The 57,090-nt window shown below is 65.8% G+C and carries 50 protein-coding genes (1 of these 50 only partly in view); 6 read left to right on the forward strand and 44 right to left on the reverse strand.

Annotated features, from left to right (window positions below):
- Positions 1-451 precede the first annotated feature (451 nt).
- The 15 genes from cobM to DSAT_RS02200 form a co-directional block, all read right to left on the reverse strand.
- The gene (gene cobM / locus DSAT_RS02130; protein WP_020885931.1) at positions 452-1,234 is read right to left on the reverse strand and encodes a precorrin-4 C(11)-methyltransferase; all 783 of its coding nucleotides are present in this window, start codon (positions 1,232-1,234) and stop codon (positions 452-454) included.
- The gene (locus DSAT_RS02135) at positions 1,231-1,890 is read right to left on the reverse strand and encodes a precorrin-8X methylmutase (RefSeq protein ID WP_020885932.1); all 660 of its coding nucleotides are present in this window, start codon (positions 1,888-1,890) and stop codon (positions 1,231-1,233) included. The genes cobM and DSAT_RS02135 overlap by 4 nt, the downstream gene beginning before the upstream one ends.
- A 238-nt stretch (positions 1,891-2,128) precedes the next feature.
- Complete coding sequence (locus DSAT_RS02140) at positions 2,129-3,571, reverse strand: NADH-quinone oxidoreductase subunit N (RefSeq protein WP_020885933.1); 1,443 nt, start codon at positions 3,569-3,571, stop codon at positions 2,129-2,131.
- Positions 3,568-5,151 (reverse strand): complex I subunit 4 family protein, encoded by a 1,584-nt coding sequence (locus DSAT_RS02145; protein WP_020885934.1) that lies wholly within the window; start codon positions 5,149-5,151, stop codon positions 3,568-3,570. The genes DSAT_RS02140 and DSAT_RS02145 overlap by 4 nt, the downstream gene beginning before the upstream one ends.
- Positions 5,152-5,170: 19 nt before the next feature.
- Positions 5,171-6,961, reverse strand: a complete 1,791-nt coding sequence (locus tag DSAT_RS02150) for a Na(+)/H(+) antiporter subunit D (protein ID WP_020885935.1) — start codon at positions 6,959-6,961, stop codon at positions 5,171-5,173.
- A complete protein-coding gene (locus DSAT_RS02155) occupies positions 6,951-7,217 on the reverse strand; it encodes a hypothetical protein (protein ID WP_020885936.1) in 267 nt (88 codons plus the stop codon). Before DSAT_RS02155 ends, DSAT_RS02150 begins: the two co-directional genes overlap by 11 nt.
- A 20-nt stretch (positions 7,218-7,237) precedes the next feature.
- Positions 7,238-8,719, reverse strand: a complete 1,482-nt coding sequence (locus tag DSAT_RS02160) for a monovalent cation/H+ antiporter subunit D family protein (RefSeq protein ID WP_020885937.1) — start codon at positions 8,717-8,719, stop codon at positions 7,238-7,240.
- Between the two features lie 3 nt (positions 8,720-8,722).
- Entirely contained in the window at positions 8,723-9,040 is a 318-nt protein-coding gene (gene nuoK, locus DSAT_RS02165; RefSeq protein WP_020885938.1) for an NADH-quinone oxidoreductase subunit NuoK, read from the reverse strand.
- Complete coding sequence (locus tag DSAT_RS02170; protein ID WP_040370628.1) at positions 9,037-9,558, reverse strand: NADH-quinone oxidoreductase subunit J family protein; 522 nt, start codon at positions 9,556-9,558, stop codon at positions 9,037-9,039. Before DSAT_RS02170 ends, nuoK begins: the two co-directional genes overlap by 4 nt.
- Complete coding sequence (locus DSAT_RS02175; protein ID WP_020885940.1) at positions 9,558-10,199, reverse strand: 4Fe-4S binding protein; 642 nt, start codon at positions 10,197-10,199, stop codon at positions 9,558-9,560. Before DSAT_RS02175 ends, DSAT_RS02170 begins: the two co-directional genes overlap by 1 nt.
- A 10-nt stretch (positions 10,200-10,209) precedes the next feature.
- On the reverse strand, positions 10,210-11,217 hold the full coding sequence (gene nuoH, locus DSAT_RS02180) for an NADH-quinone oxidoreductase subunit NuoH (RefSeq protein WP_020885941.1): 1,008 nt from the start codon (positions 11,215-11,217) through the stop codon (positions 10,210-10,212).
- Entirely contained in the window at positions 11,214-12,365 is a 1,152-nt protein-coding gene (locus DSAT_RS02185) for an NADH-quinone oxidoreductase subunit D (protein WP_020885942.1), read from the reverse strand. Before DSAT_RS02185 ends, nuoH begins: the two co-directional genes overlap by 4 nt.
- A complete protein-coding gene (locus tag DSAT_RS02190) occupies positions 12,362-12,943 on the reverse strand; it encodes an NADH-quinone oxidoreductase subunit C (RefSeq protein ID WP_020885943.1) in 582 nt (193 codons plus the stop codon). Before DSAT_RS02190 ends, DSAT_RS02185 begins: the two co-directional genes overlap by 4 nt.
- Positions 12,940-13,485 (reverse strand): NADH-quinone oxidoreductase subunit B, encoded by a 546-nt coding sequence (locus DSAT_RS02195; protein WP_020885944.1) that lies wholly within the window; start codon positions 13,483-13,485, stop codon positions 12,940-12,942. Before DSAT_RS02195 ends, DSAT_RS02190 begins: the two co-directional genes overlap by 4 nt.
- Positions 13,461-13,841, reverse strand: a complete 381-nt coding sequence (locus DSAT_RS02200) for an NADH-quinone oxidoreductase subunit A (RefSeq protein ID WP_020885945.1) — start codon at positions 13,839-13,841, stop codon at positions 13,461-13,463. Before DSAT_RS02200 ends, DSAT_RS02195 begins: the two co-directional genes overlap by 25 nt.
- Before the next feature lie 318 nt (positions 13,842-14,159).
- Here DSAT_RS02200 and DSAT_RS02205 point away from each other — a divergent pair, with 318 nt between their 5' ends.
- The 5 genes from DSAT_RS02205 (at position 14,160) to DSAT_RS02225 (ending at position 21,190) form a co-directional block, all read left to right on the forward strand.
- Positions 14,160-16,241, forward strand: a complete 2,082-nt coding sequence (locus DSAT_RS02205; protein ID WP_020885946.1) for a molybdopterin-dependent oxidoreductase — start codon at positions 14,160-14,162, stop codon at positions 16,239-16,241.
- Between the two features lie 445 nt (positions 16,242-16,686).
- Positions 16,687-18,420 (forward strand): GNAT family N-acetyltransferase, encoded by a 1,734-nt coding sequence (locus tag DSAT_RS02210; protein WP_020885949.1) that lies wholly within the window; start codon positions 16,687-16,689, stop codon positions 18,418-18,420.
- Between the two features lie 172 nt (positions 18,421-18,592).
- Positions 18,593-19,852: a tyrosine--tRNA ligase gene (gene tyrS, locus DSAT_RS02215; protein ID WP_020885950.1), complete on the forward strand. Its 1,260-nt coding sequence runs from the start codon at positions 18,593-18,595 to the stop codon at positions 19,850-19,852.
- 8 nt (positions 19,853-19,860) lie between these two features.
- Complete coding sequence (locus DSAT_RS02220) at positions 19,861-20,310, forward strand: DMT family transporter (protein ID WP_020885951.1); 450 nt, start codon at positions 19,861-19,863, stop codon at positions 20,308-20,310.
- A gap of 28 nt (positions 20,311-20,338) precedes the next feature.
- Entirely contained in the window at positions 20,339-21,190 is an 852-nt protein-coding gene (locus DSAT_RS02225) for a UbiA-like polyprenyltransferase (protein ID WP_020885952.1), read from the forward strand.
- A gap of 230 nt (positions 21,191-21,420) precedes the next feature.
- Here DSAT_RS02225 and DSAT_RS02230 read toward each other — a convergent pair whose 3' ends face one another.
- From DSAT_RS02230 to DSAT_RS02315, 18 genes are all read right to left on the reverse strand, one after another.
- Positions 21,421-22,239, reverse strand: a complete 819-nt coding sequence (locus tag DSAT_RS02230) for a hypothetical protein (protein WP_020885953.1) — start codon at positions 22,237-22,239, stop codon at positions 21,421-21,423.
- 386 nt (positions 22,240-22,625) lie between these two features.
- Positions 22,626-23,942, reverse strand: coding sequence for a histone deacetylase family protein (locus DSAT_RS02235; RefSeq protein ID WP_020885954.1), 1,317 nt, complete (start codon positions 23,940-23,942; stop codon positions 22,626-22,628).
- On the reverse strand, positions 23,936-25,615 hold the full coding sequence (locus DSAT_RS02240; protein ID WP_020885955.1) for a hydantoinase/oxoprolinase family protein: 1,680 nt from the start codon (positions 25,613-25,615) through the stop codon (positions 23,936-23,938). The genes DSAT_RS02235 and DSAT_RS02240 overlap by 7 nt, the downstream gene beginning before the upstream one ends.
- Positions 25,616-25,713: 98 nt before the next feature.
- Positions 25,714-27,027 carry a radical SAM/SPASM family putative metalloenzyme maturase gene (locus DSAT_RS02245; protein WP_020885956.1) on the reverse strand — a complete coding sequence of 438 codons (1,314 nt, stop codon included), beginning with the start codon at positions 27,025-27,027 and terminating at the stop codon, positions 25,714-25,716.
- A gap of 119 nt (positions 27,028-27,146) precedes the next feature.
- Positions 27,147-28,172 carry a cytochrome d ubiquinol oxidase subunit II gene (gene cydB, locus DSAT_RS02250; protein WP_020885957.1) on the reverse strand — a complete coding sequence of 342 codons (1,026 nt, stop codon included), beginning with the start codon at positions 28,170-28,172 and terminating at the stop codon, positions 27,147-27,149.
- Positions 28,173-28,177: 5 nt separating this feature from the next.
- On the reverse strand, positions 28,178-29,518 hold the full coding sequence (locus tag DSAT_RS02255; RefSeq protein WP_020885958.1) for a cytochrome ubiquinol oxidase subunit I: 1,341 nt from the start codon (positions 29,516-29,518) through the stop codon (positions 28,178-28,180).
- A 305-nt stretch (positions 29,519-29,823) separates the two neighbouring features.
- A complete protein-coding gene (locus tag DSAT_RS02260; protein ID WP_020885959.1) occupies positions 29,824-31,044 on the reverse strand; it encodes an FprA family A-type flavoprotein in 1,221 nt (406 codons plus the stop codon).
- Between the two features lie 128 nt (positions 31,045-31,172).
- Positions 31,173-31,331, reverse strand: a complete 159-nt coding sequence (gene rd / locus DSAT_RS02265) for a rubredoxin (RefSeq protein WP_020885960.1) — start codon at positions 31,329-31,331, stop codon at positions 31,173-31,175.
- Positions 31,332-31,507: 176 nt separating this feature from the next.
- Complete coding sequence (locus DSAT_RS02270) at positions 31,508-31,891, reverse strand: desulfoferrodoxin (RefSeq protein WP_020885961.1); 384 nt, start codon at positions 31,889-31,891, stop codon at positions 31,508-31,510.
- A gap of 215 nt (positions 31,892-32,106) precedes the next feature.
- Positions 32,107-32,451 carry a PilZ domain-containing protein gene (locus tag DSAT_RS02275; protein ID WP_020885962.1) on the reverse strand — a complete coding sequence of 115 codons (345 nt, stop codon included), beginning with the start codon at positions 32,449-32,451 and terminating at the stop codon, positions 32,107-32,109.
- Between the two features lie 34 nt (positions 32,452-32,485).
- Positions 32,486-34,486 carry a methyl-accepting chemotaxis protein gene (locus tag DSAT_RS02280; RefSeq protein WP_020885963.1) on the reverse strand — a complete coding sequence of 667 codons (2,001 nt, stop codon included), beginning with the start codon at positions 34,484-34,486 and terminating at the stop codon, positions 32,486-32,488.
- Positions 34,487-34,498: 12 nt separating this feature from the next.
- Positions 34,499-34,960, reverse strand: a complete 462-nt coding sequence (locus DSAT_RS02285; protein ID WP_020885964.1) for a cytochrome c family protein — start codon at positions 34,958-34,960, stop codon at positions 34,499-34,501.
- Positions 34,961-35,150: 190 nt separating this feature from the next.
- Positions 35,151-38,129, reverse strand: coding sequence for an AIR synthase-related protein (locus DSAT_RS02290; protein ID WP_020885965.1), 2,979 nt, complete (start codon positions 38,127-38,129; stop codon positions 35,151-35,153).
- Positions 38,130-38,461: 332 nt separating this feature from the next.
- Positions 38,462-40,933, reverse strand: coding sequence for an HDOD domain-containing protein (locus DSAT_RS02295; protein WP_020885966.1), 2,472 nt, complete (start codon positions 40,931-40,933; stop codon positions 38,462-38,464).
- 360 nt (positions 40,934-41,293) lie between these two features.
- Positions 41,294-42,262, reverse strand: a complete 969-nt coding sequence (locus DSAT_RS02300) for a polyprenyl synthetase family protein (protein ID WP_020885967.1) — start codon at positions 42,260-42,262, stop codon at positions 41,294-41,296.
- Between the two features lie 53 nt (positions 42,263-42,315).
- Entirely contained in the window at positions 42,316-43,101 is a 786-nt protein-coding gene (mqnB, locus tag DSAT_RS02305) for a futalosine hydrolase (protein WP_020885968.1), read from the reverse strand.
- Between the two features lie 10 nt (positions 43,102-43,111).
- Entirely contained in the window at positions 43,112-45,142 is a 2,031-nt protein-coding gene (locus tag DSAT_RS02310; RefSeq protein WP_020885969.1) for a methyl-accepting chemotaxis protein, read from the reverse strand.
- 637 nt (positions 45,143-45,779) lie between these two features.
- Positions 45,780-47,096: a nucleotide sugar dehydrogenase gene (locus DSAT_RS02315; RefSeq protein ID WP_020885970.1), complete on the reverse strand. Its 1,317-nt coding sequence runs from the start codon at positions 47,094-47,096 to the stop codon at positions 45,780-45,782.
- Between the two features lie 73 nt (positions 47,097-47,169).
- Here DSAT_RS02315 and DSAT_RS02320 point away from each other — a divergent pair, with 73 nt between their 5' ends.
- The gene (locus DSAT_RS02320) at positions 47,170-47,367 is read left to right on the forward strand and encodes a DUF2065 domain-containing protein (RefSeq protein ID WP_020885971.1); all 198 of its coding nucleotides are present in this window, start codon (positions 47,170-47,172) and stop codon (positions 47,365-47,367) included.
- 313 nt (positions 47,368-47,680) lie between these two features.
- On the opposite strand, the gene DSAT_RS02325 is transcribed toward DSAT_RS02320, so the two are convergent.
- From DSAT_RS02325 to DSAT_RS02370, 11 genes are all read right to left on the reverse strand, one after another.
- Positions 47,681-48,511: a ubiquinone/menaquinone biosynthesis methyltransferase gene (locus DSAT_RS02325; RefSeq protein ID WP_020885972.1), complete on the reverse strand. Its 831-nt coding sequence runs from the start codon at positions 48,509-48,511 to the stop codon at positions 47,681-47,683.
- The gene (locus tag DSAT_RS15600) at positions 48,508-48,684 is read right to left on the reverse strand and encodes a hypothetical protein (RefSeq protein ID WP_020885973.1); all 177 of its coding nucleotides are present in this window, start codon (positions 48,682-48,684) and stop codon (positions 48,508-48,510) included. Before DSAT_RS15600 ends, DSAT_RS02325 begins: the two co-directional genes overlap by 4 nt.
- 180 nt (positions 48,685-48,864) lie before the next feature.
- Positions 48,865-49,983: a hypothetical protein gene (locus tag DSAT_RS02330; RefSeq protein WP_020885974.1), complete on the reverse strand. Its 1,119-nt coding sequence runs from the start codon at positions 49,981-49,983 to the stop codon at positions 48,865-48,867.
- A gap of 80 nt (positions 49,984-50,063) precedes the next feature.
- Positions 50,064-50,462 (reverse strand): cytochrome c3 family protein, encoded by a 399-nt coding sequence (locus DSAT_RS02335; RefSeq protein WP_020885975.1) that lies wholly within the window; start codon positions 50,460-50,462, stop codon positions 50,064-50,066.
- Between the two features lie 117 nt (positions 50,463-50,579).
- On the reverse strand, positions 50,580-51,302 hold the full coding sequence (gene cobJ / locus DSAT_RS02340; protein WP_020885976.1) for a precorrin-3B C(17)-methyltransferase: 723 nt from the start codon (positions 51,300-51,302) through the stop codon (positions 50,580-50,582).
- A 44-nt stretch (positions 51,303-51,346) separates the two neighbouring features.
- Complete coding sequence (locus DSAT_RS02345) at positions 51,347-52,399, reverse strand: cobalt-precorrin 5A hydrolase (RefSeq protein WP_020885977.1); 1,053 nt, start codon at positions 52,397-52,399, stop codon at positions 51,347-51,349.
- 3 nt (positions 52,400-52,402) lie between these two features.
- Positions 52,403-53,671, reverse strand: a complete 1,269-nt coding sequence (gene hemL, locus DSAT_RS02350) for a glutamate-1-semialdehyde 2,1-aminomutase (RefSeq protein WP_020885978.1) — start codon at positions 53,669-53,671, stop codon at positions 52,403-52,405.
- On the reverse strand, positions 53,658-54,170 hold the full coding sequence (ahbB, locus tag DSAT_RS02355; protein WP_020885979.1) for a siroheme decarboxylase subunit beta: 513 nt from the start codon (positions 54,168-54,170) through the stop codon (positions 53,658-53,660). The genes hemL and ahbB overlap by 14 nt, the downstream gene beginning before the upstream one ends.
- Positions 54,171-54,434: 264 nt before the next feature.
- A complete protein-coding gene (locus tag DSAT_RS02360; protein ID WP_235695909.1) occupies positions 54,435-55,427 on the reverse strand; it encodes a hypothetical protein in 993 nt (330 codons plus the stop codon).
- A 93-nt stretch (positions 55,428-55,520) separates the two neighbouring features.
- Complete coding sequence (locus tag DSAT_RS02365) at positions 55,521-56,921, reverse strand: hypothetical protein (protein WP_020885981.1); 1,401 nt, start codon at positions 56,919-56,921, stop codon at positions 55,521-55,523.
- On the reverse strand, positions 56,918-57,090 hold the 3' portion of the coding sequence (locus DSAT_RS02370) for a hypothetical protein (protein ID WP_020885982.1). Its footprint extends 712 nt past the window's final position; the window shows 173 of its 885 coding nt (coding positions 713-885); the start codon falls outside the window, past its right edge; its stop codon occupies positions 56,918-56,920. Before DSAT_RS02370 ends, DSAT_RS02365 begins: the two co-directional genes overlap by 4 nt.

The raw sequence follows: 57,090 nt of genomic DNA on the forward strand, positions 1-57,090 counted from the left end.
TCAAAAGCCCCCGGTCCAAAAACCGGGGGCTTTTTGCGTTGCATGTTGCGCATTATCATTTTTATATTGCATCGTATACATTTGACATTACGTTGACATGCCTGTTTTGCCTGATATGAGGGAGGTTAAAAGGAGGCTCTGAGTATGCCTAGAAAGCCAATTGGGACCACTGCGCGCACCGGCGAGAAATGCCCCGAAAGCGGGGTTTGGGAGGTCATGGGAACCCCAACCACAACCGCGCCTATCGCCATCGGGAACACCATGCCACCGTATGCTGGAAAAGCCGTGACGTGGAGATTGAAGCAGTACGCCTAGGTAGTTTAGGGCAAGCCCCCGTGCAAAAGATTGCGCGGGGGCTCTTGAACTGTAGGGTGCGACACTCTTGCTAAAACCCTATTCCAGCGGTGGATACTCCGTCTGATCAAGCGGGTTTCAATCTGGTCGCCCCGCGTCAGCCGTCGTTTTCGGCATCGCCGGGTACTTTCGGCCTGAAGCAGTGGCCGTGGGCCGGATCGTAGAGCCGTGAGCGGGCCTCGCCCGCAAGCTCGCCGGGCAGGACCAGGAAGAGCGTCTGGCGCGAGATCTTCATGTCGCGGGCCGTCTCCTCGATCCCGGCGATGGTCGTGCGCCGGACTTCGCCGCCGGGCCAGCCCGCCTTGTGGGCCACGACCACCGGCGTCTCGGGCGGCAGACCGGCCGCGAGCAGCTCCTCACACAGGACTTCCGGCTTTGCGGCGGAAAGATACACGGCCAGGCTCGCGCCCGTGGCCGCGAAACGGCGCAGCCGCTGCCCGTCGGGCACCGGGGTCTTGCCGTCCAGGCGCGTGAGCACCACGCTTTGCGCCACGCCCGGCACAGTCAGCGAGACCCTGGCCCTGGCCGCGACGTCGAAGGCGGCGGTCACGCCGGGCACAATCTCGTATTCCACCCCCTCGGCCTCAAGGAGCGCGGCCTGCTCGCGCACCGCGCCATACAACCCCGGATCGCCCGTATGCACGCGGGCAACGAACCCGCCCGCGCGCACCGTCTCCATCATCAGGGCGTGCGTCTGCTCCAGCGAGAGCGGCGCGGAATCGACCACGCGCGCGTCCTCCCTGGCCATGGTCAAAATCTCGCGCGGCACGAGGGAGCCCGCATAGAGCACCAGATCGGCCCGTTCGATGCGGCGCGCGGCCTTGAGCGTCAACAACTCGGGATCGCCCGGCCCGGCGCCAATGAAGGCGACGCGGCTCATGCGCCCTCCGGGGACAGGCCCTTGTCCGCCATGGCCTGGTTGGCCAGGGCGTTGATGCACGACGCGGCCAGGGCCGAACCGCCCTTGCGTCCCTCGATGACGATGAAGGGTGTTACGCCCGCCGTTTCAACGAGCAGGGCCTTGGATTCGGCCGCGTTGACGAAGCCCACGGGCATGCCCACCACGAGCGCGGGCGCTGCCCTGCCCGCGCGCATGTGCTCGATGAGGCGGAGAAGGGCCGTGGGCGCGTTGCCGATGACGAAGATCGCCTCCGGAGCCGTCTGCACGGCCACATCCACCGCGGCCATGCTCCGCGTCACGCCGTTTTCGTGGGCCGCGCGCGCGACCTGGGGATCGCCGATCAGGCAGCGGACCTCGCAGCCAAGCGGCCCAAGACGCCGCGTCGGGATGCCGGAAAGGGCCATCATGGTGTCGGTATAGATTAGCGCGCCTTGGGAGAGGGCTTTGGCCCCGGCCAGGGCCGCGCCGGGCGAGAAGCGCACCAGGGAGGGCATTTCGAGGTCGGCCGAGGTGTGCACCATGCGGCGCACGACCAGCCAGTCGAGGCCTTTGTGGCCGCGCGGCTCGGGAAAGAGGCCGTCGATGATCTCCATGGAGCGTCGTTCGATTTCCTGCGGTTCGGTGAGGTAGTCCATTCGTGCTCCAAGGTGTCGTGGGTGCGGGCGTTTTCCGCCGGTCGCGCGCGAGGCTTTTGGGCCCGGCGAAGGTCTTTTGGATAGTCGCATTCGCGCCGTCCGGCAAGGTCGGGGCGATGAGGAGAAAAAGCTTCGGATGCACGACGCAAGAGCCGGTCAAACCCTCGCATATTCTTTGATACGCGAGGGTTTGACCGGCTCGAAGCAACGCCGCAGATGGCGTCTTTTCAGCGCCCTGCTAAGGCAGGAGAGCCTGTCCGGCAGCCTGCACCAGGTCGAAGACGCTGGCGGGCAGGACGCCCAAAAGCAGCACCGAGGCAGCGAGCAGACCGCCCACGGCCAGGGAGCAGGGATGCACGGCCACGGCCGCGCCGCCGTCAGGAGCCGTCTCCGGCTCGTGCGTGTAGGCGTGGCGCACCATGTTCAGGTAGTAATAGATGGAGATGGCCGTGTTCACGGCGGCCACGATGACCAGCCAGTCATAACCCCGGTCCCAGGCGGACGAGAGCAGGTAGAGCTTGCCGGTGAATCCGGCCGTGGGCGGCAGACCCACCAGGGCGAAGGCCGCCACGAGCAGGATCAAGGCCAGTCCCGGCGCGCGTTTGAACAGGCCGTTCAGGTCGTCCAGATGCAGGTTGCGGCCGTCCTGGGCCAGGCGGCAGACCACCCAGAAGCAGGTCAGGTTCATGAGCAGGTAGACCAGGGCGTAGAAGGCTGCCGCGCTGAGTCCGGCTGCCGTGCCCGCGACAAGGCCGAGCGTGACGTAGCCCGCGTGGGCCACCGAGGAGTAGCCCAGGATGCGCTTGATGTCGGTCTGGGCCAGGGCGGCGAGGTTGCCGAAGGTCATGGACAGCGCGCCCAGGATGGCGATGAAGGTCGTGACCTCGATGCCGGGTTCGAGCATGGCGGCCAGCCGGACCAGGATGACCACCGCGCCGAGCTTGGGCAGCGTGGCCACATAGGCGGCCGTCTCATTGCTCGTGCCGTCGTAGACGTCCGGCGCCCAGAAGTGGAAGGGGAACAGGGCCAGCTTGTAGAAGAAGCCGCACAGGAAGAGTCCCAGGCCGATGCAGGCCATGGGCGCGTCGGCGAAGCTCCAGACGGCGCGCGAGAGGTCGGTCAGATACGTGCTGTGCTGCCAGGCGATGATGTAGGACAGGCCGTAGAGCGAGATGGCCGTGGCCGCCGCGCCGAAGAGGATGTACTTGAGGCCCGCCTCGGCCGCGCGGCGCTCGCGGGCGCGCAGGGGCACGATGGCGTAAAGGCTGTAGGACGAGACTTCCAGGGCCACGAAGATGAGCACAAGCTCCACGGACGAGGCCAGGAGCATGAGGCCCCAGGCGGAGAGGGCCAAAAAGAGCATGTAGTCCGAGCGCTTCTCGTCGGCCAGGGTGGGCTGGCTCATGCCGTTCAGCACGGTGACGAGGAAGCCAAGCGAGATGACCAGCTTGAAGAACTGGGACATGCCGTCCACCTGGTAGGACTCCCAGAACATGAGCGTGGTCTCGCCCGCGCCCGCGCCAAGGCCCACCAGGGAGACGAGCAGGCCCACGGCGGCGGCCGCCGGAACCCACGTCACCTCGCCCCACTTCTCGCGCGGGGCGCAGGTCTGGACGAACAGGCCGAGCACGAGCAGGAGCTGGTACAGCTCGGGCAGGACGCGAAGGATGTCGAAGTTCACTGCGCGCTCCTTTGGGTTTCATCCGCCGATGGCGTCTGGGTCAGGGCGACGAGCGGGTCGGGCGGCGTGGGCCGCTCGACGGTGTAGGTCACGGGAGCCTTCTGCCGGGAGTGGTAGTGGTCGAGCAGGTTCTCGACCGAGGGGCCGATGACCTTCAGGGCCAGTCCCGGAGCGAGGCCCAGGACCACGGTGAAGATGGCCAGCGGCGTGAGCGCGATCCACTCGCGCGCGTTCAGGTCGCTCCAGTTCTTGCCCTTGGGCGAGGGCGTCTGGCCCACCGGGGCGTAGGTCATGCGCTGCAGGAGCCTGAGCATGTAGGCCGCGCCGAGCATGGCTCCGGGCACGGCCAGAAGGCCAAGCCGCCAGTCCGCCTCGAAGATGCCGAAGAGCACCAGGATTTCGCCCACAAAGCTGTTCAGGCCGGGGAAACCGAGCGACGACAGGGCGAAGAGGCCGAAGAAGCCCATGAAGGCGGGCAGGTATTTGCCCATGCCTTGGTTGTCCGCGATCTCGCGGCTGTGGCTGCGCTCGTAGATCGCGCCGATCATGAGGAACAGCGCGCCGGTGACGATGCCGTGGTTGAGCATGACCATCAGGCCGCCTTCCACGCCGCGCGCGTTGAAGGCGAAGATGCCCAGGGTGCAAAAACCCATGTGGGCCACCGAGGAGTAGGCGATGAGCTTCTTCACGTCGGTCTGGCCCAGGCAGATGAAGCCGCCGTAGAGGATGCCCGCGATGGACAGGCCGATGAAGATCGGGGCCAGTTCGGCCATGGCCACCGGGGTCAGGGTCATGCAGAAGCGCAAGAAGCCGTAGGCGCCCATCTTGATGAGCACCGAGGCCAGGATGACCGAGCCTGCCGAGGGGGCCTCGACGTGGGCCGCGGGCAGCCAGGTGTGGAAGGGGAACATGGGCACCTTGATGGCGAAGGCCAGGGCCATGGCCAGGAAGGCCCAGAATTGGAAGCGCTCGGAGAACTCCATGCGCATCAGGTCGGGGATGAAGAAGGTGCCGCCCACGGTCTTGAAGGCCACCATGGCCACCAGGAGCAGCGTGGAGCCCGCCAGGGTGTACAGGAAGAACTTGATGGAGGCGTACTTGCGCCTCGGGCCGCCCCAGACCGCGATGAGCAGGTACATGGGGACGAGCATGGCCTCCCAGAAAATATAGAAGAGTACGAAGTCCAGCGCGCAGAAGACGCCCGCGCAGGCCGATGTCATGAGCAGCAGGCAGATGTTGAATTCCTTGATCCGCTTGCCGATGTAGGTCCACGAGCACAGCACGCACAAGGGCAGGATGGCCACGGTCAGAAGGACCATGAGTAGGGACAGGCCGTCCACGCCCAGGGCGTAGGAAAGTCCCAGCGAGGGCGCCCACTCTGTGCGCTCCATGAACTGGAATCCCGTGTCCGCGATGTTGAAACCGCGCAACAGCGGGATGGCCAGGCAGATCTCGACGAGGGAGGCTGCCAGGGTGAGGACACGGATGAGGCCCTCATGGCGGAAGAACATGAGGACCGCCGCCGCGAGCACGGGGAAGAAGATCAGGCTCGTCAGAACGGGGTAGCCGGGGTCGATCATCGCGCGCTCCTTGGCGGTTCTAGCGTATGGCGTACAGGACCACGGCCAGGGCCGCGAAGGCGATGGCCGCCGCGAGCCCCAGGTAGTCTCCGAGCCGTCCTGTCTGGGTGGCCGCCGTCCGGTCGCCCACCGCCCGGGTGGTGAAGGCCGTGCCGTCCACCACGCCGTCGATGGCTTTGACGTCGAACAGCGAGGTGATGCGTCCCTTGTAGAGCAGGTAGCGCAGCCCCACAGCCCTGTAGACCTCGGTCCAGACCGAGTCGAGCCAGGCCAGGGGGCGGCAGACCAGGGCCAGCACGGCCCGGCCGATCAGCCGGTAGAGCAGTTCGAAGTCGATATTGCGCTGGTCGTGCGGCTTCATCAGCCCGCGCATGAGATAGAAGGCCAGACCCGTGAAGCCGAGCAGCAGAAGCGCCTGCAACACCTGCCACACGCCCCAGGGATGGAATTCGGAGGCGATCTCGGGGTAGGGCAGGAAGCGGTAGAGCATGTCGGGATAAAGGCCCTGCGCGGTGCACAGGATCGCGCCAGCGAACATGGCCAGGTACATGTTCACGGGCAGCGGCTTGATCTCGCGCGTCATGTCGTCGGGTTTGCCGCCGAAGAAGGCGAAGTAGGGCAGCTTGATGCCCACGGAGAGGAAGGTGCCCACGGCCGCGATCTCCATGAGCAGGCCGATCATCACCTGATGATCCTCGAAGGCTCCGGCGATGGTCATGGTCTTGGAGACGAAGCCGTTGAAGACCGGCATGCCCGAGATCGAGAGGCCGGCCACGATGTAGCAGATCATGATCCAGGGCATGCGCGCCGCGAGCCCGCCGAGCTGGTTCAGCTTGGCCGTGCCCGTGGTGAAGAGGATTGCGCCCACGCTCATGAAGAGCAGGCCCTTGTAGAGGATGTGGGCGTAGGCGTGGGCGGCCGCGCCATTGATGGTCATGGCCGTGCCGATGCCGATGCCCGCGACCATGTACCCCACCTGCGAGACGATGTGGTAGGACAGGATGCGCCGGGCGTTGTTCTCCATGGTGGCGTAGATGACGCCGTAAAGCGCCATGGCCACGCCCATCCAGGCCAGGAACTCCATCCCGGCGAAGCCGCGCATGAGCACGTACACGGCGGTCTTGGTGGTGAAGGCGCTCATGAACACCGCGCCGGGGATGGTCGCCTCGGGGTAGGCGTCGGGCAGCCAGGCGTGCAGGCCGATGAAGGCCGCGTTCACGCCGAAGCCGAACATGATCAGCCAATCGTAGTACTGCATGAACTCGGGCACGACGGGGTGGAAGGCCATGCTGCCCGTGGCCTTGTAGCGCAGGAGGATGCCCGCGAGCATCAGCAGGCCGCCGAAGGTGTGCACCAGGAAGTAGGAGAAGCCCGCCCGCGAGGCCCGTTTGTTGGCCGGGGCGTTGATCAGGATGAGCATGGTCGAGGCCACGCTCATGAGTTCCCAGAAGGCGAACAGGGTCAGGTAGTCGCCCGCGAAGACGCAGCCGAACGCGCCTGCCACGTAGAGCGCCGCGAAGACGTGCTGGCGCTTGTCCGTGACGTGGAAGGCGTAGATGAAGCCGAGCAGGGCCTGGATGGCGAAGACGTTGGCGAAGATCAGCGAGATGTGGTCCACGCGGCCGACGTTCAGGGTGAAGCCCATCCAGTTCATGGACTGGCCAGCCTGCGGCTCCATGGTGAAGACCGCGACGATAGCCAGGAGCGCGGGCACGGGCAGAAGCCATTTCCAGAAGCGGCCCGGGAAGAAGGGCAGCGCCGCGGCCAGGGCGATGAAGGCCACGGCCGGATGGTAGAAGCTACTCGTCATAGAAGTCCTCCGGCACGTCGAGGATCACCGCGAGGATGCCCTTGGCCAGGAAGCCGAGAACCACGGCCACGCCCAGGGCGAAGACGGCCCAGAAGCCGGGCAGGTTCTCCGCGTCCACGTGCGGGTGGTGCGGGTGGATGAAGAAGTTGAGGACCACGAGCAGGGCCAGCGCCGCGAAGAGCGCCAGCGCCCATTGCCCGGAGGCCTTGCGCATGCGCATGAGAAGCTGGCCGAATCCGCTTATGTCGTTGTTCACCCTGTCCTCCTCATGTCAGCCTAGAAACCGCTGAAGACCCGGACGAAGTCGAGGAACGTCTCGGGATAAAGCCCCAGGAATACGGAGATGATCGAGGTCACGACCAGGGGCGCGACGAGCGCCGGGGCCGGTTCGTTGTAGTGGCTCAGGTCCACGCCTTCGGCCGCCTTCTTGAAGAAGGCCCGGTAGATGATCGGGCCGAAGTAGGAGGCGTTGAGGATCGTGGAGCCCAGGAGCGCCACCAGCAGGACGACTTGATCGGCCTGCATCGCGCCGTTGACCAGATACCACTTGGAGACGAACCCGCAGACGAAGGGCACGCCGATCATGGACAGCGCGGCCACGGAGAAGGCCCCGAAGGTGATGGGCATGCGCCGTCCCATGCCGTCCATGAGGCTGATCTTCTTGGTGTGCGCGGCCACGTAGATCGCGCCCGCGCCCATGAAGAGGGTGATCTTGGAGAAGGCGTGGTTGGCGATGTGCAGCATGCCGCCGTTCACGGCCATGGGCGTGAGCATGGCCACGCCGATGATCACGTAGGAGAGCTGGCTGACCGTGGAGTAGGCCAGCCGGGCCTTGAGGTCGTCCTTGGTCAGGGCGATGATCGAGGCCACCACGATGGTCAGGGCGGCCAGGTAGGCCGTGGGGATGCCCAGGTACAGGGCGTCCATGCACTCGAGGCCGAAGCCCGAGAGGATGACGCGGGCCACGCAGAAGACGCCCGCCTTGACCACGGCCACCGCGTGCAGCAGGGCCGAGACTGGCGTGGGCGCGACCATGGCCGAGGGCAGCCAGTTGTGGAACGGGATGAGCGCCGCCTTGGCCAGGCCCGCGATGTAGAGCACGTAGGTCAGGGTCACCAGACCCGGGCTCTCCTTCCAGGGGAAGGGCACGCCGGTGACGACGTCGCCCAGGTGGAAGTCCAGGGTGCCGCACAGCACGTAGGTCAGGACCATGGCGGGCAGCAGGAAGAGCTTGGAGGTGCCCATGAGGTACACGAAGTACTTCCGCGCTCCCAGGTAGGCGTCCTCGTCCTGGTGGTGGGCGACCAGGGGATAGGTGAAGACCGAGATGATCTCGTAGAAGAGATACATGGTGAAGATGTTGGCCGAGAGGGCCACACCCACCGCGCCGAAGATGGCGATGGCGAAGCAGAAGTAGTAGCGCGTCTGGGCGTGTTCGTTCAGGCCGCGCATGTAGCCGATGTTGTACAGCGTCACCAGGCCCCACAGGAAGGTGGCGATGAGCCCGAAGACGAGCGAGAGGCCGTCCGCGCAGAAGCTGACGCTTATGCCCGGCATGAGCGTGAAGAGCGTGTAGGTGTAGATCTTGCCCGCGAGCACGCCGGGTGCGAGGTTCAGCACGGCCAGGAAGGACATGGCCGCGGCCGCGAAGGAGACCGCCTCGCGCTGGTTCTCGTTTCGGCGCAGCAGGTAGATCAGGAACGGGGCCGCGAGCGTCACGGCCAGGGGAAAGAGGAGACTGACGTTTTCTGTCTGCACGGCCTACCCCCTCAGTTCCGATACGGTATCGGCATCCGCCTTGCCCAGGGGGCCGAAGCGGCGGATGACCACGATGAGGATCGCCAGGACCAGCGTGGCCTCGGCCGCGGCCAAGCCCATCACCAGGAGCGAGGCGAGCTGGCCGAGCACGGCGTTGGCCTCGGTGAGCTGCGCGGCGGCGGTGATGGACAGCCCCGCGCCGTTGAGCATCAGTTCGACGCAGATGAGCATGCCCACGAAGGATTTGCGCGTGGTCAGGCCGTACAGGCCGATGACCAGAAGCGCCAGGGCCACGAGTTGGTAGAGGATGAGCGGACTCATGCGTCGTCTCCCTTGCGTGAGAAGCCCCTGAAGGCCAGAATCACCGCGCCGGACATGGCCACGAAGAGGACCACCGAGATCAGCTCGAAGGCCAGGATGTAGTGTTCGAGCAGCCCCTGGCCCAGTTCGGCCGGGCTGACCGAGGCGGGCTTCTCAAGCGAGGGCGCGGGCCGGGTGATGACCGACCAGGCAAGCAGGAAGCCCGGCGTGGCTGCGGCCAGCAGGGCCAGCAGATGGCTGCGGATGGATTTCGGGGCGGCTTCCTCGCCGCCTGCCGGGGCGCGGGTGAGCATGATGGCGAAGAAGACCAGCACCACCACCGCGCCCACGTAGATGAGAAGCTGCATGAGCGCCAGAAGAGGCGCGTCCATCAGCAGGTACATGCCGGAGACGCCGAACAGGGCCAGGATCAGGCCGAGCAGGGCGCGCACGAGGTTCACGGCGCGCACCGCGCCAAGGGCCCCCAGCACGATGACGATTGCGTAGAAGGCGAACAGGGCCTGGGCCGCGCTTTCCATCATGCCTTCTCCTTTTCGCTCTCGCCGCCGGTTGCGGCCGCAGCGGCATCCGCTGTTTCGGGCTTCGCCTCGGGCGTCGGCTTGGCCTTGGGCTCGGGCTTTGGTTCCGCATCGGCCTGGGCCTTCAGCCGCGCCATGAGGTCGTACACGAAGGTCTTGCGGGAGGGGCCCGCCAGATAGACGTCCGTTGAGAAGCGCAGCGAGTCCACTGGACACGACTGCACGCACAGCCCGCACAGGCTGCAATAGTTGTAGTCCAGGAAGAAGGCCTTGGGCGTCTTGACCGGCTTCTCCTTGCTCGGGGGCGCGGGCTTGGTCTTGGGCTCCAGGCCCGAGGCCAGCGCCTCGCTCGGCTTCTCGGCCGGGGCTTCCTTCTTGGGCGGCGGGTGTTTGACGATCTTGATGCAGCTTGAGGGGCACACGCTTTGGCACATCATGCAGGTGATGCACTTGGGCACGGCCGGATCCTTGCCGCCCACGAGCTCGATGTGGCCGCGGAAGGTGACGATGTTGTCCACCACCTTGCGCGGGTAGTGCACCGTGACCTGGGGCTTCACGAACTCGCGGCCCGTGATGCGCAGACCCACGAACAGGCTCTTGAGGCCCTTCAGCGCTTCCTTGAACTCGGTCAGGACGCTCATGTCCCCCTCCCTAGAGCTTCATGATCACGGCCGTGGCCAGGAGGTTCAGCGTGGCCAGCGGCAACAGCCACTTCCAGTTGAGGTTCAAAAGCTGGTCGAAGCGCACGCGCGGGTAGGTCCAGCGCATCCACATCATGATCAGGAGCAGGCTGTAGACCTTGAGCAGGAACCACCACGGACCCGGCGCGGCCGGACCCTGGAAGCCGCCGAGGAAAACGGCCGTGGCGATGGCGCAGACCACGATCATGTTGGCGTACTCGGCCAGGAAGAAGAGGCCGAAGCCCATGCCCGAGTATTCCGTGTGGAAGCCCGCCGTGAGTTCGGACTCGGCCTCGGGCAGGTCGAAGGGCGCGCGGTTGGTTTCGGCCAGGGCGCAGACGAAGTAGATGAAGAAGGCCAGGGGCTGGATGGCCACGTTCCACTGCCACGGCCACGGACCCTGGGCCCGCGTCAGTTCCATCAGGTCGAGGGAGCCGTGGGTGAAGCAGACCGCAAGCAGGGACAGCAGGAGCGGGATCTCGTAGCCGACGCTCTGGGCCACGGCGCGGGCCGCGCCGATGAGGCCCCATTTGTTGGCCGAGGCCCAGCCCGCCAGACACAGGGCCAGCACGTTCAGCCCGGCGTAGGCCAGGATGAGCAGCAGCCCCACGTTGGTCTCCAGGGCGTAAAGGTTCTCGCCGAAGGGGATGGGCAGGAACATGACGAAGACCGGCAGGAAGGCCATGATCGGCGCGAGCCAGAAAAGGAAGAAGTCGGCCCCGCGCGGCGTGGAGAGCTGCTTGCCCACGAGCTTCACGGCGTCGGCCAGGGTCTGCAGGATGCCATGCGGTCCGACCTCGTAGGGGCCGGGTCGCCGCTGGATGAAGCCCGCGACCTTTCGTTCCACGTAGACGAGCACCGTGGCGTTCAGGCCCACGAAGGCGGCCAGGGCCAAAAGGCCCACCAGCAGGCGCACCAGCGGATCGGGGATGACCAGCGCGACGTTCGGATCGGGAGACGACCAGGAGCTTATGTTCATCTGTCAATCTCCGGGATGACGAGGTCGAGGCTTCCCAGGATGGATACCGCGTCGGAAAGGAGCGTTCCCCTGGCCACCTCGGCGAAGCACGACAGGTTCGAGTACGAGGGCGAGCGCAGTTTGATCCTGTAGGGCGTGCGTCCGCCGTCCGAGGCCACGTAGATGACGATCTTGCCCCGCGCGCCTTCCACGGCGAAGCAGGACTCTCCCTTGGGCGCGCTCCACTTGGGCTTGGGCGCGCTCTTGGAGAGGAAGGGGCCTTCGGGGATGGTGGCGATGGCCTGCTCGATGATCCGAAGCGACTGCTCGATCTCGTCCATGCGCACCATGTAGCGGGCCAGGGCGTCGCCCTCGGGATAGGTCGGGATCTCGTAGTCGAAGCGGTCGTATACGGAGTAGGGCTCGGCCCGGCGCGTGTCGTAGGCCACGCCAGCGCCCCGGATCACGGGGCCGGTGCAGCCGTAGCGGCGGCAGACGTCCAGGTCCATGATGCCGATGTCCTCGACGCGCTTTCTGAGGATCACGTTCTCCGTGACTAGATCGCGGTACATGGGCAGGCGCGAGCGCAGGTAGGGCACGAGGTCCGAAAGGCCCTTGAGGAATCTCTCGGAGAGGTCGGCCGAGACGCCGCCCAGGCGGTGGTAGCAGTAGGTCAGCCGCGAGCCCGTTGGTTCCTGCAGAAGGTCCATGATGCGTTCGCGGTCGTCGAAGGCGTACATGATCGGGGTGAATGCGCCCAGGTCCAAAAGATACGCGCCCCACCACAAGAGATGCGATGAGACGCGGTTCAGTTCGCAGGTAATGACCCGGATGTATTCGGCGCGTTCGGGAACCTCGAGTTCGGCCAGTTTCTCCACCGCGCCCACGTAAGCCCAGTTCCAGGCCAGGGCGTGCAGGTAATCCACGCGCCCCATGTTCGGCAGGTACTGCACGAAGCTGCGGTTCTCGGCCATCTTCTCGTGCATGCGGTGCACGTAACCGAGCACGGGTTCGCTGCGTACGATGTACTCGCCGTCGAGTTCCACGATGATCCGCAGCACTCCGTGGGTCGATGGGTGCTGCGGCCCCATGTTGACGATGAGCGTTTCGTCGTTGTCCGAGGCCTTGAAGTGCCGTGTGTAGAAGTCGCCGCCGGGGAAGAAGCTCATTGTCCGTCCTCCTTGGCGTTCGTGGCCGTGGCGGCCTCGGCGGTGGCCTTGGCCTCGGCTTCGGCCTTGGCGGCGGCCGCGGCCTCGATCTCCTCGCGGGAGACGAAGGCGGGCCAGCATTCGGCCTTGATGAATTCATCCACGATGTTGGAAAGCGGTTTCCTGTCGTCGAAGGCGCGCGCCAGCGGCGGCTCGATCTGATCCTCGGCCAGGAGCAGGGGCAGGGGATTTGGGTTGTCCGTGAAGCGCACGCCCGAAAGCTCCATGGCTTCGCGCTCGTGCCATTCCGCGCCCTGATAGATGTCCGCGATGGACGGGATCTCGGGCGTTTCGCGATCGACCAGGACGCGCACCAAAATGCGGCCCGGCTCGCTGAAGTGGGCGAAGAGGTAGGTCGTCAGGAGCCCCTCGCGCATGTCCAGGCAGACGATGGTCTCGATGAACCACCCCTTGTCCAGGAGCACCGAGGCCGCGCCCCGGATCTGCGAGGGTTTGACGTGGTGGATTTCGGAGACGCCCATGTGGGTCATGTCCCCGCCGATGGCGCATAGCTTGGGAAAGGCGAGGTTTCTGCTCATGCCTGCTCCCCCTTTACCGGCGGCAGCTTGGGCGCGGGCCAGAAGCGCTTGCCCGTGAGCTTGGCCTGGATCTGGAAGAGTCCTTCGAGCAGCCCCTCGGGGCGTGGCGGACAGCCGGGGATGTAGACGTCCACGGGGATGAGCTTGTCGATGCCCTCGATGATTCCGTACTGGCCCTTGAAATGGAACGGGCCGCCGGAGATGGCGCAATTGCCCAGGGCCATGACGTACTTGGGCGAGGGCATCTGCTCGTAGAGCCGGACCACGGCCGGAGCCATCTTGCGCGAGACCGTGCCGGCCACGATCATCAGGTCGGACTGGCGCGGCGAGGGCCGAAACACTTCCGCGCCATAGCGCGAGATGTCGAACCGCGCCATGCCCACGGCCATCATCTCGATGGCGCAGCAGGCCAAGCCGAAGGTCATGGGCCACAGTGACATGGCCCGGCACAGGTCGAAGAACTGGTTCAGGGGAGGGATGTCGACCAGGGGGGGCTCGACGCCTCCTTGAACCGGCCTCAGTCCGATATCCGGCGCGGCCATGCGAACACTCCTTTCCGCCAGAAGTACACGATGCCCAGGGCGAGCACGACGATGAAGATGGTCACCTTGACGAGCGGCAGCCAGCCTTCGGAGTCGGCGTAGTGCGCCGCCACTGGGAAGAGGTAGAGCACGTCCACGTCGAAGGCCAGGAAGATGAGCGCGTAGATCCAGTAGTTGACGCTGAAGCGCATCCATGATCCGCCGTGCGGCGTCATGCCGCATTCGTACGGCATTGCGTGGTCGCCGCCACGCCATTTCGGGGCAAGGAGGATTGATCCGAAGAGCGGCCCGGCCGCGAATGCCAGACCGGCAAACAAGGCCAGAACGATTCCGAGATTCAGCCAGGAGAAGACCACGTGTACCCCCCTTATTCTGGACTGGTGCTGGAGGGAAAAGCTGATTCGCCTGAAACGCCGATGCTGGAGATATGTTTGCAGTCAGAAAAAGCACAATCGAATTGTTGCGTCAATCCCCTGGGAAAATTTTTACGTTCGTTCGTGAAAAACGGTACATGCCCCCAGGGGGCAGGACGGTGGTCAACGCGCTTTATTTCACAAGGCGCTGCTTTTCTTGCCACCGTCTCACCAGTGCTGCTACGTCCGCTGTCATGTGATTCCGAAAGTTGCATGTTTTTTCTCTAAAATATTTTAATAACGCACTTTCCGGAGGGTCCGATGGCAAGGCAGAAAGTCTTCAGTGTCTGTGGCATGTGCACCGTGCGCTGTCCGATCCAGGTGGACGTGGCCAACAACGAGGTCATGTTCATCCAGGGCAACCCGCACTCGGGGCTCAAGGGCGCGCTGTGCGCGCGCGGCGCGGCCGGATACGCCCTGACCCAGGACGACGAGCGGCCCCAGTACCCCATGATCCGCGAGGGCAAGCGGGGCGAAGGCAAATGGCGCCGCGCGTCCTGGGATGAGGCTTTCGCCTATGTGGCCGAACGCCTCTCGGCCATCCAGGAGAAATACGGCAAGGAGTCGGTGATCTGGTCCGACCGTGGCGGCCCCTTTGTTGATTTGCACCAGGCATTCGTGCGCGGTCTAGGATCGCCCAATTACCATAACCATGACACCGCCTGTGCCCGTGGCGTACAGCACGCCTGCAAATCAGTGGTCGGCATCGGCCGCAAGGAACTGGTCTACGACTACAAAAATTCCAAGCATATCGTCTTGCAGACCCGGAACATTCTCGAAGCCATCAACGTGGCCGAGGTCAACAGCGTGCTCGACGCCCTGGATGCTGGCTGCAAGCTGACGGTCATCGACGTGCGCGCCACCGTCACGGCGGGCAAGGCCGACAACTTCTTCCTCATCCGCCCCGGCACGGACTACGCCTTCAACCTGGGAGTGATCCACGCGCTCATCGACTCGGGCCGCTACGACAAGGAATACGTGGACGCCCACGTCAACGGCTTCGACGAACTGGTGAAGTTCATCCGGCCCTACACCCCGGCCTGGGCGGCCGAGGAGTGCGGCATCTCGGAGAAAGCCCTGCTCAAGTTCGCGAACCAACTCGCCGACGCCGCGCCGAGCGTGATCTGGCATCCGGGCTGGATGACCGCCCGCTACCAGGACTCCTTCTACGTCTCGCGCACCGCCTACATCATCAACGCCCTGCTCGGGGCCATCGGCGCCAAGGGCGGCCTGCCCTTCGCCAACAAGCCCGGCGACGTGGGCGCCAAGGGCCTGAAAAAGTTCGTGGACCTCTTCCCCAAGCCCGAGGGCAAGCGTGCCGACGGCGCGGGCTGGAAGTATCCGCACATCGACGCCGGGCCCGGCATGATCAACCTGGCCTACGACGCGGCCGTCAGCGGCGACCCCTATCCGGTCAAGGCCTACATCTGCCACCGCCACGATCCGCTCATGGCCTTCCCTGATCCCGATGCCCTGAAGAAGAAGTGGGAGGCGCTCGAACTCATCGTCGCCGTCACCTTCTCCTGGTCCGACACGGCCTGGAACGCCGACGTGGTGCTGCCCATGTCGCCCTACCTTGAACGCGAGTCGCCCCTGGCCCAGAAGGGTGGCCTCAAGCCGCAGTTCTTCGTCCGCAAGCGCGCGCTCGCGCCGCGCTACGACACCAAGGCCGACTGGGAGATCATCGCCGGGCTGTCCAAGGCGCTCGGACTTGAACCGCTCGCCTTCGAATCGGCGGAGCAGATGTGGGAGTTCCAGCTTCAGGGCACGGGCAAGAGTCTGGCCGACTTCGACGCCAAGGGTTTTGTGGAACTGTGCGAAAAGCCCAACTACCAGAACATCGCCGAGGTCAAGATCGCCACGCCCTCGGGCAAGCTCGAGATCGTCCATCCCAAGTGGGAGCAGGACGGGCTCATGTCGCTTCGGCCCTACGTCTCCCCCGAGAAGCCACCCAAGGGCCGCTTCCGCATCATCTTCGGCCGCTGCGGCGTGCATACCCAGGGCCACACCGTGAACAACAAGCTGCTTTTCGAGCAGATGCCCGAGAACGTGCTCTGGCTGAACACCGCCTCGGCCAAGGCCCTTGGCGTTTCCAACGGCGACCCGGTCAAGGTCTCCAACGGCTCTTACGGCGGGGTCATCAAGGCCTTCGTGAACGACTTCGTGCACCCCGAGGCGGCCTTCATGGTCCACGGCTTTGGTCACAAGCTGCCGCCCGAGTCGCGGGCCTACGGCAAGGGCGTGGCCGACCAGGAACTGATGGTCGGCGGCCTGGAGAACTGGTCGCGCGAGGGCGGCTACATCTGTATGCAGGAGCATTTCATCAGCGTCGCAAAGGCTTAGGCAGACCGCTCACACAGCACCGTCTGCGGCGTTGCTTCGAGCCGGTCAAACCCTTGCGTATTACGAGCGCAAAGCAGAAGGCTTTGCGCTCCCGCGGCTTCGCCGCTCAGGCCCGCCTTCAGCAGGCCGTACTTATAACCCGGAGCACGAAAATATTGCATATTTTCTGCTCCGGGTAATATTGGTAATACGCGTCGGTCTTGACCGGCTCTCGCGCCGTGCATCCGGCGCCGTTTGAGCGGTCTGCGGAGCGGTTTTCACCGGTCTTCTCGCAACATTTCGAGACTTGCATTCGCTGCCGCCTCAAACCTCCCGTGCAGCCGCACTCCCGGCCGGGTTTCGATCCGGCCGGGAGTCGCGTTTTCAGAGCGGGGAGTCCCCTTGCCAGCGGACGGCCCCTAGGCGTAATTCTAAAAAAGATCGCGAGAACCGATGGGAGCCGCGCATGTTCCGCATCCGCCGCGTCTTCGACGCCAACCTGCCCGCAGACCGCCAGGCCGTGGCCTTTGCCCAGGAAGTCCTGCGCAGCCAGTTCCAGCTTCTCTCGGAAGATGAGGTCGAGAAGCTGCCGGGGCTGTTGCGAGAGCCCGTGCGCCACGGGTTTCGCACCGTGCTCTTCGTGGCCGAGAGGGCCTCGGAACTGCTTGGTTTCGCCACGGTGTTGCACTTCACGGACGTGGGCTTTTCCTACCTCGATTTCATGTCCGTGCGGCCCAGGCTTACCGGTGGCGGGGTGGGCGGCGCGCTCTACGAGCAGGTGCGCGAGGACGCGCGCCAGGACAGCCCGCTCGGCCTCTTTTTCGAGTGCCTGCCCGACGAGGAAACCCTGTGCGCCGATCCCGCGACCCTGCGCCAGAATGCCGCCAGGCTGCGCTTCTACGAGCGCTACGGCGCGCGGCCCATCGTGGGCACGGCCTACGAGACGCCCTTGACCCCTGACTCCGACTGCCCGCCCTATCTCGTCTGGGACGCGCTGGCGCGCGGCCGAAAGCTGCGCCAGGGACCGGCGAGGCAGGTCGCCAGGGCCATCCTGGAGCGCAAATACAAGGGCTCGTGTCCGCCGAGCTACGTGAATCTGGTCGTGAACTCGTTTCGCGACGATCCCGTCAGGCTCCGGCCGCCGCGCTACGTGACCGCGCACCGCGCGGGTCTGGACGCCGCGCCCGGCAGCCCCATCCTGACCGTGGTCAACGACCTGCACGACATCCACCACGTGCGCGAGCGCGGCTACGTGGAGGCCCCGGCGCGCGTCTCCTCCATCCTCAAGGCCCTGGAGGCGGCCGGGCTCTCGGCCCAGGCCAGGCCCAGGCACTACGGCGAGGCCTACATCCGGGCCGTGCACGAGGGAGGGTTCGTGGACTACCTGCGCCGCATGTGCGCCGCGCTGCCGCCGGGAAAGTCGCTCTATCCCTATGTCTTCCCCATCCGCAACGCGGCCCGCCCGCCCAAGGAGATGCCCGTGCGCGCGGGCTACTATTGCATCGACACTTTCACCCCGCTGAACAAAAACGCCTGGCTGGCCGCGCGCAGGGCCGTGGACTGCGGGCTCACGGCGGCCGACGCCGCGCTCTCGGGCCGACGCCTCTCCTACGCGCTGGTGCGGCCGCCGGGGCACCATGCCGAGCGTAGGGCCTTTGGCGGATTTTGCTACCTGAATACCGCCGCCGTGGTCGCGGACCACCTCTCGCGCCATGGTCGTGTGGCGCTGTTGGACATCGACTACCATCACGGCAACGGACACCAAGACATCTTCTACCGCCGCGCCGACGTGCTCACGGTCTCCATCCACGGCCACCCCAACTTCGCCTATCCCTATTTCAGCGGCTTCGCGGACGAGCGCGGCGAGGGCGAGGGGTTGGGCGCGAACGTGAACCTGCCGCTGGCCGAGAACGTGGACGGCGGGGCCTACGTGGAGGCCTTGAAGAAGGCCATCCGCCGCGTCGATCGCTTCGCCCCGGACTATCTGGTCGTGAGCCTGGGCCTGGACCCGGCCAAGGGCGACCCCACAGGCACCTGGAGCCTTTCGGGCCGCGATTTCGCGGTCAACGGGGCCATGCTCGGGGCGCTCTCGCTGCCCACGGTGGTCGTGCAGGAAGGGGGGTATCGCATCCGCACGCTCGGGGCCAACGCGCGGCACTTCTTTTCCGGGCTGGCCAAGGGCGCGGGCGAGACGCGCTGAGGGCCGCGTCTTGCCTTGGGTGGGCGAAGCAGGTAGGACATGCCTCCTGCGCATGTTCCCGAGCGCAGGACTTTGCGCCGTGCGTTCCCGCAGCATTACCGCCACGGCCCCAGACAAAAAGATATCGGATATTTTTCGTTTCAGGCAATAATTCCCCGAAGGAGCGATTTTCGTGAACGTCTTCGACGAACTTTCCTGGCGCGGCCTCGTCCATCAGGTCTCCGACGCGGACAAGGTCCGCGAGTATTTCGCCACCCCCGGCCGTGTGGCCTATTGCGGTTTCGATCCTTCCGCGCCGAGCCTGCACGTGGGCAACATGGTGCCGCTCATCTCGCTTTTGCGCCTCAAGCGCGCCGGGCACAGGCCCATCTTCCTCGCGGGCGGCGGCACGGGCCTCATCGGCGACCCCAGCGGCAAGGAAGTGGAGCGCACGCTCCAGGACAAGTCGCGCATCGACGCCTCGCTGGAGAAGATCAAGGGGCAGGTGGCCAAGGTCTTCGGCGGCGAGGTCTGGGTGGAGAACAACGCGGACTGGCTTTTGAAGCTCACGGCCATCGAGCTTTTGCGCGACGTGGGCAAGCATTTCACGGTCAACTGGATGATGGCCAAGGACGCGGTCAAGTCGCGTCTGGCGCGCGAGGATGTGGGCATCTCGTACACCGAGTTCAGCTACATGATCCTGCAATCCTACGACTACTACCATCTCTTCGAGAAGTACGGCTGCATGCTCCAGTTCGGCGGCTCGGACCAGTGGGGCAACATCACCGCGGGCGCGGAGCTGATTCGCAGGAAGACGGGCAAGGAGGCCTACGCCCTGACCTTCCCGCTCATCACAACGGCCGACGGCAAGAAGTTCGGCAAGTCCGAGAAGGGGGCCATCTACATGGACCCCGAGATGACGCCGCCCACGGACTTCCACAACTTCTGGATGCTGACCGACGACCGCGACGTGATCCGCTTCATGAAGTTCTTCACCTTCCTGACCAGGGAGGAGATCGAGGACTACGAGAAGGAAGTCGCGGCGCGACCCGAAAAGCGCGAGGCGCAAAAGCGGCTGGCCGCCGAGATGACCCGCATGGTCCACGGCCCCGAAGTGCTGGCGGACATCGAGCGCGCCCATGCGGCCCGCTTCGGCGGCGACGCAGTGGACGCGGGCGCTCTCTATGCGGCCGTGCGCGACAGCGCGCCGTCCGTGACCTACGCCGACGCGGCCGCGCTGCCCGACGTGCCGCAGATGCTCGTGGATCTCGATTTTGCGCCCTCCAAGGGCAAGGCCAAGGAATTCCTCAAGCAGGGCGCGGTGCGCATCAACAACCAGGTCTTCGCGGAGCAGGTCTTTACTCCCGGCCCGGACGACCTGTTCGATGGCTCGGCCTTCCTGCTCGCCATGGGCAAGAAGAAACTCGGCCTGGTGCGCCTGGGCGTCGCATAGGAGACCACGTGGCCGCGCAGCTCGTTTTGATACTCCTGGCCGTGGCCGCAGGTATGACCGCGCCGGTGCAAGCGGGCATCAACGTCCACCTGCGCTCCTACCTGCACAGCGCCTACGCCGCCTCGTTCACGTCCTTCGTGATCGGCACCCTGGCCTTGGCGGGCCTGCTTTTGTTGCGGCGCGAAACCGTGCCCTTCGGTGCTGCCTTCGCCCAGGCTCCATGGTGGGTCTGGAGCGGCGGCTTCATCGGGGCCTTCTTCGTCACCGTGTCCATCGTGGTCGCCCCGCGCCTGGGCGCGGCCACCATGATGGCCCTTTTCGTCACCGGCCAGATGATCGCCGGGCTGGTGCTGGACCACTACGGTCTGATAGGCTTCCAGCAGAACTCGGCCACGCCGCTGCGTATCCTGGGGGCTGCGCTGCTCATCGTGGGCGTGATTCTGATAAGGGGCTTTTAGCGACTTCCCGTTTTTTCGGAGGTTTTCCGTGCCGAACCAGTTGGCCGTTTTCGCTCGCATGATCAAGATCGAGCACTCGGTTTTCGCCCTGCCCTTCGCCTACACCGGCATGTTCTGGGCCGCCGACGGGTGGCCCGGAGCGAAGGCGTTTCTCCTTGTCACCGTGGCCATGGTCGCGGTGCGTTCCTTCGCCATGGCCTTCAACAGGCTGGCCGATCTGGACATCGACCGCAGAAATCCCCGCACGCAAAACCGCCCCCTGGTCACGGGCGAGATGAGCGTGCGCGCGGCCTGGATCTATACGGCCGTGGCGGCGCTCGTTTTCGTGCTCGCCTGCTGGGGCATGAACCCGCTCGTGCTCAAGCTTTCGCCCGTGGCCCTGGCCGTAGCCGCATTCTACAGCCTGACCAAACGGTTCACCTGGCTGTGCCATTTCGTGCTCGGGGCCACGCTCGGCTTCGCGCCGCTGGGCGGCTGGCTGGCCGTGGTGCCGGAATTCACGCCCGCAGCCGTGCTTTTGGCGCTTGGCGTGACCTTTTGGGTGGCAGGCTTCGACATTCTCTACGCCTGCCAGGACGAGGAGTTCGACCGCGAGCAGGGGCTTCGTTCCATCCCGGCCGATTTCGGCGTGCCCACGGCGCTCACCCTGTCGAGCTTCTGCCACGTAAACACGGCCGTCTTCTTCCTGGTGGCGGGCTGGGCGGCCCAGGCCGGAGCGATCTACTTCGGGGCCATGGCGCTCATAGGCCTTACGCTCGTTTTGGAACACAAGCTCATCAAGCCGGACGACCTCTCCAAGGTCAATCTGGCCTTCTTCACGCTCAACGGCGGCATCGCCGTGGCGGTGTTTGGGGCTGTGCTACTGGACTTGTGGTTTTAGCAGACTGCCCCAAAAGCACCATCTGCGGCGTTGCAGCGGAAAATCCAGTCCCTCGCGTATTTTGATACGCGTCGGGCCTGGGTTTCCCTTGCGCCTTGCATCTGTCACTTTCTGAGCAGTCTGCGGACCGATGTTTTTCAACATCCGCAGAGGGGCAGTGTTGCGCGCGTGACGGCGAGGGTTTGAACTTTTCGGGGCAACGCGGCAGAGGACGTTTTTTCACCGGCCTGCTAAGCGGTTGCGGTGCGGCGCATGACGATGTTGGCCGCGACCCAGCTAAGCCACCAGCGCAGGACCACGGGAACGAGGGCCAGCAGCAGGAGGAGCGGCAGCCCCTCGGCGTAGATCCAGGCCTCGATTCCCTGGCTGCGCAGGTGGTCTTCGAGCAGGATCGGCGGGGCCGCCAGCAGAAAAGATCCGCCAAGCAGGCGCGCGGCAGCGGTCCACAGGCTTCCTTCGAAGGTGAAGGAGACGCCCTGGCCGGACATGGCGGCCGGAAGCCAGCGCAAAAAAGGCAGGAAGGCCAACGGCAGCAGGAACGGCACAGCCGAGGCCGCCATGAGCAGGGCCGTGCGCACGTAGATTTCTCCGAAGGGCCGCGCGAAGAAGAAGACGCGGTGGCCGTCCAGGGCCAGATTGGCCGCGTAGAGCTTGAGCACCCGCTCCACGAGTGGAGTGGCGAACACGGCCGCGACGAACGCGATGGCCGTGTGCCCGGCGAGCCAGCCAAGCCCGTTTCCGCCCGTCAGAATCGCCGGGAGCCAGGCCAGGCCGGAGATGAGGATGCACTCCCACCAGCCCAGCCAGTCCGTGGTGGCCACGCTTAAGCGCGAGCCGCCCGGCAGGCGCAGGCAGCGCAGGAGCCAGTTTGTCAGGACATGCAGCCCCACGGCCGCGGTGATGACGAAATTCCAGGCGATCTTGCCCGCGAGGGGCCAGCCCAGAGCGTCGAGATAGCCGCTGGAAAACGACAGGCGGCCGCTCGATGCCGTCTGGGAGTCGGCCAGGGCGAAATGCGTCCTGGCGGCGCGGGATGTGACGTCGTCCATAGTTCCCTCCCCCAGGAACCCATGGCAGGCCGCCCTAAAAGCGCTGTCCGTCCGACGCCGCGTTCGCGCGGCGTCACAACGGGCTTCGCTATGCCCGGATACCCTATCCGGGTTTGGGGTCGCTGTCTTCGGCTTGTCTGTCTATAGCATGGGGGAGGAAGAGACAAGCTCGCCGCGTCAGGGCCGGGGCGGGCGGCTTCTCGAGCCAGCCCGTCGAAAAAACTCCATCTGCTGCGGTATTGCGAAAAGTTCAAATATTGCTCGCGTCGGCCTTGAACTTTTCTCGCGCCTTGCATCTGGAACTTTTTGTACGGTCTGCGAAATCGAGCTGGTCAGCCGTCTTGGCCTTTTCGGCCCGCCGGGCCGAAGGGCTGCTTGGTCCGCGCTCAGAAGCCGACGCGCTGGTAGTCCTTGTCCGCGCGGTTGATGAGCTGCACGTAGCGGAAGCCGCCCTTGAGCTGCGCTTCCTCGAAGGCCCGGTAGCCTTCGGCGCGGCAGACCGGGCAGGCGCCGAGCGGAATCTCCACGCCAAGCGAGAGCGGCACCCGGCCCGAGCGCGTCTCGATCTTCAGCGTTCCCCGGCATTTCGCGCAGTCGTACAGCATCTCGCGCTGCGACTCGTGGATGCCGTCGGTGTCGTAGAAGATCTCCTTCATGCGCACGTGCCAGTTGCCCACCAGGGTTTCGCGGCCTTCCTTGGGCGGATTGAAATAGAGCTTGGGCAACTCCTCGCACAGGGCCTCGATGTAGCGGCCGACCTGCCTGGACTGCCGCCAGCGTTCGGGGTCGAAGTCCGGCTCCACGACATGGGAGTAGTCCAGGCCCGCCATGGCCAGCACGATGCCCAGGTTCACATAGGGCAGCGCGCCCTGGATGGCGTAGCCTCCCTCCAGCACCGCGATGTCGGGCGAGAGTTTCTCGTTCATCAGGGCGTAGCCCCTGGCCGAGAAGTTCATGTTCGTGATGGGGTCTGTGAAGTGGTTGTCCTGGCCCGCCGAGTTGACGATCAGGTCGGGCTTGAAGTCGTCGAGCAGCGGAAGCACCAGCGAGTCAATGACGTGCAGGAATCCCTCGTCCGAGGTCTGCGGCGGCAGGGGGATGTTGATGGTTCTGCCGCGCGCGCTCGGTCCGCCGCATTCGCTGGGAAAGCCCGAGCCCGGATACAGGGTGCGGCCGTCCTGGTGCAGGCTGATGAACAGAGTGTCCGGATCGTGCCAGTAGATGTCCTGGGTGCCGTCGCCGTGGTGGCAGTCCGTGTCCACGATGGCCACGCGCTTGTGCCCGTAGGTCTCGCGAATCCACTCGACCATCACGGCTTCGGTGTTGATCGTGCAAAAGCCCCGGGTGCCGTGCACGCTCTTCATGGCGTGGTGTCCCGGCGGCCTGACCAGGGCGAAGGACTTGTCCGCCGCGCCTTCCATGACCAGCCGCGCGGCCGTGATGGCCCCGCCTGCGGCCGCGAGGTGCGATCTGGTGCACACGGACTCGACCTCGGGGAAGCAGAAATGGACGCGCTCCACGTCGTCGCGGCTGGCTATCTCGGGCTTGTGCTCGCTTATGCCCTCGATGTCGAAGACGCCTTCCTCCACGAGCTGGTCGTGGGTGTAGAGCAGCCGCTCCTCGCGCTCGGGGTGCGTGGGGCCGAGCGACCAGTCGTAGGCCGGGAAGAAGACGATGCCCAGGCGGTTCGCGGCCTTCAGCATAAGCGTCCCAGGAGCGCCTTGTAGCGGTGCAGGATGCCGGGCCTGATCTGGCAGGCCACGCGGATGTTGCGTCCGGCCGGGTAGCCGTCCACGACCATGTTGAAGCTCTCGGCCTGGGTCGTCTCCAGGTTCTCCTCGCGCACGGGGATGCCCTCCTGGCGCAGCGAGCCGAGCAGGGCGCGCCGCGCGTCGCGCTCGGCGTCGGCCAGGGAGTAGCCCGCCTCGATCACGCGCGAGACGTCCAGGGAAGGCACGTACATGCGTCGCTTCTCGGTGTCGGCGAAAAGCTCGACCGATGTGGTGGTGCGCGTCAGGGCTGCGCCCACGGCGTTGGCCACGTCGAAATTCTTGGGCACGCTCACGGACAGTCCGAAGGCCTTGAAGAGGCGCAGCTTCATGACCTGGGCCGGGCCGCCCATGAGATAGACCTTCTTGGGCACAACGCGGCGGCCGTCGATGAGCTCGTGCAGGGTGTACACGGGCCGCTCGTTGATGCGCCGCACCAGGTCGCGGCAGGCCTCGTGGATGGCCTTGACCGCCGCCTCCACAGCCTTTGCCGCCAGCCAGTCCGGTTGCACGGAATGCGCGGCCGCGAGGCGCTCGATGCCGGCGCGCGAGGCGGCGACGTCGCCGAGCGTGGCCTCGCCCAGGTGGTTGAAGGCGTCCATGAGCCCGGGATGCGCGCCGCCCGCGCACAGACAGGGTCCTTTGCGGCGAGGCCCCACGAAGACCTGTTCGCCGAGCATGGAAATGGCCGAGTCGCCGCCCACGCCGATGCTCGTGGTCAACAGGCCGCGCACGAGCGTTGGATACGAACCGATGGTGATGCCTTCCTTCTCCATGAGCGGCGCGCCGCCGATGAACAGGGCGATGTCCGTGGTCGTGCCGCCGATGTCGAGGATGAGCGAGTCCAGGGCGATGTCGCACATGGAGACGATGCCCATGACGCTGGCCGCCGGGCCCGAGAGGATGGACTCCACGGGCAGGCTTTTGGCCCGCGAAAGGGGCATGGTGCCGCCATCGGCCTTGAGGATGTTGACCTTGGCTCGGATGCCGCGCTCGCGCAGGCCCTGTTCCACGGCGAAGGCGAACTCGTTGAAGCGTCGCCAGACCGCCGAGTTGAAGTAGGCCGTGGCCAGGCGGCGGGGGAATCCCAGGCGTCCGGTGACGGCGTGGCCGCGCGTGACGACGTCGGCGCGCTGGCCGATGATCTCGGCCAGGGCGTCCTCCACGGCGGGGTTGCGCGGGGAGAATTTGGACACGGCCGCGAAGGCGCGCACGCCGTCGGCCTCGCAGGCGTCGGCCGCGGCCCTGGCCGCCGAGCGGTCGAAGTCGCGGGTCACGGAGCCGCGATGGTCCGTGGCCCCGCCAAAGACGTGGAAATGGCGGCAGAGTTGGAAGGTATGGGGATCGATACCGGGCCCGCCGACCACGAACATCCCCACCTCCTCGGTCATGCCCTCCACGATGGCGTTGGTGGTCAGGGTGGTGGAGAGGTTGACGCGTTCGATGTCGAAGGGGTCTCCTTCGGCCGCGACCCAGTCGAGCACGCCGCGTACGGAGGCCAGGAGGTCGAGGTGGTCCGTGGGGGTCTTGAATGTCCCCCGGATGCCACCGTCGTCTATGAGCACGGCGTCCGTATGGGTTCCGCCGACGTCGATGCCGAGCAGCATGGGGTCACGCTAGCACGCGCGGGCCAAATCCGTCCACGAGGGGACGGCCGTATATCGGCGGATGGCGTCTGTGCCTCGGCGAACGGCGTGCGCCGTCTTCAACCCAGGCAGCGAAGACCGCCCTGGCTCCAGGGGCAGTGGCAGCAGGGCGCGATGGAGCCCTGGCAGTCGTGGACGAAAGGGATGTCGCCGTCCACGTCGGCGCATGGCTCCAGGTTGCAGGCGAAACAGTCCGCGAACATGCCTGCGGCGGCCTCCTCGCGGAAGCGGACGAAACCAGGCGCGTTCCAGATATCCAGAAAGCCCGTTTCCTCCAGGCGGCCGAAGACCGAGCGCGCCACGCGCTTGCGCTTGCCCAATGGGTGGCAGACGAGATCGCGGGCCGTGAACAGGCAGGGGCCCACGGCGCCGTCGGCCGTGACCACGGCCGCGCATCCCGCGATGAACTGGCACGAGGGTTTGGGCGCGGCAAAGAGCGGCGGCAGATCCAGGCGCACGCCAAGCGATCCGGCAAGCGCGGCAGCCTTGGCCAGGGCGCGGCGCGTCTCGGGAGACGGGGCGTGGTTGCCTGAGGCCAGGCGGGTCAGGTTCAGGGTCATCCCGCGTGCCTTGGCCTCGTCGAGAAGCCCGCGCGTCAGTTCGAGCAGTCGCAGGTCTTCGGCGGTCTTGGCGTATTTCCAGGGCAGGCCGTGGGCGCGGGAAAGGTCCAGGCCCTCGCGCGCGGCGCGCTCCCTCCAGGCGTCGTACAGTGCGCGGGCCTCCTCGGTGTCGGGGCAAAAGAGGCTTTCGGCCGCGTCCTCGGCCCGGTAGGGCAGCACGTGGCTGGCGAGCACGAAGGCCGCGCCGTGGCGCGCGGCGAAACGGATCACGCCGGGCAGCTCGGGCAGGGTGGAGCGCATGAGCACGAACTGGAGCCCGAATTCGAAGGGCGGCGCTTCGGCCGGGGTTTTCGGGACCAAGGCGCGGGCCTGGGCCAGGGCGTCGAGCCCGGCTTCTACCGCCGCCAGGAAGGGGCCGCCGTGCAGGGGATCGCGCGCGTCGGCAGATTCCCCCACAGTCTCAACGGACACGCAAAGCCGCGTCAGCCCAGCTTGGAGCAGGGCGCGCGCAACGTGGCGGTCCAGGAGCATGGCGTTGCTCTGAAAGCCGATTTGCGCATCGCGGGGCATGGCCTCGCGCGCCAGGGCGATCATCTCCGCCAGGTCGGGGTGCAAAAGCGGCTCGCCAAAGCCCGTGAGCACCAGGGAGCGCGCCCGGGCCAGGCCCGGCAGCACGCGGCGAAACAAGGAGAGCGGCAAATCCTCGTCGGGCACGCGGCAGCCCTCGGCTTGCTTGGGACACATGGCGCAGGCCAGGTTGCAGCGGGAGGTGGGCTCGACGTGCAGGGTCAGGGGAAGAGCGTGATGCGTCATCGGGTCCATCTAACAACGCGAGGCGAGGTTGAGAAGGGGCAGGGCATGTCAGGGGGATAAGAAAAGGGCGCGGCCGGTTCCGGCCGCGCCCTCGTGCGTGGGATGAAGGCCCTCTCGGGCTAGTACGCCTCGTCGTAGTCCAGGTCGTCCTGCGTCAGGCGCGTGGCGAAGGTCTTGTAGGTCCAGAACTGGTAGATCAGCACGATGGGCACGAACACGGCGGCCACGCCGAGCATGATGGTCATGTTCAGTTCGCTGGCCGAGGCGTTGCGCGTGGTCAGGCTGTAGGCCGCGTCGATGGACGAGGGGATGAGCGCCGGGAAAAGCCCCACGATGCCGAAGAAGGTGCAGCCCAGGATGGTCGCGGCCGAGGCGAAGAAGGCCTTCCACCACGCGCGCGCGCCGATGAAGACCCGCATGGAGACGAGCCCCGCCACGGCGACCAGCGGCACGAGCAGAAGCACCGGGTTTTCCAGGTAGTTGGCGTAGAGGTTCGTAGACACGGCGGTCATGACCAGGAACCCCAGGACTACAAAGACCAGCACGGGCCAAAGCACGGTGGCGGCCGTGCGCGCTCTGGCGTGCAGTTCGCCACCGCTGCGGATGCACAGCCAGATGGCGCCGTGCACCATGAAGAGCGTGAGGAAAAGCACGCCGCCAGCCAGGCCGTAGGGGTTCAAGAGGTCGAGGATACCCGCCCGGATGAAACCGTCCTCGGCCACGGGCAGCCCGGCGAAGATGTTGGCGAAGGCCACGCCGAGCAGGATGGCGGGGGCCGCGCTGCCCACGAACTGGCAGCCGTCCCAGAGCTTGCGCCAGCCCGGGCCGTCGAGCTTGCCCCGGAACTCGAAGCTCACGGCGCGCACGATGAGCGCGAAGAGCAGGAGCATGAGCGCGGTATAGAGGCCCGAGAACATGGCCGCGTAGACCTGCGGGAAGGCCGCGAAGGTCACGCCGCCGGCCGTGATCAGCCAGACCTCGTTGCCGTCCCAGAAGGGACCGGCGGCATTGAGGAGCGTGCGTTTCTCATCGTCACTCTTGGCCACGAAGGGCATGAGCGTGCCCGCGCCCAGATCGAAGCCGTCGAGCACGAAGTACATGGCCCACAGAAGACCCCACAGGAAGAACCAGATGTCGGCGAGCATGATCGTCACTCCTTGGCGTTGGCGGGCATGGCCGTCTTTTCGGGGGAATGGGGGCCTTTGGCCGCGTGGTAGGCGATGAGGTAGAACCCGGCCAGCCCGAGAACCGTGTACAGGGCGCACATGGTGATCAGGCTGAACCAGACCTGGCCGGGGTCGATGACGTGCGAGTGGGCCTCCGAGGTGCGCAGGAGACCGTAGACGATCCAGGGCTGGCGGCCCACCTCGGCCACGGCCCAGCCAGCCTGCAAGGCAAGGTAGGGCATGGGAATGGCCAGGATGGAGGCCTTCAGGAGCCACGGCTTGTCAGCGATGCTTTTGCGCCACCAGAAGGCCGCGGCCGCGAAGAGGATCATCAGCGTGCCAAGGCCCACCATGAGGCGGAAGGAAAGGAAGGTCAGCATCACGGGCGGCCTATCTTCCTTGGGGAAGTCGAGCAGTCCCTTGACCTCGGCCGAGGGATCGTTGAAGGCCAGGAGCGAAAGCAGGCTCGGGATGGTCAGGGCCTCCACCGCATTGCCCTCGTTGGCCTCGTCGGGGATGACCAGAAGGCTCATGCCCGCGTTCTTTTGCGTCACCCAGTGCGACTCCATGGCCGCAAGCTTGGCAGGCTGCAATACGGCCACCTGATTGCCGTGATGGTGGCCGTGGGCGGCCACGAAGACGGCCATGGCCAAGGCCAGAGGCGCGGCCATGCGGTAGGCGCTGGAGAAGAATTCCACGTTCTGCTTTTTGAGGAGATGCCAGGCCGAGACGCCCATGACGAACATGGCGCCGACCAGATAACAACCCGCCATGGTGTGCACGAACTGGTTCCAGGCGAAGGGGTTTGTGGCCACGGCCATGAAGTCGGCCAGTTCGGCGCGGTCGTTGCGCAGCACGTAGCCCATGGGGTTTTGCATGAATCCGTTGGCCAGGATGATCCACACGGCCGAGAGATTCGCGCCGAAGAAGATCAGCCAGGCCACGAACGCGTGCGCTTTCTTCGAAAGCTTTTTCCAGCCGAAGACCCACACGCCGATGAAGGTGGACTCGAGGAAGAAGGCCGCTGTGGCCTCGATGGCCAGGAGCGATCCGAAGATGTCGCCCACGAAGGCGGAGTAGCGCGCCCAGTTGGTGCCGAACTGGAACTCAAGGGTGATGCCCGTGACCACGCCCACGGCGAAGTTGATGAGGAATAGCTTGCCCCAGAACTTGGTCATGCGCAGCCACTTTTCGTCGCCGGTGCGCACCCATTTCGTCTCGAAGATGGCGATGAGCAGCGACAGGCCGATGGTCAGGGGAACGAAAAGGAAATGGAACATGGTGGCTGCAGCGAACTGAAGCCGCGAAAGAAGCAGTACGTCCATGGTGACCCTCTCCGAATGAATTTGCGACGGCATGAGGCGATTGTCATGGCACTAGCGCGCTGTCCGGGAAATGGCAACATCCGGGATGGATTGTATGCCTTCTTGAATACGCTTCCAGGACTCCGGGCTTATTGGACGGTGATGAAAAATCCTTTCGAGTCAAGGCGTTGAGGAGGCGCGAAGGATTTTTTCGAGGGATGAAAAAAAACGCGCGCGGGAAGAGATGTCTTCCCGCGCACGATCAACCCAGGCTGTTGGAAAAGCCCCATCTACGGCTTTGCCGCGAAAAGCTCAAATCCTCAAACTCAGCTGAAGGCTTCGATCTTGGTCTTGAGTTCGCGCGCAATGGCCCGGCCGTACTCGTGGCAGCGGGTGAACGTCTCGTGGTCCGGACGGTTCTGAACCTTTATGGGGTCGCCGCCGACCATCTCCACGCCGATCTTGTCCAGCCACTCGGCCAGAATCTTCACCGACTCGCCGCTCCAGCCAAAAGAGCCGAAGCAGCCGCCGACCTTGTTCAGGGGCCGAAGACCCTTGAAGTACTGCAGCACCCCGGCCATGGCGGGCAGGATGCCGTTGTTGTGGGTGGGGCAGCCCACGACCAGCGCGCCGGAGTCGAAAAGCTCGGTCATGATCGTGGAGTGGTGGTCGTTCTTGACGTTCATGACCTTCACGGGCACGCCCTCGGCCGCGATGCCCGAGGCCACGGCCTCGGCCATGTGCTCGGTGGAGTGCCACATGGTGTCGTAAATGACCAGGGCGCGCTTGGCAGGCTTGGCCGTGGCGAACTCGCGGTACCTCTCCAGCACCCAGGCGCAGTCCTGGCCGCGCCAGATCAGGCCATGGTCGGGCAGTATCATCTCGACGTCCAGGTTCAGCTTGGCCAGCGCGTCCAGGGTCTTGATGACGATGGGCGAGAAGGGCTGCACGATGTTCGCATAGTACTCCTTGAGCGCGCGCAGCAGTTTATCGCGGTCCACTTCGTCGGCAAAGCGTTCGGACGTGGCCATGTTCTGGCCGAAGGCGTCGGAGGAGAAGAGCATCTTCTCTTCGGGGATGTAGGTGGCCATGTTGTCGGGCCAGTGCAGCATGCGCGTCTCGATGAACTGCATGGTGCGCTTGCCGATGGAGGCCACGTGGCCGGTGGGGCAGATTTCAAGCGGCCAGTCGTCGTGGTGGTAGATGGAGCGGATGTTCTTGGCGCCCATGGGCGAGCAGAATATCTTCTCTGGCTTCATGCGCTCCACGGCCTCCACCAGGCAGCCCGCGTGGTCGGGCTCCAGGTGGTTGACCACGATGTAGTCCACGCGCGTGAGGTCGCCGCCCAGGAGCGAGGCCACGTTGCAGAACAACTCGTCCTTGTTTTCCTCCTCCACTGTGTCCAGGAGCGTGATCTTTTCATCCTTGACCAGGAAGGCGTTGTAGGTGGTGCCGAAGGGCGAGCGCGAGTAGCCGTGGAAATCGCGTGTGGCCCAGGCCACGGCGCCGACCCAGTGGATGTCGTCCGTGATGGGAAATGGTCTCATGCCGATCCTCGTGCGCCGTCGCGTGGGACGGCGAATTGATGGTGCTTCGTGTCTGGAAAACGACGGCCCTGGGGCCAGTGGCGAAAAAAGCGGCGGCCGAACGTCCCGGCCGCCGTATGTGCAAACGATCAGCCCTCGGGCGAGAACTCGCTTTTGTCGGCGCCGCAGACCGGACAGGTCCAGTCGTCGGGCACCTTGTCGAATTCTGTTCCCGGAGCGACGTTGTTGTCGGGGTCGCCTTCCTTGGGATCGTATACATATCCACAGATGTTGCAAACGTAGCGCATGATGGAGTCCTCCCCGATCATTGTTGGTCAGCAGGTGGTTACAAACTTCGTTTCACAGATCGTTCAAAAGCGTCAGGCGCAGGCGTACAAAACGTTCGTGTCCGACGCATAGCAGAGATGCGCGAGGATTTGAACCTTTGTGACACCGCAGCAGACGGTGATTTTTGAGCGGTCCGTCAACCCTCGGCCTTCCAGTGGCCGTGAATGTTGCAGTATTCGCGGGCGGTCACCTTGGCCGCCTGGAGACAGAACTCGGCCTCGGGCGCGTCGCCGGGCTTGAGGAACTTGTGGTAGCTCACGCCGTCTGCGACGAGTTCGATCCACTCGATATAGTGCTTCTCTTCCATGGGATGGGCCACGGCCCCGACCTTGACCTTGTAGCCGGTCGCGGTCTTCTCGATGACCGGGACGTGCTTTTCCTTGGCCGCGTCCACGGTGCCTTCCTTCATGTACTTCATGGGCTCGCCGCAGCAGACGAGTTCGCCCGCGCCGCCGTGCAGTACGGCGACGATGTTGCCACAGGCCTCGCACTTGTAGACTTCATACCTTTCAGCCGCCATATCGATGACCTCCTTGATGGTCGTTCCGGCAGGCGGTCGCGCAGACCGCCCAGGCCTTCTCCGCAGCGCGAGCGCCACGGACTAGGGCGCATCATACCCCATTTGGATTATTTTTCAACGCCGGAAAGACGATTGCCCGCGAGGTCGCGGGAACCGGGCGGGATGACAGCCACTTTGCGGGGAGGGGGAGCGCTCCCAGCGCCTCCCCCGACCGCTCATGTGGCGAGCATGCGCTGCAGTTCGCTGATGCCCACGTCGAGTTCGGGCACGAAGCACAGGCCCAACTCCGGGCCGTTCACCCAGCGCACCTCGCAGGTCAGCCCCTGAAGGCGGAAGTTTCGGACCGAGAGCCCGGAGTCGATGATCAGCCGCTGTCCCACGGCATAGGCCGCAGCGGAGCCTTCCAGGCGGCAGCGCGCGCCGCCCCGGCTGATGTCCACGAGTCGCGCCGGGTGCGGCGAGAGGGCGTCGCCGCGCAGGGTGCAGGAATGCTCGAAACCGAAGGCCTTGAGGTACAGCCGCGGATGTGCGCGGCGATCCTGGGATTCCTGGGACGACATGCGGGCCCCCTTTGCCGTTATCGAGGTGCTGATGTCAGTTCTTGAACTTCTCCACCAGGCCGCTCAGGTTCGCGGCCATGCGGGCCACGTCCTGGATGCGCGCGTTGGCTTCCTGAATCTGGCGCGAGATGTCCTGCGAGTTCGTGTTGATGGTCGTGACGTTGGTGTTGATCTCCTCGCTCGTGGCGGACTGCTGCTCCGAGGCCGTGGCGATGTTGCGCACCATGTCGGCGATGGCCTCGGATTGGCGGATGATCTCCATGAGTACGTTGCCGGACTCCTCGACCATGCCGGTGGCCTTCTCCACGCGCTCTCGCGTCAGGCCCATCTCGCTCACTGCCGCGCCGCTGACCTGCTGGATGTCGGCGATGACCTGGCCGACTTCCTTGGTCGCGGACATGGTCTTCTCGGCGAGCTTCCTGACCTCGTCCGCGACCACGGCGAAGCCCCGGCCCGCGTCGCCCGCGCGCGCGGCCTCGATGGCGGCGTTGAGCGCCAAAAGGTTCGTCTGGTCCGCGATGTCGGTGATGACCGAGAGCACCCGACCGATGTCCTCGGCCTTGGCCGCGAGGCTGTTCAGCGTCGTGGCCAGCTCACCCGCCGTGCGGGCCACCTCGCGCGTCGTGGCGACGGTCTCGGAGACCCGATTGCCGCCCGCTTGGGCCACGGAGTTGGCCTTTTCGGCCGCCTCGGCGGTCTGCCCGGCGTTTTGGGCCACTTCGAGCACGGTGGCGTTCATTTCTTCCATGGCCGTGGCCACCTGGGCGGTGCTGTCGGCCGTGCCGTCCACGCCGCGTGTGAGGTCGTCCATCTGGGTGGAGAGGACCGCGGAGGCGGATGTCAACTCGCGGGCCACGGTGGTCACCTGTTCCGCGACTTCCAGGAGGTTCTTGCGCTGGGCTTCGATGCGGCCCTTGTCCAGTTCCTCCTGCGTCAGGTCGATCATCACGCCGATGGCGCCCACGACCTTTCCGGCGGAATCGCGTAGCGGCGAGATTTCATAGTGCAGGGGGAAGGTCACGCCGTCGGCGCGGGCATAGCGGATCACGCCGTTGACCGAGCGGCCTTGGCCGAGCACTTCGGCCGTGCAGTCGTTCTCGCGGCCGAAGATGTCGGCGATGGTCTTGCCGAGCACCTTGTCCTCGGACTTGCCCAGGATGTTTCTAAGCGGCACGTTGGCCACGTCGAGGCGGCTGTCTTTGTCCGTGACGAAGAGCGGGATGATGATGCCGTCGAGGATGCCTTTGTTGTATTCGAGCTGATCCTTCATGCGCTGGATCATGGTCGTCAGGTAGGTGCACAGGTTCGAGAGCTCGTCCTTGCCGCCCACGTCGAAGCAGACGTCGAGTTCGCCCGCGCTGACCCGCTCAGAGAATTTGGCGATGACCTGGATGCGCCGTACCACGGCGTTGCGCATGAAGAGCAGCAACGCGCCGAGCAGGAGCACGAGTCCGGCCAGGGAGATCAGGCCGCTTTGCCGCTGTACCGAGGAGAGCGCGCCCATTTCCTCTTCAAGGTTCTGCAGGATGACCAAGGAGCCCAGGATCGGCTTGCTGCGGCCGTGGCAGTGGTAGCAGCGCGGCTCGTTGGGGATGGACTCGACCTCCATGAAATAGGGCTTGCCCTCGAAGTCGATGATCCTGCCGATGTTGACGATGTTTTCCAGACTCTCCTTCAGGGCTCTGGCGACGTTGCTGTTCTGGACCTCGGGCAGGTCGCGGCGGCGGAAATCCTCGCGCGTGCTGTAGGTCACGTTGCCGTCCCAGTTGGTCACGGAGATGGTCAGGTTGTCGAACTCCGAGGCCAGGATCTGGAACTGCCGCGTGGTTTCGGCGTCGTTGCCCTTGCGCATGGGCTCGTCGATGGCCATCTGCACGAGCTTGGCGGTGCGGGCCGCGCCGCGTTCGATCTCGTGCATGATGCCCTGGCGCTGCCAGTGCGAGTTGGCCAGGAAGAGGCCGGTGAAGGCCAGTATGGTCAGGGCCGAGGTGAGGACAAGTACTTTGGCGCCCAGGGAGCGTTGAATGAAATTCATCGTGCCGCCTCCCTAGTGCGCCCCGCCGTAGATCAGCGGCTTGAAGTTGAAGGCCTCGACGCGCTCGGCGTTGTGGCAGGATTCGCAGTCGCGCATGTGCATGCGGCGGGTGATGAGCCCCGGGTCGCCGAATTCGGCGTGCAGGCTGCCCGGGCCGTGGCAGACCTCGCATCCCGCGTCGGAGAGGTGAGGCGTTTTGTCGTAACTTTCGAAGCCGCCAGGCTGGCCGTAGCCCGTGGTGTGGCAGGCGTAGCACTCCTTGAGTTCCTCGGGAGTGAGGCCGCGGGCCATGACGGCCACGCTTCGCCACGATTTGGCCTTCTTGGAGTATTTTGTGAAGTTCTCGTGTTCCTGGGGATGACAGGCCCCGCAGGCCTCGGTTCCCACGTAGGTCGGCGTTTGGGCGCGGCAGTCCGCGCCGAGAACGAGGATGAGCACGGCGGACAAGGCGAGAGCCAAGACGCGGGTGTTCACGAAAACCCCCTCAGGCTGTGAGTTGAACAGCTATATGGTCCGGCTGAAAGATACCCTGTCCCTATACCCCTTTTTTCACATGGTCAAGCAGAGCGCCTAAGCCTCGTGGAAAACAAGAGGATACGCAGCGGTTCGTGTCGAAACGCGGCCAATCCGCGCTGAACGGACCGTCGCCGCCCCTGACTGCGGGCTACCAGGCGAGCGTGGCGCGAAACGCCTGGGCCAGATTCTCCACAGGCTCGGCGAGAAGCGTTTTGCCCGCATTCGCCAGGCGCAGTTCGCCGTGCGCGGCCGTCTGGCCTATGCATCCCAGGCGCTGGCCCGCGAAGGCGCGCTCGAAGTCCTTTGACTTGTCTTCGGGCACGGTGCACACGAGGCGGCTGTGGGATTCGGCGTAGAGAAGCGCCAGGGGATGCAAGCCGTCTCCTGCCAGGGGAACGGCCGAGAGGTCGATGTCCGCGCCCAGGCGGCCGCCGATTGCCATCTCGGCCAGGGCCACGCCAAGGCCGCCGTCCGAGCAGTCGTGGCAGGCGCTGACGAGCCCTGCCTGGGCCGCGGCGAAGAGCGCGCGGTAGCGGGCCTGGGCCGAGAGGGCCTCGACCTCGGGGGCGCGTCCGCCGCGAAGCGAGAGCTCCTGGGCCAGTTCCGTGCCGAAGAGTTCGTCGTGGGTCAGGCCCAGCAGGTAGACGCGCTCGCCCGGCCGCTTGAAGTCCGAGGTCAGGCAGCGCCGCACGTCGGGCACGATGCCCACCACGGAGAAGAGCACCGTGGGCGGAATGGATATCTTGGCCCCGCCGCCGGTGTAGTCGTTCTTCATGGAGTCCTTGCCCGAGATGCAGGGCACGCCGAAGGCCCGGCTGAAGTGGGCCAGGGCGCGGCAGGCGCGCACGAGCTGGGCCAGCTTGTATTCGCCGTCGGGCGTCTTTTCGGACTTGACCGGGTCGCACCAGCAGAAGTTGTCCACGCCCACCATCAGGTCCGGGTCCGCGCCCACGGCCACGGCGTTGCGCACGGCCTCGTCCATGGCCCCGGCCATCATCCAGTAGGTGTCGTAGTCGCTGAACTTGGGGCAGATGCCGTGCGACACGGCCAGTCCGCGCTCGATGCCGAGCACCGGCCGGATCACGCCCGCGTCGGCCGGGCCGTCGAGCTTCACGCCCACGAAGGGCTTGACCACGCTGCCGCCCTGGACCTCATGGTCGTACTGCCGCACCACGTATTCCTTGGAGCAGACGTTGAGGCGGCCGAGCATGGAGCGAAGCAGCGCGCCGTGGTCCGCGACTTCCGGCAGGGCGGGCATCTCCACGCGCGGGGCCTGCCATACGGCGGAAAGTTCCATCTGGGGCACGCCGTCGTGCAAAAACTCCATGTCCAAAAGGGCCACGGGCGTCTCGCCCCAGGTCACGTGGAAATAGCCGCTGTCCGTGAACTCGCCCAAGACCGAGGCCTCGACGCCCATCTCGTCCGCCAGGCGCAGGAACTCGTCCAGGGTCTTTGGCGGCACGGCCAGGGACATGCGCTCCTGGGCTTCGGAGAGGAGCACCTCCCAGGGCCTGAGGCCGGGGTACTTGAGCGGAGCCTTGGAGAGGTCCAGGCGCGCGCCGCCCGTGGCCTCGGCCATCTCGCCCACGGACGAGGACAGGCCGCCCGCGCCGTTGTCGGTGATGGCGCTGTAAAGGCCCAGGTCGCGGGCGCGCATGAGGAAGTCGTACATGCGGCGCTGGGTGATGGGGTCGCCGATCTGCACGGCCGTGGCGGGCGAGCCCTCGTGCAGTTCCTCTGAGGAAAAGGTCGCGCCGTGGATGCCGTCCTTGCCGATGCGGCCGCCGACCATGACCACGGCGTCGCCGGGCTTGTGGTATTTCTCGTAGGCCGGGCGGCCGTGCAGCATGGTGGGCATCAGGCCAAGCGTGCCGCAGTAGACCAGGGGCTTGCCCAGGAAGCGCTCGTCGAAGACGATGGAGCCGTTGACCGTGGGCACGCCGGACTTGTTGCCGCCGTGCTCCACGCCCTCGCGCACGCCTTCGAGCACCCGCCGCGGGTGCAGGAGCCTGGGCGGCAGTTCGCCTTCATGGAAGGGCGAGGCGAAGCAGAAGACGTCGGTGTTGCAGATGAGTTCCGCGCCCATGCCCGTGCCCATGGGATCGCGGTTCACGCCCACGATGCCGGTCAGCGCGCCGCCGTAGGGGTCCAGGGCCGAAGGGGAGTTGTGGGTCTCCATCTTCACGCAGGCGGCCGTGTCCTCGGTGAACCGGAAGACGCCCGCGTTGTCCTTGAAGACCGAGAGGCACAGGTCGTCCGCGCCCTTGGCCGCACGGATGTCGCGCGTGGAGCCCGCGATGCAGGTGGAAAAGAGGCTGTCCACGGTCTCGGACGCGCCAGTGTCCTCGTCGCGGTAGTCGATGCGGGCGTTGAAAATCTTGTGCTTGCAGTGCTCGGACCAGGTCTGGGCCAGGACCTCGACCTCGGCGTCGGTGGGTTTTTCGGGCAGGCCGTGCTCCTTGCGCGCGGCCGCGACCTCGGGACGCGCGTAATGGTCGCGGATGGCGTGCATCTCGTCCAGGCTCAGGGCCAGGGTGTTGGCGCGCGAGAAGGCCATCAACTCCTCGTCGCTCATGGCCGCGAGGTCCACGACCGCGACTTCCTCCACGGCCTTTGCCGCGACCTCCGCGCCGCGCGGCGCGATGTCCGCGCCCTCGGCCGCGCTCCTGATCTCGAAGCGCTGGATGAGTTCGTTGGCCAGCATGTCCGTGGCCAGATGGGTGGTCTGCTCGCGCGTGAGGCTCCCCTTCAGGAGATACTGCGTCGAGGTGTACACGGCCAGCTTCGCGGCCCGCTCGGGCGAAAGCCCCAGGACCACGGCCAGGGTCTCGCGCGCGGTGCGGCCCTCGTTGTCGGTCACGCCGGGCCGGAAGCCCACCTCGATCAGCCAGTCGAAATCGCGCGCCAGCGGCGCGAGGGAGACTTCGTGCAACACCGGGTCGTGCAGTGCGCCGCGCTCCATGGCGAGCGTGGCCTCCTCCCCGGAAAGCCCCTCCACGGTGAAGACCTTGACGATGCGCGCGGCCGCGACCGGCAGCTTGAGGGCGTTTCGCGCGGCCGCCGCGGCCTTCTGGCCCGGGGTGTCGATGACGTGGGCCTTCAGGCCGACATGGATGCGCACAAGCATGGCAGGGTCTCCTTGGGAATGGCGTCGCTGGGGGAGGGGATAGCAGAAGAGGCTCCGGTTTTGAAGAAGACAGACTGCTGAAAAAATCCCATCTGCTGCGTTGCCGCAAAAAGTTCAAACCCTCGCGTATTGCAAATACGCGTCGGTCTTGAACTTTTTGTGCGCCTTGCATCTGGGTCTTTTTGAGCAGTCTGAGAAAAGAGGTTTGTCAACAATATCAAGAGAAATCAGGCCTTGCCCCCAAGGCCCCATCCGCCGCGTTGCCGCCAAAAGTTCAAGCCCTCGCGTATTACGAACGCAAAGCAGAAGACTTTGCGCTCCCGCGGCGCGCTTCAGTCCGCGAGCGCGAGCCTGCGTCCACCCTCGGACTTGGCCTTGTAGGCCGCGCGGTCCGCGCGCAGCAGTAGACTTGCGGCCGTTTCGCCAGGCTTGAGCAGGGCCACACCGCCGGAAAAGCCCACGCGCCCCCCGAAGGCGTCGCGGACCATCTTGTCCAGGCGGCCCGCGAGTTGGGCGAGTTGCTTGGGCGTGATCTCGGTGAAGATCACGCCGAACTCGTCGCCGCCGTAGCGGCAGGGGAAGTCCATGCCCTTGCGCGTGCCCTGGCGCAGGATGTGCCCCATCTCGCGCAGGATGGCGTCGCCCGCCTGGTGCCCGTCGTTGTCGTTGATGGCTTTGAAGCCGTCGAGGTCCAAAAAGACGAGACCCATGGTGCGCGCGGTGCGATGCGCACGTTGCGTCTCGCGTTCGAGCACGGCCTGGAACTGGGTGTGGTTGAGCAGTCCGGTCAGGCCGTCGTACATGGCCTGGACCTTGAGCTTCTCTTCCAGGCGGCGCACGGCGGTCAGGTCGCGGCCGACCACGAGGTGGCTTCGCGCCTCCTCGCCGCCCAGGGGCGAGAAGACCAGCTCCAGCGCCAGCGGGTTCGGGTCGTCGGCCATGAGCATGGCCTCCACCGGCGCGTGCAGGTGCCCGAGCACCGAGGCGTCCCATTTGCCTGTGTAGGCTCCGGTGGGCTTGGAGATGGTGAAGAGGTTCTTGCCCGCGATTTTCTCGGAGAGGTGCGGCGAGGCGAACGTCACGGTTCCCCTGGCGTCCACCGTGAGCACCACGTCGCGCATGGAGGCGACGAGGGCCTCCATGAAGTTCAGCTCCTTGAGGGCCTGCATCTCCAGCTCCGATATTTCGGTCACGTCCTCCAGCAAAAAGACGATCTCGGCCTCGCGGGGCGTGCGCACCTTGTGTGCCGAGAGATAGAGACAGCGGTGCCGCACTGCGCCCTGGGGCAGGGTGGCGCAGAAGATGCGCGAAATGGTCTGGCGATCGCTGGCGGGAAATTCCATCCAGCCGGGCTCGTTGCCCACGCCCAGGGCCTCGTGGAGCAGATCGGAGACGGCCGTGCCCTTGCCCGCCGGAATCGGCGCCAGGATCTCACGGAAGCGCGCGTTGCAGCCAAGCAGCCTGCCCCGGTTGTCCGCGTGGGCCACGCCCAGGGGAAGCTGGTCGAGCAGCAGGGCCTTTCGTTCGAGCACGGCCTTGCGTCCGAGGTAGTTGTCGAAGGCCTTGGAGAGGAAGCGCAGGTAGAGCGCGAAGCCCGAGGCGTCGGCGCGCGGCTTTGCATCCCGTGCGATGCGCAGGCCTCCTATCTCGCGGCCGTCCGCGAGGAGGCGGTGGATATCGCCGCCGAGGTCCCAGACCACGGGCTTGTCCAGCGTCAGTCCGTGGGCCGCGCTGACGAGCATGCCGTCGCGGAAGGTGAACAGGCTGCGCGTCTCGCCTTCGGGCGCGAGCAGCCAGATGTCGGCGTCGGAAAGACCGAAGGCCAGGCGCAGGTGGCGAAAGATGCTCACGGCCACGGCCTTCAGGCCGCCATCGGCGAGCTGTATCTCAACGGCCAGGAAATAGGCCCGCTGCATCTCCTGCAACGAATTCTGGTAGTGGCGCTCGTCGGGCGGGGCCTCGCCAATGCCAAGTGTGGAGAGCATGGAACGGAAACGTTCCACGCAGCGTCGGCGCAGGGTCTCGATCTCGGCGTCGCTCATTTCCAGATGCGTGCGCAGGGTGAGTTCGAAATGCAAAAGGGCGAGCGGGTCGGGCCGTGCGCCGTGCTCGAGTTCTGACCAGCGCGTGGCCAGGATGATGGACTGGCAATAGGGATCGTGCTCGTCGAGGCGGTCGATGTCGTGATGGTGGCGGATGCCGTCGCACAATTCCAGGGGGATGTTGAGCTGCGCCAGGAGGAGTTGCGTGAGCGCGCCGTGCGGCATGCCGAGCACCCGCTCCTCCTCGTCGGGCCTTTCGGTCAGGAGGCAGTACTCGCCCCTGGGCTCGAAGCGCTCGGGCCAGGCGCAGCGAAGAAGCATGAGGGAGAGGTCCTTGAACATGGCGCACAGATAGGCCCGAGTAGCTTCCCTCGGCGCCAGACGCTCGCAGATCAGTTCAGCGGCGATGGCCGCCCAGACGAGCACGCGCCAGGAAACGTAAAGCTCGCTGTTCGCGTCCTTCTGGGGGCGCTTGGGCATCAGGGCCTTTTGGAAGGAGATGGTCAGGGCGAGCTTGAGCAATTCCTGCGTGCCCAGGACCACGGCGGCGCGCTTTAGGTCCGTGCAGCGTTGCGAAACGCCGTAGTAGGGGGAGTTGACGAGCGAGAGGACCATGGCCGAAAGCGCAGGGTCCATGCCGAGGGTCTCGGCGATGGCCTCGAATTCGGGCTGCTCCTTGACCACCTCACGGATGAGCCGGGAGGTGACCGGCGTGAAGGTGGCCTTCAGGCATTCATTCAGCGAGGCGATGACGTCGCTCATCGGTCAGCCTGCCTGCCCCGCGCGCCGCGCGGGGGATGAATAAGGATGAGGTCGCGTTGCGCCGTGCCCACCATGATTGCGACATAACACAAAAAACATGGGCCGCCCATGGGGTGGCGGGAAAAAAACTCCGTTCACGCTACGCCACGCGCAACACGAGAAGGGGATCGGCGCTTTTGAGGAAATGCCGCAGGTGCGTCTTTTCAGCCATCTGACGATGACATCCATCACGCAGGCCGCTCAAAAGGCGTCGGATGCAAGGAGCGAGAACTGGTCAAGGCCGATGCGTATTCCATATACGCGAGGGTTTGACCGGTTCGAGGCAACGCCGCAGACGGCGTCTTTTCAGTGGCCTGCGGGTTATTTTTTGCGGGCGAGGACGTAGTGCAGGGACTGCGCCAGGACGTCGGCGGCCCAGCCCTTGGGCAGGCCGTCCAGGGCCTCGCGGGCCTTGTCCACGTAGTCGGCGGCGCGCTGCCGCGTGGCCTCGGCGAAGCCTTCGTCTCGGATGCGCGAGACGAGACCTTCGATCTCGGCCTCGGACAGGGCGTTGCCTTTGATGCGGAGACGCAGGGCGTCGCGCTCGGACTGGGGCAGCGATTCGAGCAGCAACAGCAGGGGCAGCGTGAGCTTGCCTTCCCTGAGGTCGGACCCGGCGGGCTTGCCGCTGATCTCGGAAGGCGAGGTGTAGTCCAGGGCGTCGTCCACGAGTTGGAAGGCGATGCCCAAGTTCAGGCCAAAGCTTTCGGCGCGCGCCTCGGCGGCCGCTGAAGCGTCGGCCAGGATGGCTCCGGAACTCGACGATGCCTGGATGAGGTAGGCGGTCTTGCCGGTGATGATCTCCATGTAGCCTGCGTCGTCGAGATCGTGCTCACGCGCGGCCGCGATCTCCTGGATCTCGCCCACCGCAGTGCGCAAGACCGCTTCGGAGAGCACGACCACGAGGCGCGGCAGGCCGTATTCGGCCACCAGCCGGTTGGCCAGGGCCAGCAGCGCGTCGCCCGCGAGGATGGCCTCGGAACGCGAGAAGGCGATGTGGGCCGCCTCCTTGCCACGCCGCAAGTTCGCGCCGTCCAGGATGTCGTCGTGCAAAAGCGTGGCCGAGTGCAGCATCTCCAGGGACGCCGCCAGGGGGTAGACGTTCTCGCCCTGGTGTCCCAGCAGGCGGGCCATGAGCACGCAGAGCATGGGACGGAAGCGTTTGCCGCCCGCACCAAGGACGTGAGCCGCCACCGGCCGGACGAGCGGATGGAGGCGGTCGGTCTCCTGGCGGAGGAAGGTCTCTATGCCCGCGAGTTCACGGGCCAAAAGGTCGGCGTGGGGGGTCATGTCGCGCGGAATCCTAGCCGAGAGGCCGCCGCCGGGCAAGCGAAAAACGCACGTCAGGAGGCATGGTCAGCCGCCGGTCCGGCGAACAGGCGATCGCAGGCCACGGCCAGGGCGTCAAGCGCGCCGTCAAGGTCCCAGTCGTGGGCCGCGCGCGAGCCCACGAGGTTCGAGACGGTGCGCACCTCCAGGAAGGGAACGCCCGCCTGCGCGGCAGCGTAGGCCAGGGCGAAGCCTTCCATGGATTCGAGGATTGCGCCGTGGCGGGCCATGGCAGTGGCGCGGGCGGACGTGCCGCTGGCCGCAGAGACCGTGAGCCCGCACAGGCGCGGCCAGTCGTCCGGCACGGACAACGCCAGCCGCTCGCTCGCGGCGTCTGGATCGAGGCCCAGGCGGTCGAAGACGGGCTGGCCACCAAGAAATCCCTGGGGCAGGCCGATGCCGCGCGGATCGACGCCGTTCTCGCCGAAGAGTCCGTAGTCGGCGAAGACCGCCTGGTTGAGCACGGCTGCGTCGCCGATGGACGCGACGCGCGGATCGAAGGTTCCTGCCACTCCCAGGCACAGGACGCCCGAGGGGTTCTCGCGGCCAAGGGCCAGTCCGAGGTGCGCGGCCGCGCTCACCGGCCCCACGCCCGTAACCAGGAGCAGGCACTCCCGCCCGTGGACCGGGGCCAGGACAACCTCGCCCTGTCCGGGCGCGGCAGTAGCGTCGCCAAGGCGCAGGGCGGCCGCCATCTCGCGCCGAGTGGCGCAGGCCACGAGCAGGGGCGCTTCGTCGTGTCGGAAACGTGCGGCCGGATCGCTCCGGCCGCACGCCTGGGGTCGGGATGCGGGCGTCACGGGCCCGACATTACTCCTGCGTCTTCAGTTCGTGAACAAGTTTTTGCAGTTCCTGGGACTGGCGGGCCAGTTCGGTGATCGCCGAGGCCGCCTCGGCCATGACCTGCGAGGTTTCCATGGATATCTGGCTGATCTCGTCCACGGAACGGTTGATCTCCTCGGATGTCGCGGACTGCTGTTCGGCGGCGGCCGCGATGGACGAGACTTGGCCCGAGGTGTTGCCGACGATGCCAACGATTTCCGCGAGGGCCTTGCCGGATTGTTCGGCCAGGGCCGTGGATTCGCCTACGGACTTGGCTGCGGCGTGAGTGGCCTCCACGCTCGATCGCGCGTCACGCTGAATGGAGGAGATGGCTTGGCCGACCTCCTTGGTGGCGTTCATGGTCTTCTCGGCGAGCTTGCGCACCTCGTCCGCGACCACGGCGAAGCCCCGTCCCGCATCGCCCGCGCGTGCGGCCTCGATGGCGGCATTGAGCGCCAGGAGGTTGGTCTGGTCCGCTATGTCCTCGATGACCGTGATGATCTGGCCGATGCTCTCGGCCTGGCGGCCCAGGCTCTCCATGGTCGTCTGCAGGGCCTCGGTCTGCGTCTTCAGTCCGCCGATGGCCGAGATGACCTGCCCCACGGAGCGTTCGCCCTGGTTGGCCTGCGCCTTGGCCTTGTCGGCGTCCACGGCCGATTGCGAAGCGTTGCGCGCGACTTCCATGACCGTGGCGTTCATTTCTTCCATGGCCGTGGCCGTCTCGGCCACGCGGGCGTTTTGCCGCTCCGAGCCTCGCGCAGCCTGCTCCACCTGGCGGGAAAGCTCCTCGGAAGCCGAGGTCATGCGTTCGACCACGACCTCGATGTGCCCGGCCGCCTGGAGCATGCCCTCTCGTTTGGCTTGTTCGGCCTTGCGCTTGGCTTCTTCGGCCTCGTCCGAGGCCTTTTTACACAGCGTGGCCTGCTCTTCGGCCTCGCGTGTCTTGGCTTCGGCCGTGGCGATCATCTCGCGCAGGCTTTTGACCATGGCGTTCAGCGAGGCCGCGAGCACGCCGATTTCGTCCTTGTTGGCGATGGTCAGCGTTCCGTCGAGTTTGCCGCCTGCGATGTCCGAGGCGAATTCAGAGGCGCGGCGTACGGGGTTGGCCAGGGAGCGGGCGAAGATCACGGCCAGCACGGCTACGATCAGGGTGATGATGCCGGAGACGACGAGGATGGCGTTGACGATTTCGCGCTGTGTTTGCTCCACGATTTCGCGTGGCGCGCCAATGAAGAGCATGCCGCTGGTCTTGCCGTCGGCGGAGACGATGGGCCAGTAGGCTGTGTCGTACATCCGGCCCAGGATCAGGTTCTGGGCGATGAACTCGCGCGAGTTTCTGAGCACGGTCTCGATGACCGCGGGGTTGTCCATCTTTGTGCCGACGGCGCGCTGCCCCTGGCGCATGATGGTCGTGGCCACGCGCATATCGTTGTCGAAGATGGTGCACTCAACGCCGATGCGCGACTTGATGCTGTCCACGAAGCTCATGGAGCCGAGGTCCACGCCCGGGGTGACGACGCCCACGACCCGCCCCGCGAGGACGATCGGTTGTCCGGCGCGCAGCGAGAACTTGATCACGGTGCCGGGTTCGATGCCCACGGATGCCTCGCCGCGCAGGGCTTTTTGCACGTTGATCTGGTTCGCGACCGAATCCCCGGTCCTGTCGGAGTGGCCGCGCGCGAGGACCGTTCCCCGTGCGTCGGAGATGGTGACGAACTCGATCGCCGAATTCTTCATCATGCCTTTGGCGACGGAAGCAAGAAAGGCGGAGTCTCCCTCGGCCGCAGCCTGCGCCACTGCCGGGTTTTCGGCCACCAGTCTGGCGGAGAGGGAAAGCATTTCGCCGATGTCTTTGATCTCGGCGTCCACGCTTTGCCGGAAGTTCCGGATCTGCACCAGGGACTGTTCGTCGAAGCCCTGGCTCACGAAATGGTTGACGCTGTAGGTTATGCTCGCGGTGAGCACCGCGATGACAATGAGGATGAACGATAGGACCTTCCAAAAGATTGAGAGCTTCATCTCGCAGACCCCCTGTGATGCGCTCCGGCTACGCGTTTACCCTACCATTCGCGCCAACATGGCAAAAAGACAGGATTTTGGGAAGCAGGGCTGTGGTCGATTTCGTTATCAGTCGGGCGCGCGATCAATGGTTCACGAGATTTGTTTGAAGACTGGCGTACTTTGTGATATCATTGAATATATAGGATATTTTTGAGAAAAAATGAATGCTGGCGTGCCGTTCTCACGCGGTTTGTCGACCAATGTAGTATGATTTCATGAAAAACATAAGGAATATCGGAGTGTTGCACTTTTGCGTCGAAAAGGTGGCGGAGTCTGGTGTATTTAATTGCATAAATTTACAGATTAATTTGAATGATTGGTTATTGTTTGTGTGACAAATTGATTGCCCGTATCCGGAAACGGCATTCTTCCTGTTTCGTCCCTTGTGTTTGCGGTGATGGGGCCGCAGCCAGGCAGGATCGGTGCGATATCGCCTGGCAAAGGCGGTGGAAGGGGTGGAGAGCCGTGCTTCGGGGCGGGAAAACAGCGGGTCGTGAAAGAGTCCAGGCAATTCGGCGGGGGAATGGGAGAACGAACGAAAAAGCCCCCGGCATGTCGCGACGTGCCGGGGGCTTTTTCGTGTTCGGGCGGGCTTTTACAGCCGCCAGTAGCCGAAGCCCTGGGCCGTCAGGCCGGCGCGGTCGAGTACGCCCTTGACGTCGAGGACGATGGGCGTGACGCCGGGGGCGAACATGGCCTGCAGCGACTGCGGCGAGAGCCGGGTGAACTCCTCGTGGGCCACGGCCACGATGAGCGCGGAAAGGCCGTTCAGGGCCTCGGCCGGACACAGTTGCAGGCCGTATTCGTGCATGGCTTCGGCTTGGTCGGCGTGGGGGTCGTGCACCAGAACCTCGGGGCAGTATTCGCGCAACTCGGCGATGATGTCGATGACACGCGTGTTGCGCAGGTCGGGCACGTTCTCCTTGAAAGTCAGGCCCAAAACGCCGATGCGCGCCTGGCCCACGGCCCCGCAGTTGTTCTTGATGAGCATTTTCACGCAGGTTTCGGCCACGTGCTTGCCCATGGAGTCGTTGATGCGGCGGCCCGCCAGAATGACCTGGGGGTGGTGGCCGATCTCCTCGGCCTTGAAGGTCAGGTAGTAGGGGTCCACGCCGATGCAGTGCCCGCCCACGAGGCCGGGGCTGAAGGGCAGGAAGTTCCATTTGGTGCGCGCGGCTTCGAGCACCTCGGTGGTGTCGATGCCGAGCCTGCCGAAGATCAGGGCCAACTCGTTCATCAGGGCGATGTTCAGGTCGCGCTGGGTGTTCTCGATGACCTTGGCCGCCTCGGCCACCTTGATGGACGAGGCCAGGTGCACGCCGGCGCGTACCACCGCGCCGTACATGCCCGCCAGGATCTCGCGCACCTCGGGCGTCTGTCCGGCCACGACCTTGACGATGCTCTCCAGGGTGTGGACCTTGTCGCCGGGGTTGATGCGCTCGGGCGAGTAGCCCACGAAGAAGTCGCGGCCGCAGGCCAGCCCGGAGCGCTCCTCCAGGATGGGTACGCAGACTTCCTCGGTCAGGCCGGGATAGACCGTGGATTCGAAGCAGACGATCGTCCCTTTGGAGAGGTTCGCGCCCACGGTGGCCGAGGCCCCGCGCACGGGGCGGAGGTCCGGGTTTCTGTGGGCGTCGATGGGCGTGGGAACGGCCACGATGACCACTCCGGCCTTGCGAAGCTCGGCCGGGGCCGTGGTGTAGTCCACCCGTGCGGCCGAAAGCGCCTCGGACGTGACTTCGCGCGTGCGGTCGTGACCGGCCGTGAGTTCGGCCACGCGTTCCGTGGAGATGTCGAAGCCGATGACCCTGAAATGGCGTGAGAGGGCCACAGCCAGGGGCAAGCCGACGTAGCCGAGGCCGACCACGGCCACGGGGGATTTTCCGGATTTCAGGTCGTCGAAGGAGATCATGCGCAACTCGCCGTAACAGGTTTTGAGACCGCTAGTCCTTTACAGCATACTTGGCGGCCGGTAAACACCCCTTATGAACATTGGCTGGAACGACATCTTCACGGCCGTGGGGCTGGCCCTGGTCATAGAGGGGCTGCCGTATTTCCTGTGGGCCGAGAAGATGCCCAAGGTCCTGCGCCTTCTGTCTGAAAAACCGCCCATGGTCCTGCGCATGATCGGCATGGTCGCCATGCTTGGCGGGCTGCTTATCGTCTACATTGTCCGCAGCTAAGCAGGCCGGTGAAAACGCGTCATCTGCGGCGTTGCCGCGAAAGCGCCGACCCCTCGCGTATATCATTATACGCGTCGGGCCCGGCGCTTTCTTGCGCCTTGCATCTGACGCCTTTTGACCGGCCTGCGGGGCGGGGGATGCCGCCAAGCCCGTTGGCAGGCTGGTGAAAAGGCGCCTCGTCGCAATCCACCCGCTGAAGAGACGCCACCTGCGGGGCGGGGGATGCCGCCAAGCCCGTTGGCAGGCTGGTGAAAAGACGCCATCTGCGGGGCGAGGCGTGAAAAATCCGCGCTGGCTGCGTTGCCGCGCGGCTTCAGGCGCTTTTGCCGTCTCCGGCCTTCTCTGCCACGTGCACGTAGACGATGCCCGAGAGCAGCGGATGCCACAGCACCCGGTCGAATCCGGCGGCCCGCATCTCGCGGCCGAGTTCGCGCGCGTCGGGAAAGTTGCGGATGGTGTCCGCCAGGTAGCGGTAGGCGTCCGAGTCGCCCGAGACCAGTCGCCCGGCCATGGGCAGCAGCCGGTCCAGGTAGAGGTTGTACAGTCCCTTCCAGATGCGCGTCCGGCCGCTGCCGAATTCCAGCACGCACAGCCTGCCGCCGGGCTTGAGCACCCGGAAAAGCTCGGCGAAGGCCTGCTCGCGGGGCACGATGTTGCGGATGCCGAAGGCGATGGTCGCGGCGTCGGCGCAGGCGTCGGGCAGCGGCAGCACGCGGCCGTCCGCCAGGGCGGGCAGCACGCGGTCCGAGAGGCCGCGTGCTGCGACCTTGTCGCGGCCGCGTGCCAGCATGGGCTGGGCGAAGTCCAGGGCCAGCACGCGCGCGTCGGGGAACTGGCGCAGCGCCGTCAGGGTCACGTCCATGGTCCCGGCCGCCAGGTCCACGAGCAGGCCGTTTCGCGGCAGACGCAGATGCCTCACCAGCCGGTGCCGCCAGTAGATATCCTGGCCGAGCGAGAGGCCGTGGTTCAGGATGTCGTACCAGCGGGCGATGCGGCCGAACATGGCCGCCACGCGGTGGCCATGGCCGTCGGGCGAAGATGCGCTGGAGGCGTGCGTGGAGCCGGACGGCGCAGGCGCGTCCTGCCCGGCCGGGGTCTCGGCGGGAGCGGGACGGTCCTCACCGGAATTACGGGGCGTGGTCACGACTTGCGGCCGCCCTCGGGCGTTGCCGCCTCGGCCGTCAGGGTGCGCAGAACCTCTTGGTAGATGGGGGCGAAGTGGTCGCTGAAGTTGGCGGGCGAGATGCGCTGCACCTCGATGAACTTGACCACGATCTCCTTGGCCACCTGAAGGGCGAGTTGCCTGTCCTTGTCCACGAATGCCTCCCGAACGAAAACCCCGCCCTGGGGAAATGGCCTTGACCGACCGTTCGGAAAGGCGCGGGGCGGGGAAAGCGGGAGAAACCTCGTCGGCCACCCCCGCTTGTTTTGCTGCCGCCTCCTAGCATGGCCGCGGCGCAAAGTCGAGGCGGCGAGGGGCGCGCCAAGGACTGTTTGCTAGTCGTCTTCGTCCAGCGTCTCGGCCAGGGCCGCGATTTCCTCGCGGATGATCCGGGCCGCCGCCGCCGGGACGGCCTTCTCGATCACCGCCACGAGGTCGGTCTTGATGGCCTCGCGCAGCGAGGCCGAGACATCGTCGAGCCGCCGCGCGAGCACGCGCTCCACGGCTTCCTCGATGCCGTTCGTCTCGGCTGCCGCGTCCGCATCGGTCGCAAGGCCCGTCCGTCCGGCCTCCAAGGCTGCCAGACGCCCCTCGATGCCGTCGAGAGAAGCCAAACGCGCCTCCAGGGCCTCGATACGCTGCGCGTCCACGCTGGCGAGCGGGGCGGGCGTGGCCTCATCCAGGGAAATATCCGTGTCGATGTCCTTCAAAAGTTTGTCCAGGTCTTCCTCTGTTTCGTCGAAATCCAGCGCGACCGGCTCGTCTGGACCAGGCGTTTCGGAATCGGCGACCAACGCAGCATCCTCGACGCGGGGCACGGGAGCCTTTTCTTCTCCGGCCTCGTCGGTGGCGGCCAGCAGGGCTTCGATGTCGTAGTCCGTGTCATCGGCTTTTGGGGCGGACGCTGGGGCAACTGCCGGTTCCGGCTCGTCGTCGGGCAGGTCCGCAGGTTGCGCGTCGTCGAGTCCGGCCAGCAGGTCGTCGATGTCGTCCTGGGAGGCGGCTTTCGTCTTTTTCGGCTCCACGTCGGTCTCGTCCGGTGTTTCGCCCGGCGCTTCGTCGTCGAGTCCGGCCAACAGGTCGTCGATGTCGTCCTGCGAGGGCGGTTTGAGCGATCCGCCGGGGGCGCCGCCGAGCATGGCTTCGATGTCGTCGTCCGAGGTCGCCTTGCCGCCGTTCATGTCGGCCAGGAGGTCGTCAAGCCCGTCCATGTCGATTTCGTCGCCCGCGCCGCCGGAATCGGAGTCGTCAGGCAGGTCGATGTCTCCCATGCCCTTGAGGTCGCCGTCCCCAGCGTTTAGGAGATCGTCGAGCGAGGCGTCGTCATCGCCGCCCCCGAGCAGGTCGTCGAGGTCGGCGTCGCCGTCCCGGACCTTGCTGGGATCGCCGGGCTCAAGAAGATCGGTGAGTTCGATGATCTCGGCGTTGGAGACGTTGTTGGACGATTTGGCCATGGTCCACTCCAGGGCATGCGCCGGGGTTCAGGAAGCGAAAAGGGGGCCGCCCCGGGGCAGCCCCCTTTGGGGACCGAAGCCTACTGGTTCTTCGGATGGCAAGCAGTGCAGGCCGTGGGGACGTTGGTCTTGCCGGCCTGGCGCTCGACCCTGTGGCAGCCCATGCAGGAGATGGTGCTCTGCGGGGCGTGGAACGCGGCGTAGTAGGAAGCGCCGCCTTTCTTTTCCTTCATGTCGGTGTGGCAGCCAGCAGTCGAGCAGGACTGGATGTCGCCCTTGCCGTCCCACGTGTGGTGGCACGCGGTACACTCGAGAGCACCGTGCGCCGTGTGGGAGAACTTGATCGACTGCTGCGTCTTGGTCGCGCCCTCGGGCAGCTTGACGTACTCGTCTCCGGGGGCCTTGGGGGCGGCGATGACCGCGCCGGCCACGAGGAGCACGGCCGCCAAGGCCAGGCTCAGAATGGTGAATTTCCTCATGCCTCAAACCTCCTTCCTTGCACTGAACAGTTCACATGTCACATGCCACATAGTGTCAAGGCCGATGCGCGTTCCGGGCGCGTAGAGCGGCCGTGCACCCTTCGTATCGTTCGAAATCTATCCGATTTCGTACTTCCCTGCATAGCCTCGCGGCGTCAGCATGAGCCGCCGTTCCATGCGACCTTCGCCGATCTTTAGCGCGCGAGAGGATTCATTCCCTATCACCAAAAGGGAGAGCATATCAACCCTGGCGGGGTCGAAGTCCGCGATGGTCGTCACGTCCGTCTCCTGTCCCTCCCTGAAGGCGTTGCGTACCAGCCCGACCGTGGTGTGTGGCCCACGCCGTTGCGCTGTTTCATGCAATGCCCGGGCCAGCAGATCGTGCCGCTTTTTCGAGCGCGGGTTGTAGAGCACGATGACGAAGTCCGCTTCGGCCGCTGCGATCACGCGGCGTATGATGACCTCGCGCGGAGTCAGGAGGTCGGAGAGGCTTATGACCGCGAAGTCGTGCATCAACGGCGCGCCCAGAAGCGCGGCCGCGGCCGCCAGCGCCGGGATGCCGGGCGCGACCTCGAAGGGCACCTCGGCCAGAAGCTTCCGCGCCTCCAGTATCTCCAGCACGAGGCCGGCCATGCCGTATATCCCGGCGTCGCCGCTGGAGACGACCACCGTGTTCCTGCCGGACACGGCCGCGTCCACGGCCTGGCTGCAGCGCTCCACCTCGCCGGTCATGCGGCCGCGCAGCACGTCCTTGCCCGCGAGCAGTCCGGGCTCGATCAGGTCGATGTAGGTGGCGTAGCCCACGACGGTCTCGGCCGCCGCGATGGCCTGGCGGGCCATGGGCGCGAGCAGCCCCGCGTCGCCGGGCCCAAGCCCCGCGACCGTCAGGCGGCCGGGCGCGGTCTTGCGAGCGCCAGGGCCGCCGTGGCCGCCGGGCAGATCGTCTTCTCGCACAAAAGCTCCGTTGCCTGGGCCAGCAGGAGGGCCGCGGCCTCGGCCACGCTGGCCGAGCCGGTGGCCTGTTCCACGCGGGCCGAGGGGTTTGGCGCGGCCACGCGCGAAAGGCGCGCCGCGTCGTAAAAGGTCAGGGGCGCGCCAAGCGTGCGCGCGGCCTCGGTGAGGCCCGGCTCGTCGGCCTTCAGGTCGATGCTCGCCAGACCGCCCACGGCCCGCTCGTCCGCGCCCGCACGGTCCAGCGCCTTTCGCAGGCAGGCCAGGATGGCGTCGGCCGGGGTTCCCCGGCGGCAGCCCAGGCCCGCGCGGACGACGCGCGGCACGAGCCGCAGATGGCCCGCCGGGACGTCGATTTTCCGCCACTGTACCCACACGGCCAGGGATTTTTCGCGCGCGGCCGCCGCGTCCATGGGCGCGAAGTGCGCCAGATGAGGGTCGCCGGGAGCGAAGAACAGCCCGTCCGGGTCGTGCAGGGGCACGCGCGCGCCGTCGAGCAGGGCGGCGCTGACGCGTTTGACGGTCGAGAGGTCGGCGATGGTCATGCCGCGCTCCTGGGCCAGTAGGTCGATGGCGGGCAGCCCCTCGGTGTCCGTGGCCGTGGTGATCACGGCCGTGCCGCCGGATATAAGGGCCAGGCGCGCGGCCAGGGCGTTGGCCCCGCCCAGGTGGCCGGAAAGGATCGGGACCGCGAAGCGGCCGTTTTGGTCCATGACCACCACGGCCGGGTCCGTGTCCTTGGCGCGCAGGTGCGGGGCCACGGCGCGTACGGCGATGCCCGCCGCGCAGACGAAGACGTGGGCAGTATGGGCCGAGAACGCGGCCGCCACCGTGGGCAGAAGCTCGTCAAACGGCCTTTCGCCCGGTTCGGCAAGCCGGGAGGGCGCGAAGATCGCGCCCGGCAGCGCGGCGGCAAGCCGCCGCGCGAGGCCAAGGCCCTGCCCGGTCAGCGCCCAGAAGGCGATTTTCGGGCCGCCGTCGGCCATGGCTTAGAAGACGGCCTTCTTCGCCGCCTCGACGGTGCGCTCGAAGTCCTCCTCGGTGTGCGCGAAGGAGGTGAAGGCGCACTCGAAGGCCGAGGGCGCGACGTTGACCCCGCCCGCGCGCATGGCGCCGTAGAACTTGGCGTAGAGATCGGTGTCGGCGGCCGAGGCCTGGGCGAAGTTGGTTACCGGGCCCTCGGTGAAGAACAAGGTGAAGGCCGAGGCGATGTGGTGCAGGGTCACGGGCAGACCTTTGCCGCGCAGGATGTCCGCCAGTTCGCCCGCCAGGGCCGCGGTGCGCTTCTCCAGGGCCGCGTAGTCCATCTGCTTCAGGGCCTTGAGGGTGGCGATGCCCGCGGCCATGGCCAGCGGATTGCCCGAGAGCGTACCCGCCTGATAGACGTCGCCGCACGGGGCCATGCGCTCCATCAACTCGCGCCTGCCGCCGAACGCGCCCACGGGCAGGCCGCCGCCGATGATCTTGCCCAGGCAGGTCAGGTCCGGCGTCAGGCCGAAGCGCGTTTGCGCGCCGCCGTAGGAGAGGCGGAAACCGGTGATGACCTCGTCGAAGATGAGCAGGGCCTCGTACTTGTCGCACAGGCCGCGCAGGCCCTCCAGGAATCCTTCGGCCGCGGGCACGAGGCCCATGTTCCCGGCCATGGGCTCCACGATGACGCAGGCGATGTCGTCGCCGTGCGCCTCGAAGAGGTCGGCCACTGCGTCGAGGTCGTTGTAGGCCGCGAGCAGGGTGTCGGCCACGGTGGCGGCGGGCACGCCCGGCGTGCCGGGGATGGAGAGGGTGGCCAGGCCCGACCCGGCCGCGGCCAGGAAGGCGTCGGCGTGGCCGTGGTAGCAGCCCTTGAACTTGACGACCTTGGTGCGGCCGGTCACGCCGCGCGCTAGGCGCAGGGCGCTCATGGTGGCCTCGGTGCCGGAGTTGACCATGCGCACCATCTCGATGCCGGGCACGGCCTCGACCACGGCGCGGGCGAGTTCCACCTCGGCCGCGCAGGGCGCGCCGAAGCTCGTGCCCTTCTCGGCGGCCGCGCGCACGGCGCGGGTCACGTCGGGGTGGGCGTGGCCGAGCAGCATCGGCCCCCAACTCATGACGTAGTCCACGAGCGTCTCGCCGTCGGCGGTGTGCAGATGGGCGTCCTTGGCGGATTCGATGAACAAGGGCACCGCGCCCACGTGGTGGCAGGCGCGCACGGGCGAGTTCACGCCGCCGGGGATGAATTGCCTGGCCTCGTCGAAAAGCTGTTCAGACCGGATCATCGTCGTCTCCGTCGTCCTTGGCGAAATAGACCATGGACGTCTTTTTCAGTTCGCGCACGCTCTCAAGGATGTCGTACTGGGGAATGCCGGTGGCCTCGATGAGTTCCTCCACCACGCGCAGGCAGTCGCCGGGCGAGGAGCCGTGGATCATGGTGTAGAAGTTGTAGGGCCAGTCCATGCAGTTGCGGCGCACGTAGCAGTGCGAGATCTCGGGCCGGGCCGCGAAGATCGCGCCCACGGCGTCGAGGTCCACGCCGTCCTCGGCGTACCAGGCGACCATGGCGTTGTGGCCGTAGCCCGCCTTTTGGTGGCGCAGGGTGGCGCCGAAGCGGCGGATGACCCCTTCGTCCTTGAGGCGCTTGACCAGGGCGATGACCTCGGCCTCGCTCAGGCCGGTGGCCGTGGCCACGTCGGCGAAGGGGGTGGCGGAGTCGGGCAGGTCGCGCTGCAAGATGGCCAGGGCGCGTTTCTCGGCGTCGGTGAAGTTCAGGGGTGCCATGCGGGGGGTGATACCCGCCCCGCGCGGGCAAGGCAAGAGGCGCGGCGCATCCCGATGCGCTCCCGCCGGGAGGCGCGCGTGCGCCGGTCCATCCGGCGCTTTTTCAACGGCCTACGGGATTGTTGACAAACCTTGTTTTCAGACCGTTCAAAAAGCTTCAGATGCAAGGCGCAAGAGAAATCCAAGGCCGACGCGTATTTCGCATACGCGAGGGTTTGAATTTTTTCGCAGCAACGCAGCAGATGAGGCTTTTGGGGCGGTCTGCTACGGGGCGGAGTTTTTCTGCGGCTCCTTGTTATGCAGCAGGGTTCGGAAATGGGGCGCGACCACTGCGTCGATCTCTTCGAGGATGTTCTCGGGCCGCTGCTCGCGGATTTCGGCGGCGACCTTCATGTAGTAGTCGTAGGCATCGCGAAGCGGCACGCGCACCAACTCGGGATGCTGGTCGATGAAGGGCGAACTCATGTCCTCGCGGAAGCGGATGATGAAGGGAGGATCGTAGTCAAGGATCGTGTTGTCCGGGAGGATGGCGCTATATCCGATGAGCAGGGAGGTGGAGTGGATGTATCCCCCGCAGGGAAGTTCGAACGTCCATTCGTGGTAGCCTCGACATTCGAAGTATCTGGGCGCATCCGTAACCCGGACCAGCGACTCTTCATAAAGCTCCCCGTCCAGGATGTAGCTGAATCCGTAATCAAATGGAGTATGGCTGGAGAGGCCGGATATGGTCTTCAGGTCGCTGATGCGAGACATCTTTGCATTCAAGGTGTGTTTGAAGGTCACCCTTTGTCCTGCCAATGCTCCAGCCTCACCCATTATCGAACGCCGTTCGTCCGCGCTCGCAGTCTCCCATTGCCGGACGACGCGGCCCTTGGAGAGGTTGTAGACTGTCCAGAAGAACTTTTCGTCGATCTCGTAGCCGTAAACGATGCTGTAATCGCCGTCCTGGGTGAGATAATTAAAACCGATCCGCCAGTTCACGGCATTGTCTGGCGCGGGGAGCTTGACGCCCCAGAATCCGACGGCGTCGTCGGCTGGCAGCCAGTCCGCGGCCTGGGCGCGCGGCGTAAGCGGCCCCAGGGCCAGGACCGCCGCCAGCAGCAGGGCCACGGCCAGCGCCGGGGTGAAACCCCGCGCTTTGCTTCGTGCGGCCGGGCAGGAGGCGGGACGCTTCGGCGCACGGTCCGGGCGATAAAGTGAATCCTTGCCATGCGGCATTCGGGCACAGCCTCGTGCCCTGGTATCTTCTGGGCGCATTGCTTCTCCTCCTGGTGATCGGCGGGAGCGCGAAGCATGTGACTTCGCGCCCCTTTGGTTGCGCTGCCCGGCCGGTCGGCTCTGAACGCGGCGCTAGACGCGCCGCCGCAAGGAATGGCCGGGATTGAAGACCTGCCAGATGTACTCGTCGGTGGTCAATTCCTGGGGATTGGACGGTCTGAACCAGGCGGGCCGCTTGGGCGGCCTGCCCTCCGGGCGGCCCGAGGCGGCCTCCGCAAAAACTTCGGTAAGATATTCCAGGGTCGAGACAGGCTTCATGTCGTCCTGAAGGTCGGCCGGGTCGATGGGGTCGAACAGGAGATTCTTGACGCGGGGCATTGCTGCCGCCGGGAGTTCGGCGTGTCCGGGCATTGTCGCCGATGCGTCGGGCAGCGGGCGGACCGCGGCGGGGCCGTGGGCAGGCACAGTCGCAGGCGCGGCGCGTTCGAGCAGCGTTTGCGAGGCCCCTGGCTGATCGGTTACCGGGGTTGGCAGGTGCAGGGGGCGAGCATGGGGAAGGCCGTCGGTGGGCTCGGTTCCGGCGGCCGCGGCCCGCGCTTGCGCCTGGGGCAGGGGAGCGGCCGGTTGGCGCAAAGAAGCGGACGGTTCGCGTTCGAGGTCGCTCCCGGAATCGGCGGACGGCGATCCGGCGGGCTCCTGTCCGGCCTCGGCCGTTTCGGAACGCGCCATGGCCTGACCGCCGAAGGCAGGGCGCGACTCGCCGGTCTCGTCCGTGAAGGCGTAGTCCTTTTCTCTGCGCGCCATCGCGTCCTTCGCGAATCCGGCGTGGCGTTCGGTCCACTTGGGAAGCTCGTCGGGCGCGTCGTCCCGGAAATACTTGGTCTTGGAGAAGTAGTCGTCCATGCCCCCCAGGCTCGGGGGGCCGTCGCTGATGCAGGTCTCGGGCTTGTCCGTCGTGGTGCTCAGCTTCACCTCCTTGCCTTCGGCCCAGGCGGCCAGGGTCGCCACGCCGCCGGAGCGGTTGCCCCACTGGGCGGCCATGGCGATGGCCTGGGCGAAATCCGGATGGTCGGGGTCGAACACGCCGGGGCCGTTGGGGTTTCGCTTCGCGGCCTCCATGATGGTATCAGCGAAGCCGATGACCACCTTCTCGCGCGCGGCGTCGAGACCGTCGATGGCCGTCCGCGCCTCCTCGGTGTTCAGGGCGGCGTTGACCTTCTCCAGAAGGCCCGGGGCCTCCTTCTCGAAGTCTTCGGCCGTGACGCCGGAACGCGAAGACAGTTCCAGGACTTTGTCGTATTCATCATTGGTGAACATGTCATTATTGGCATCATCCTTTGCGTTCTTCAGCGCCGTCTCAAATTTCTTGCGGGCATCGTCATTCACTGCCACGTCGTGCTGGCAGCGGCCGAAGGACAGGCCGCTCTTGCCTTTCTGGGCAAAGGACGCGGCATAGCGGGTTTCGTCCGGCGCGCCTTCGGCCACGTGCACGGCATCGACGACAAAGGCGCGGATGGCTTCTTTTCTGCTCATCTGGCGTTCTCCTTGTTATGCAGCAGGGTTCGGAAATGGGGCGCGACCACTGCGTCGATCTCTTCGAGGATGTTCTCGGGCCGTTGCTCGCGGATTTCGGCGGCGACCTTCATGTAGTAGTCGTAGGCATCGCGAAACGGCACGCGCACCAACTCGGGATGCTGGTCGA

Origin of the sequence: Alkalidesulfovibrio alkalitolerans DSM 16529, from assembly GCF_000422245.1 — a bacterium.
GTDB classification, from domain to species: domain Bacteria; phylum Desulfobacterota; class Desulfovibrionia; order Desulfovibrionales; family Desulfovibrionaceae; genus Alkalidesulfovibrio; species Alkalidesulfovibrio alkalitolerans.

What these genes read in the sequence shown, in the direction of transcription:
- ahbB (WP_020885979.1), bottom strand. Translation starts at nt 54,170, where the DNA reads ATGGCACCCCTGAACTTCACCGACGCCGAGAAACGCGCCCTGGCCATC.
- DSAT_RS02365 (WP_020885981.1), bottom strand. Translation starts at nt 56,921, where the DNA reads ATGAGCAGAAAAGAAGCCATCCGCGCCTTTGTCGTCGATGCCGTGCAC.
- nuoH (WP_020885941.1), bottom strand. Translation starts at nt 11,217, where the DNA reads ATGAACATAAGCTCCTGGTCGTCTCCCGATCCGAACGTCGCGCTGGTC.
- DSAT_RS02185 (WP_020885942.1), bottom strand. Translation starts at nt 12,365, where the DNA reads ATGAGCTTCTTCCCCGGCGGCGACTTCTACACACGGCACTTCAAGGCC.
- DSAT_RS02240 (WP_020885955.1), bottom strand. Translation starts at nt 25,615, where the DNA reads ATGCTGCTCGGCATCGACGTCGGCGGAACCCATACGGACGCCGTGCTC.
- rd (WP_020885960.1), bottom strand. Translation starts at nt 31,331, where the DNA reads ATGCGCTACGTTTGCAACATCTGTGGATATGTATACGATCCCAAGGAA.
- DSAT_RS02195 (WP_020885944.1), bottom strand. Translation starts at nt 13,485, where the DNA reads ATGGCCGCGCCGGATATCGGACTGAGGCCGGTTCAAGGAGGCGTCGAG.
- hemL (WP_020885978.1), bottom strand. Translation starts at nt 53,671, where the DNA reads ATGATCCGGTCTGAACAGCTTTTCGACGAGGCCAGGCAATTCATCCCC.
- cydB (WP_020885957.1), bottom strand. Translation starts at nt 28,172, where the DNA reads ATGCTCGCCGACATCTGGTTCTTCCTGTGGGGTCTTCTGTGGGCCATG.
- DSAT_RS02175 (WP_020885940.1), bottom strand. Translation starts at nt 10,199, where the DNA reads ATGAGCGTCCTGACCGAGTTCAAGGAAGCGCTGAAGGGCCTCAAGAGC.
- DSAT_RS02150 (WP_020885935.1), bottom strand. Translation starts at nt 6,961, where the DNA reads ATGACGAGTAGCTTCTACCATCCGGCCGTGGCCTTCATCGCCCTGGCC.
- DSAT_RS02275 (WP_020885962.1), bottom strand. Translation starts at nt 32,451, where the DNA reads ATGTCGTCCCAGGAATCCCAGGATCGCCGCGCACATCCGCGGCTGTAC.
- cobJ (WP_020885976.1), bottom strand. Translation starts at nt 51,302, where the DNA reads ATGGCCCGCCAGGCCATCGCGGCGGCCGAGACCGTCGTGGGCTACGCC.
- DSAT_RS02335 (WP_020885975.1), bottom strand. Translation starts at nt 50,462, where the DNA reads ATGAGGAAATTCACCATTCTGAGCCTGGCCTTGGCGGCCGTGCTCCTC.
- DSAT_RS02135 (WP_020885932.1), bottom strand. Translation starts at nt 1,890, where the DNA reads ATGGACTACCTCACCGAACCGCAGGAAATCGAACGACGCTCCATGGAG.
- DSAT_RS02210 (WP_020885949.1), top strand. Translation starts at nt 16,687, where the DNA reads ATGTTCCGCATCCGCCGCGTCTTCGACGCCAACCTGCCCGCAGACCGC.
- nuoK (WP_020885938.1), bottom strand. Translation starts at nt 9,040, where the DNA reads ATGAGTCCGCTCATCCTCTACCAACTCGTGGCCCTGGCGCTTCTGGTC.
- DSAT_RS02360 (WP_235695909.1), bottom strand. Translation starts at nt 55,427, where the DNA reads ATGCGCCCAGAAGATACCAGGGCACGAGGCTGTGCCCGAATGCCGCAT.
- DSAT_RS02270 (WP_020885961.1), bottom strand. Translation starts at nt 31,891, where the DNA reads ATGGCGGCTGAAAGGTATGAAGTCTACAAGTGCGAGGCCTGTGGCAAC.
- DSAT_RS02280 (WP_020885963.1), bottom strand. Translation starts at nt 34,486, where the DNA reads ATGAATTTCATTCAACGCTCCCTGGGCGCCAAAGTACTTGTCCTCACC.
- DSAT_RS02190 (WP_020885943.1), bottom strand. Translation starts at nt 12,943, where the DNA reads ATGAGCAGAAACCTCGCCTTTCCCAAGCTATGCGCCATCGGCGGGGAC.
- cobM (WP_020885931.1), bottom strand. Translation starts at nt 1,234, where the DNA reads ATGAGCCGCGTCGCCTTCATTGGCGCCGGGCCGGGCGATCCCGAGTTG.
- DSAT_RS02310 (WP_020885969.1), bottom strand. Translation starts at nt 45,142, where the DNA reads ATGAAGCTCTCAATCTTTTGGAAGGTCCTATCGTTCATCCTCATTGTC.
- DSAT_RS02245 (WP_020885956.1), bottom strand. Translation starts at nt 27,027, where the DNA reads ATGACGCATCACGCTCTTCCCCTGACCCTGCACGTCGAGCCCACCTCC.
- DSAT_RS02260 (WP_020885959.1), bottom strand. Translation starts at nt 31,044, where the DNA reads ATGAGACCATTTCCCATCACGGACGACATCCACTGGGTCGGCGCCGTG.
- DSAT_RS02145 (WP_020885934.1), bottom strand. Translation starts at nt 5,151, where the DNA reads ATGATCGACCCCGGCTACCCCGTTCTGACGAGCCTGATCTTCTTCCCC.
- DSAT_RS02290 (WP_020885965.1), bottom strand. Translation starts at nt 38,129, where the DNA reads ATGCTTGTGCGCATCCATGTCGGCCTGAAGGCCCACGTCATCGACACC.
- DSAT_RS02205 (WP_020885946.1), top strand. Translation starts at nt 14,160, where the DNA reads ATGGCAAGGCAGAAAGTCTTCAGTGTCTGTGGCATGTGCACCGTGCGC.
- DSAT_RS02330 (WP_020885974.1), bottom strand. Translation starts at nt 49,983, where the DNA reads ATGGCCAAATCGTCCAACAACGTCTCCAACGCCGAGATCATCGAACTC.
- DSAT_RS02255 (WP_020885958.1), bottom strand. Translation starts at nt 29,518, where the DNA reads ATGGACGTACTGCTTCTTTCGCGGCTTCAGTTCGCTGCAGCCACCATG.
- DSAT_RS02345 (WP_020885977.1), bottom strand. Translation starts at nt 52,399, where the DNA reads ATGGCCGACGGCGGCCCGAAAATCGCCTTCTGGGCGCTGACCGGGCAG.
- DSAT_RS02320 (WP_020885971.1), top strand. Translation starts at nt 47,170, where the DNA reads ATGAACATTGGCTGGAACGACATCTTCACGGCCGTGGGGCTGGCCCTG.
- DSAT_RS02315 (WP_020885970.1), bottom strand. Translation starts at nt 47,096, where the DNA reads ATGATCTCCTTCGACGACCTGAAATCCGGAAAATCCCCCGTGGCCGTG.
- DSAT_RS02300 (WP_020885967.1), bottom strand. Translation starts at nt 42,262, where the DNA reads ATGACCCCCCACGCCGACCTTTTGGCCCGTGAACTCGCGGGCATAGAG.
- DSAT_RS02170 (WP_040370628.1), bottom strand. Translation starts at nt 9,558, where the DNA reads ATGGAAAGCGCGGCCCAGGCCCTGTTCGCCTTCTACGCAATCGTCATC.
- DSAT_RS02235 (WP_020885954.1), bottom strand. Translation starts at nt 23,942, where the DNA reads ATGCTGAAGGCCGCGAACCGCCTGGGCATCGTCTTCTTCCCGGCCTAC.
- DSAT_RS02295 (WP_020885966.1), bottom strand. Translation starts at nt 40,933, where the DNA reads ATGAGCGACGTCATCGCCTCGCTGAATGAATGCCTGAAGGCCACCTTC.
- DSAT_RS02230 (WP_020885953.1), bottom strand. Translation starts at nt 22,239, where the DNA reads ATGGACGACGTCACATCCCGCGCCGCCAGGACGCATTTCGCCCTGGCC.